Annotated in this window: 29 protein-coding genes and 1 pseudogene (1 of these 30 running past the window's edge); 15 read left to right on the plus strand and 15 right to left on the minus strand. The window is 73.1% G+C overall.

What is annotated here, in order from left to right; genetic code table 11:
- On the plus strand, window positions 1–60 hold the end of the coding sequence (locus ACFPL3_RS09720) for a cupin domain-containing protein (RefSeq protein WP_343942718.1). 291 nt of this gene lie to the left of the window's left edge; only the last 60 of its 351 coding nucleotides appear in the window; its start codon lies off the left edge, out of view; it ends in the stop codon at window positions 58–60.
- A 77-nt stretch (window positions 61–137) separates the two neighbouring features.
- Here the strand turns inward: ACFPL3_RS09720 and ACFPL3_RS09725 are convergent, their stop codons facing one another.
- Window positions 138–713 carry a dihydrofolate reductase family protein gene (locus ACFPL3_RS09725; protein WP_343942717.1) on the minus strand — a complete coding sequence of 192 codons (576 nt, stop codon included), beginning with the start codon at window positions 711–713 and terminating at the stop codon, window positions 138–140.
- A 237-nt stretch (window positions 714–950) separates the two neighbouring features.
- Between ACFPL3_RS09725 and ACFPL3_RS09730 the strand changes: the two genes are divergently transcribed.
- Window positions 951–1,346 (plus strand): ester cyclase, encoded by a 396-nt coding sequence (locus ACFPL3_RS09730; protein WP_343942716.1) that lies wholly within the window; start codon window positions 951–953, stop codon window positions 1,344–1,346.
- A 62-nt stretch (window positions 1,347–1,408) separates the two neighbouring features.
- Here ACFPL3_RS09730 and ACFPL3_RS09735 read toward each other — a convergent pair whose 3' ends face one another.
- Window positions 1,409–2,680, minus strand: a complete 1,272-nt coding sequence (locus ACFPL3_RS09735) for a TIGR03618 family F420-dependent PPOX class oxidoreductase (RefSeq protein WP_343942715.1) — start codon at window positions 2,678–2,680, stop codon at window positions 1,409–1,411.
- A gap of 54 nt (window positions 2,681–2,734) precedes the next feature.
- Between ACFPL3_RS09735 and ACFPL3_RS09740 the strand changes: the two genes are divergently transcribed.
- The 5 genes from ACFPL3_RS09740 (at window position 2,735) to ACFPL3_RS09760 (ending at window position 5,643) form a co-directional block, all read left to right on the plus strand.
- A complete protein-coding gene (locus tag ACFPL3_RS09740; protein WP_343942714.1) occupies window positions 2,735–3,394 on the plus strand; it encodes a TetR/AcrR family transcriptional regulator in 660 nt (219 codons plus the stop codon).
- 358 nt (window positions 3,395–3,752) lie between these two features.
- Window positions 3,753–3,956, plus strand: coding sequence for a MerR family transcriptional regulator (locus tag ACFPL3_RS09745; protein WP_343942713.1), 204 nt, complete (start codon window positions 3,753–3,755; stop codon window positions 3,954–3,956).
- Window positions 3,957–4,006: 50 nt separating this feature from the next.
- A complete protein-coding gene (locus ACFPL3_RS09750) occupies window positions 4,007–4,486 on the plus strand; it encodes a hypothetical protein (protein ID WP_343942712.1) in 480 nt (159 codons plus the stop codon).
- Window positions 4,487–4,527: 41 nt separating this feature from the next.
- The gene (locus ACFPL3_RS09755; RefSeq protein ID WP_343942711.1) at window positions 4,528–4,938 is read left to right on the plus strand and encodes a VOC family protein; all 411 of its coding nucleotides are present in this window, start codon (window positions 4,528–4,530) and stop codon (window positions 4,936–4,938) included.
- 375 nt (window positions 4,939–5,313) lie between these two features.
- Window positions 5,314–5,643: a hypothetical protein gene (locus ACFPL3_RS09760; protein WP_343942710.1), complete on the plus strand. Its 330-nt coding sequence runs from the start codon at window positions 5,314–5,316 to the stop codon at window positions 5,641–5,643.
- Window positions 5,644–5,714: 71 nt separating this feature from the next.
- Here the strand turns inward: ACFPL3_RS09760 and ACFPL3_RS09765 are convergent, their stop codons facing one another.
- The 3 genes from ACFPL3_RS09765 to ACFPL3_RS09775 all read right to left on the minus strand — a co-directional run bounded on the left by ACFPL3_RS09765 (window position 5,715) and on the right by ACFPL3_RS09775 (window position 7,868).
- Complete coding sequence (locus tag ACFPL3_RS09765) at window positions 5,715–6,449, minus strand: dienelactone hydrolase family protein (RefSeq protein WP_343942709.1); 735 nt, start codon at window positions 6,447–6,449, stop codon at window positions 5,715–5,717.
- Between the two features lie 184 nt (window positions 6,450–6,633).
- Window positions 6,634–6,960, minus strand: coding sequence for a TfoX/Sxy family protein (locus ACFPL3_RS09770; RefSeq protein WP_343942708.1), 327 nt, complete (start codon window positions 6,958–6,960; stop codon window positions 6,634–6,636).
- On the minus strand, window positions 6,957–7,868 hold the full coding sequence (locus ACFPL3_RS09775; protein ID WP_343942707.1) for an aminoglycoside phosphotransferase family protein: 912 nt from the start codon (window positions 7,866–7,868) through the stop codon (window positions 6,957–6,959). Before ACFPL3_RS09775 ends, ACFPL3_RS09770 begins: the two co-directional genes overlap by 4 nt.
- 411 nt (window positions 7,869–8,279) lie before the next feature.
- Between ACFPL3_RS09775 and ACFPL3_RS09780 the strand changes: the two are divergent.
- Window positions 8,280–9,299 (plus strand): annotated as a pseudogene (locus ACFPL3_RS09780) (pyridoxal phosphate-dependent aminotransferase); the annotation flags it as partial.
- A 15-nt stretch (window positions 9,300–9,314) separates the two neighbouring features.
- Here the strand turns inward: ACFPL3_RS09780 and ACFPL3_RS09785 are convergent.
- The gene (locus ACFPL3_RS09785; protein ID WP_343942706.1) at window positions 9,315–10,676 is read right to left on the minus strand and encodes an acyl-CoA thioesterase/bile acid-CoA:amino acid N-acyltransferase family protein; all 1,362 of its coding nucleotides are present in this window, start codon (window positions 10,674–10,676) and stop codon (window positions 9,315–9,317) included.
- Between the two features lie 337 nt (window positions 10,677–11,013).
- Here ACFPL3_RS09785 and ACFPL3_RS09790 point away from each other — a divergent pair, with 337 nt between their 5' ends.
- Window positions 11,014–11,307 (plus strand): hypothetical protein, encoded by a 294-nt coding sequence (locus ACFPL3_RS09790; RefSeq protein ID WP_379588762.1) that lies wholly within the window; start codon window positions 11,014–11,016, stop codon window positions 11,305–11,307.
- On the opposite strand, the gene ACFPL3_RS09795 is transcribed toward ACFPL3_RS09790, so the two are convergent.
- From ACFPL3_RS09795 to ACFPL3_RS09810, 4 genes are all read right to left on the minus strand, one after another.
- A complete protein-coding gene (locus ACFPL3_RS09795; protein WP_343942704.1) occupies window positions 11,223–12,014 on the minus strand; it encodes a hypothetical protein in 792 nt (263 codons plus the stop codon). The two genes, ACFPL3_RS09790 and ACFPL3_RS09795, sit on opposite strands and share 85 nt — an antisense overlap.
- Window positions 12,015–12,393: 379 nt before the next feature.
- Window positions 12,394–13,176, minus strand: a complete 783-nt coding sequence (locus tag ACFPL3_RS09800) for an SDR family NAD(P)-dependent oxidoreductase (RefSeq protein ID WP_343942703.1) — start codon at window positions 13,174–13,176, stop codon at window positions 12,394–12,396.
- Window positions 13,173–14,282 carry an alcohol dehydrogenase catalytic domain-containing protein gene (locus tag ACFPL3_RS09805; RefSeq protein ID WP_343942702.1) on the minus strand — a complete coding sequence of 370 codons (1,110 nt, stop codon included), beginning with the start codon at window positions 14,280–14,282 and terminating at the stop codon, window positions 13,173–13,175. The genes ACFPL3_RS09800 and ACFPL3_RS09805 overlap by 4 nt, the downstream gene beginning before the upstream one ends.
- The gene (locus ACFPL3_RS09810) at window positions 14,282–15,361 is read right to left on the minus strand and encodes a Gfo/Idh/MocA family protein (protein ID WP_379588787.1); all 1,080 of its coding nucleotides are present in this window, start codon (window positions 15,359–15,361) and stop codon (window positions 14,282–14,284) included. The genes ACFPL3_RS09805 and ACFPL3_RS09810 overlap by 1 nt, the downstream gene beginning before the upstream one ends.
- Window positions 15,362–15,577: 216 nt before the next feature.
- Between ACFPL3_RS09810 and ACFPL3_RS09815 the strand changes: the two genes are divergently transcribed.
- The gene (locus ACFPL3_RS09815) at window positions 15,578–16,423 is read left to right on the plus strand and encodes a L,D-transpeptidase family protein (RefSeq protein WP_379588765.1); all 846 of its coding nucleotides are present in this window, start codon (window positions 15,578–15,580) and stop codon (window positions 16,421–16,423) included.
- 15 nt (window positions 16,424–16,438) lie between these two features.
- Window positions 16,439–17,383, plus strand: a complete 945-nt coding sequence (locus ACFPL3_RS09820; RefSeq protein ID WP_343942699.1) for a hypothetical protein — start codon at window positions 16,439–16,441, stop codon at window positions 17,381–17,383.
- A gap of 67 nt (window positions 17,384–17,450) precedes the next feature.
- On the opposite strand, the gene ACFPL3_RS09825 is transcribed toward ACFPL3_RS09820, so the two are convergent.
- Complete coding sequence (locus tag ACFPL3_RS09825; RefSeq protein ID WP_343942698.1) at window positions 17,451–17,861, minus strand: ATP-binding protein; 411 nt, start codon at window positions 17,859–17,861, stop codon at window positions 17,451–17,453.
- A gap of 104 nt (window positions 17,862–17,965) precedes the next feature.
- Between ACFPL3_RS09825 and ACFPL3_RS09830 the strand changes: the two genes are divergently transcribed.
- Window positions 17,966–18,916, plus strand: a complete 951-nt coding sequence (locus ACFPL3_RS09830) for a DMT family transporter (protein WP_379588767.1) — start codon at window positions 17,966–17,968, stop codon at window positions 18,914–18,916.
- Window positions 18,917–18,919: 3 nt separating this feature from the next.
- Here the strand turns inward: ACFPL3_RS09830 and ACFPL3_RS09835 are convergent, their stop codons facing one another.
- Together ACFPL3_RS09835 and ACFPL3_RS09840 are read right to left on the minus strand one after the other, a co-directional pair.
- Window positions 18,920–19,285, minus strand: coding sequence for an RNA-binding S4 domain-containing protein (locus tag ACFPL3_RS09835; RefSeq protein ID WP_343942696.1), 366 nt, complete (start codon window positions 19,283–19,285; stop codon window positions 18,920–18,922).
- Window positions 19,286–19,309: 24 nt separating this feature from the next.
- Window positions 19,310–19,735, minus strand: a complete 426-nt coding sequence (locus tag ACFPL3_RS09840) for an Lrp/AsnC family transcriptional regulator (protein ID WP_343942729.1) — start codon at window positions 19,733–19,735, stop codon at window positions 19,310–19,312.
- 153 nt (window positions 19,736–19,888) lie between these two features.
- Between ACFPL3_RS09840 and ACFPL3_RS09845 the strand changes: the two genes are divergently transcribed.
- Window positions 19,889–20,779 carry a tryptophan 2,3-dioxygenase gene (locus ACFPL3_RS09845; protein WP_343942695.1) on the plus strand — a complete coding sequence of 297 codons (891 nt, stop codon included), beginning with the start codon at window positions 19,889–19,891 and terminating at the stop codon, window positions 20,777–20,779.
- A complete protein-coding gene (locus tag ACFPL3_RS09850; protein WP_343942694.1) occupies window positions 20,776–22,041 on the plus strand; it encodes a kynureninase in 1,266 nt (421 codons plus the stop codon). Before ACFPL3_RS09845 ends, ACFPL3_RS09850 begins: the two co-directional genes overlap by 4 nt.
- Here the strand turns inward: ACFPL3_RS09850 and ACFPL3_RS09855 are convergent.
- Window positions 22,026–22,382, minus strand: coding sequence for a DoxX family protein (locus ACFPL3_RS09855; RefSeq protein ID WP_343942693.1), 357 nt, complete (start codon window positions 22,380–22,382; stop codon window positions 22,026–22,028). The genes ACFPL3_RS09850 and ACFPL3_RS09855 overlap by 16 nt on opposite strands.
- 120 nt (window positions 22,383–22,502) lie before the next feature.
- On the minus strand, window positions 22,503–23,279 hold the full coding sequence (locus tag ACFPL3_RS09860; protein WP_343942692.1) for a 2-keto-4-pentenoate hydratase: 777 nt from the start codon (window positions 23,277–23,279) through the stop codon (window positions 22,503–22,505).
- 352 nt (window positions 23,280–23,631) lie between these two features.
- On the opposite strand from ACFPL3_RS09860, the gene ACFPL3_RS09865 reads away from it, so the two are divergent.
- The coding region (locus ACFPL3_RS09865; protein ID WP_379588770.1) for a LysM peptidoglycan-binding domain-containing protein at window positions 23,632–51,496 on the plus strand (27,865 nt) is incomplete at its 3' end.

The following is a 51,496-nucleotide window of genomic DNA, read 5'->3' on the forward strand; positions in this document are numbered from 1 at the left end:
GATCCGCAGCCGAGGGACTTCGCGCCCTCGGACGCTCCGCCGGGCCCCAGCGTCGGCTGAACGATTGCTGGCTGGCCAACTGCCTGGAATTGGGGCTCCGCCCGTCGTGCGGTTACCCTTGTACGCCGCTGCCGCGATCAGGCAACCCATGTATCCGACCGCCATGCGCTCGGTCCGGAGCGAACCGGGCAGCACATGATGTCCGAGTGCATCGGGGCAGCAATGAGCTCAGCCTCTGCGCACGACCCGGTACCAGTGCGCGGACTCCCCGGCGAGGGGTTCCAGCGACACCTGCGAACCGCCCGGCAGTCGAAGAGGCGTGTTCCGTCCCCGAGCAGCACCGGCGCGATGAACACGAGCACCTCGTCCAGCAGGCCGGCCTCGATGCACTGGCGGGCGACGTTGGCACCCAGGACGTTGACGTAGCGATCGCCCGCGGCGGCGCTGGCCTCGGTCACGGCGGTCCGCAGGTCGCCCACGAACGTGATGCGGTCGACGGGTACGGCCGGTGGCTCGTGGGTCAGCACGAACAGGGGCCCGTGATACCGGCCTCCGAACGCGCCTTCCCGGTCGGTGCCCTCATTGGGATCGCCGCCGCTGAAGGTCCCCTTGCCGCCGAGGATCGCGCCGATCTGCGTGAGAAGCCGGTCCGGGGTGGGGTTCGGCGCCGCCAGGGGCTCCTCCGCCGGCCGGGCTCCGCCCGGACCCGGCACCGCTTCGGAGATTCACCACCGGGGCGGGGTCATGGGGGAGAAGCCCCGCGGGGCATCCGCCGATGACCGACCCGATGCATCGGCGGGTTTGCCGGGCCAGCGCGGCACCACGACGACCTGACCGCGGCGAGCCTGTCCGAGGTCGGACGTCTGGCCCGTGGAGTAGCGGCTGGGGGGCGTCGTCCGAGCGTTGTCGGACGAAGGAGGCCACCGGTGACTGCAGAGCAGAACCGAGCGGTGCTCAGCGCCGCCGTCGCAGCTTGGAACAAGGGAGACGGGGAGACGTACCTGGAGTTGTACGACCCGTCGGTCCGGCACCACGGCCTCGGATCGGTGTCGTTCGACCAGGCAGCGAACCGCGCCTTTTACGAAGGCGTGTGGGCGGCCTTCCCAGGCAGCCGGCTCACCATCGACGACACGATCGCCGAGGGCGACCAACTGGCGGTGCGGTTCCATCTGAGCGGTGAGCACCACGGGGAGTTCATGGGCGTCCCACCGACGGGCCGCGCAGTCATCCTCAACGGCCAGACGGCGATGCGCTTCCGCGACGGCCGGGTGGTGGAGCGTTGGACGAGCAGCGACCTGCTCGGCCTCATGATCCAGCTCGGTGCCATCCCGGCTCCGGGCACCTGAAGCGACTGCATTGTCCCGGGACGTGCGGACCGGCGATCTCCTCACGGGGGCACCCGGTCCGATCAGAGCCGCCCGGCGATCCTCCCGGGCCGCACCCGGACGGCGACCACTTCCGCCCCGGAGTCGGCCTCGGGCGTCTGCTCCACGTGCTCGGCGTACGTCCGGCCGACGTACTTCAGCGTCAGCTCGTCGCGGAGCCGCTGGGTGAGCGCGGGCTCGAACGTCGCCGTGCCTCTGATCGCCGCATAACCGTAGGGCGCCTCGGGTGGGCAGACCAGCACGCTCACCCTGGGGTCGCGACGCAGGTTCCGCTCCTTGCGGCTGCCGATCCCCACCATGAACAGCACGTCGTCGCCGTCCCGCTCCACCCAGACCACGGACTGCTGCGGCGTGCCGTCGGGCTGGATGGTGGCCACCGTGGCGAAGATCGGGGAGTCGAGCACCTCGTGCAGCCGTTCGGCCGAGATCCCTGACGTGACGTAACTCTGCCGGTCCCGCCGAGGCAGCGTGGCCAGCACGCGCTCGGTCTCGACGCGCAGCCGGCGGGCGGCGGCGACGTCGAAGGTCGGACCGGTCAGCGGGATCCGCTCGTGGCGCACCCAGGCGCTGATCGGCTCGGCCGGAGGGCGGTCCAGCAGCGCGAGTATCGGCTGGATCCCCTCCTCGACCGGCCTGGCTGCCGCGCGGATGGCCTCGATCTGAGCCGCGGTACCGCTGTCGTACTCGCCGGAGAAGCTGGTGCTGACGGTGCCCGGGTTGAGCAGGGCGTAGCGGACCTTGCGCGACGGCCCGTCGTGGGCGTACCCGACGCCGAGCAGGTCGTTGAGCACGCCACCGTGCATCATCGCCGCCGTGCCGTGGTAGCCGTGCTCGAACTCGAGGTCGTGCCAGCGGATCCTCTCCGAGGTGGCCCCCGGCCCTGCGACATTGACGATGATCGGCGCCTCGGCCGCGTCGAGCAGGTCGGTCATCTCGTAGCTCATGACGTGGCGGCTCAGGTAGAACAGCGCGAGGTTGCTCTCGACGCCCTCCGCGGTGACCGCCCTGGTCGAGCGGTAGTGCCGCGCGCAGAACACGAGGGCGTCGACGGTGGGGAAGAGGGATCGGATCTCCGCGACGGCCGCCCTGGTGCCGGCGACGAGGCCGAGATCGGCGTGCACGAAGTGGGCGCGCCCGGCCGCGCCCTCCTGTGCGGCGAGGTCGAGGAAATCAGTGCCCTTGTCGGCGTTGCGCCCGACGATCGCCACCTCGTCCCCGCGCCGGAGGCAGGCGAGGGCGACTGCCCGCCCCATGCCATCGGTGCCGCCCGTGACCACAATCCGTCTTGAACTCATGAGTTCAAACTAGTGTTCGGCCGAGTATCGAGCAACTGACCATAGGATGCAGCAGTGAGCGCCCGGGGCCGGATCGACAAGCGGCAGGCGATCCTCGCGGCCGCCGGCGAGGTGTTCGCCCGCGAGGGATACGCGCTGGCGGGCGTCGACGTCATCGCGGCCGAAGCGGGGGTCGCCAAGCCGACCGTCTACAACCACTTCGGGGACAAGGAGACGCTGTTCCGCGAGGCGATCGCCGCCGATGCGGATCGCGCGCTCGCCAAGCACCTGGCCGTGGTCGCCGAGCTCAGGGACGGGAACGACCTCCGCGCGACGCTCGAGCGCGTCGGGCACCACATGCTCGTGTGCCACTGCGAGGACCGCTCGGTGGCTCTCCGGCGGCTCCTCAGCGCCGAGGTCACCCGGTTCCCCGACCTGATCGACATCGTCCGCGGGCACGCCGCGGATCGCGTCACCGAGGCCCTGGCCGACCGGCTCGCCCGGCTCGCACTGGCGGGGCGGCTGCGCAGGCTCGACCCGACCCAGGCTGCCGAACAGTTCATCGCGCTGCTCACCGGTCCGATCGAGGCCCGCTCGCGGCTCGGCACCCGGCCCGTTCCCGACGACGAGCTGTGGGCGGTCGCGAGGGCGGCGGTGGACACGTTCCTGCGGGCCTTCGGCGACCAGGCGGCCGCCCGGTCCTCGGCTCCGGTTGCGGACACTCCGGGTGAGTGACCTGGCCAGGGACTCCCTGTCGTCCAACTGGCGTCGATCGAGCTAGAGGCCGCCACGGCGTGTCCTCCGGACCCGCCGAATGGCGCCTGCCTGGGCGTTCACGTAGGCCTTCACGTACGCCCAGCCCTCCTCCGTGTCGGCGAGTCCGAATGGAGCGCGTCTCCTCCGAGTGCGACCCACCAGCGGTAGTAGCCGGCCCCTCCGCGCTGGCTCTCCACGTGCACGACTCGGCCTCGCCGGCGAGCTTCCCGCTCGAGTGCTTCCTCGTCCATCTGGCCAGTCTGGCATTGCTGGTCGTTCTGGCCAAACTGGCCACACCGGCCCGGCAGGCAGGTCGAGCCGACCTAGCGTCGAGGGCGTGCCGGACGACAAGCTGATGACCACGGGCCAGGTGGCCCGTGAACTCCGCCTGTCGCACCGGTCCCTGAACCGCTGGGCGGAGCAGGGCGTCATCCGCCCAGCGGTGGTGACTCCGGGCGGCCGTCGGCTCTGGGATCTGGAGGATCTGCGGCGCCAGATCCGGGACATGTCGTCCGCTTCCGGGGGCGGGTCGAACCTCTGAGCGTCCGGCAAGGTCCCCTACCGGAGCACGCGATCCGCCATGATCGTCGCGTGTCGCTCCTCCGCTCAGACGCGCTGACGGTGTGCCAGGACCACGGCCAGTTCGAACTGGTCACCGGCGACATGGACGACGACCTCGTCGGGCTGATCGACGCCGCGAACCACGCTGATGGCATCGCCCAGGGCACCGTGGTCCTGGTCGTGCTGTCGCCGCACCAGAACAACTTCGAGCTGGGCCTGACCGTCGAGCAGTGGAGCAGCCCGCCGCCCGACGACCTCGACGCCTGGGAGGAAGGGTTCGAAGCCTCCCTCACGGTGGGCGACCTCGGGCTGGTCTACCACTCGCCGCCCGACACCTACGTCCAGCTCGACGTCCCGCCGGGGGCCTACCGGGCTCGCATCGTCGGGCGCGGATTCGTCAACAACGGGTGGCCGGGCTCGACGACACCCGGGGACGTCTGGCGGATCCAGGTCTGGCCGTGCGCCGAGCGCATCACGCCCCGGCGGATCGCGCGGTGGCCCGCGCCGTAGCTGCCGGAATCGGTGAACGCCGGTGCTGCCATCGTATGGGCATGGCGTTCCTGCAGCTCACCGCGATCATCGTCGAGGACTACGACGAGGCGATCGCCTTCTTCACCGGAGCGCTGGGGTTCGAGCTGGCAGAGGACTCCCCGGCCCGCACCAACGACGGCCGGCCGAAGCGCTGGGTGGTCGTCCGTCCGCCGGGCGCGGAGACCGGCATCCTCCTCGCCCGCGCCGACGGCGAACGTCAGCGCGCCGCGATCGGCGACCAGCACGCCGGTCGGGTCGGCTTCTTCCTCCGCGTCGACGACTTCGACGCGAGTTACGCGCGCATGCGCGCCGCCGGCGTCGAATTCCTCGCCGAACCCCGGACCGAGCCCTACGGCCGGGTCGTCGTGTTCCGCGACGTCGCGGGCAACCGGTGGGACCTCCTCGGGCCCGCGTCCCCGTCGACGGGGTGAACCGGTGGCCCGGTGCGCCGTGTCAGGTGAATACGGATCTGACAACGAGGTCATCGGGGGTATGACCCATGAGCACGATCGATCGAATCCGGGGGATCACGCGACGGCTGGCCACGGTGCTCGTGGCGACGGCGACGTGTGGGGCGTTGGCCATCGGAGCCGCACCGGACGCCGCGGCCCGGCCGGACCCGGGTGGCGTCAGCAGCTGCCCCGACGGGTTCTTCGCGACCAGAGCGGACGACTCGTACGCGGGGGTGGCTGTCCCCGGGGATCGGGAGGCAGCCCGCGAAGTCGAGAGAAGAAGGCGGCCAGGTCCAGGACAAGCGGAACAGCAGCACCATCCCGCTGGAAGGTGAGCTCGTCGGCATCGGGTGCATGCAGCACACCGGCGGCACCGCCATCATGCGGTTCCGCTGGACCTCGCCGGGCCCGCTCGACGTCGGGTTGTTCAACTACTCGCTGATCGACTGCACGAGCGGGGTAGCGCACCGGCGGCACCTGGCCTACGAGAACGGCACGAGCCGCACGTCGGATCAAGCCGAGGAGACGTTCCAGGTGAACCCGTCCCGCACGTACCGCATGCGGATCACCGGCCAGGGCACCTACCACCGGGAACCGCGCAACCAGTTCGAGGGACTGATCGGCCACTTCGACGTCGCGCCCGACAGCGCGCCGGACTGGGAGAACGAGACGCCCTGCGTGTAGCGCAGCCGACCAGTGGCGCGGGGCGACCGCGCTCAGCCCAGCGCCCGCCGCCGCACCGCCGGATTACGACCTCACGTCAGCAGGTGCCGGACGAAGAAGTGGTTGGCGGCCTCCCCCGCCCACGGCGGGACGCCCGTGTGTCCGCCCATGTTGGCGTGCAGCGCCTTCTCCTCGCTGGCGAAGGCGTCGAACAGGTCGAGGGCCTGCTGCCGGTCGTTGTGCTCGTCGTCCCACTGCAACAAGACGTGCAGCGGGATGGTGACCTTCCGGGCCTCCTCGACCACGGCGCGGGGCACGAAGCTCCCGGCGAACAGGAGGGCGGCCGCGATGCGGGGCTCCACGGCCGCCAGCCGGACGCCGATGGAGATCACCCCTCCCGAGTACCCGACCGGGCCCGTGATCCCGGGGAGCGTGAGGAGGGTGTCCAGGGCGGCTCGCCATTCCGGCACCGCCTGGTCGACCAGGGGGAGGACGAGGCGGTCGACGACCTCGTCGGCGACCGGTTCGCCGGCCTCCACGGCTCGGCGCAGGTCGGCGCGGGCCTGCTCGGCTGCGGCGGAACGAGGCCGGTCCCCGCTGCCGGGGAGCTCGAGGGTGGCCACGGCGAACCCCGCGGCCACGGAATGCCGGGCCCGGTCCGCCAGCCGGGGATACATCCTGCTCAATCCGCCGGGGTGGCCGGCCAGGACGAGCGGGACCGGTCCGGCGGCCGAAGAGGGCGTCCACAGGATGCCGGGGACGCCGTCCAGGGTGAACTCGCGTTCGAGGACGCCGCCGTCGAGGCGTCGTTCAGCGGTGAAGCGCATGGTCGTGCCTTTCGGGAGTGCTCGGGATCGGCGCTCCCGGACGACCTATCGCCCGACCGTGACCCCTGAGGGGAGCACCCACGTCGCTGCAGCGTTCACGGGTACCACCTCCTCGATCTCCGGCACGGCTGCGCGGACGTTAGCAGCGGGTCGTGGCGGCCTGCCAGCGAATTGTGGCGCCTGATCAGGGCTCCCGACCCGGAGCCGCAGCCACCGCCTCGGCGAGCAGCGCCCGCCAACGCTCCACCCCGACCGACAGCGGCACCGCGACCCAGTTGTGCATGCGCCGCTTCCCCATGAGGGGTGTGGTGGCTTCCCCGGAGGAGAGGAGCGCCGCCGCGGAGTCCGGGGGCAGCCGCAGCGCCAGCCGCCCGTCGTGGAAGAACGCGACGTTGTGCCCGTTCGCCATCAGGCAGTCGCGGCCGAACATCGACCGCCGCCCCGATCCCGGCCGGGCCAGGTGCTCCGCGGCCAGCTCCTCGAACGCCTCGCGTGCCGTGGATCCGCTCATCGGGACCGAACCTGGTGGCCGGCCACCATCGCGGCTTCGGCCATCACCGCCGCCGCGACGCGGGCGGACTCCTCGGCCACCCACGACCCCGCGTACGGGTCGTCGATCGTGATCAGGCTCTTCCAGAGCGCCCAGCCGCGGGCCCGGGCCCACATCGCGTCGTCGGCGGGCACGAGGCGGCGGAACTCCGCGCGGCTCTCGCCCTCGAACAGGGTCCAGGCGATCACGAGGTCGCACGCCGGATCCCCGACGCCGCAGGTGCCGAAGTCGATGACGGCGCCGAGGTCGCCGCGGTCGTCCACGAGGAGGTTGCGCACGGCGACGTCGCCGTGGAACCACACCGGTGACCCGGTCCAGGTGGCCTCGAGCGCGGTTTTCCACACCTCCGTGGCCAGGGCGCCGTCGACGCGCGACCCGAGCGCGGCGATCGCCTCGTGGGCCTCGGCGTCGTAGACGCGCAGGTCACCGCCCCGGTGGAAGCAGTGGTCGCCCGCCTCGGGGCCGCCGGTCGGGTCGACGCGCTGGAGCGCATCGAGGAAGCCAGCGATGTCCCGGGCGAACGCGACGAGGTCCCGGATCCGGTCCCGGGAGGCGACCCGGCCGTCGATCCAGCGCCGCACCGACCACGGCCACGGGTACTCGTCGGTCGGCTCACCCGCGGCCAGCGGCACCGGGATCGGGAGCGGCAGGTGCGGGGCCAGGCGCGGCAGCCAGGTGTGCTCCTTCTCGACGCTCGCGACGTACGCCGCGGCGCTCGGGAGCCGGACGCTCATCGTGTCGCCGAGCCGGAACGTGCGGTTGTCCCACCCCTGGTGCTCCACCGGCACGACCGGCAGCCGGGCCCACTCCGGGAACCGGGCGGCCACCAGACGGGCGGCGAGGTCGGCGTCGATCTCGTCACGGTCCACGGCGCCATCGTGACCGGCCGTCGATCCGCCGCGCGATCGATTTCCGCCCGGCGCACAGGATCCCCACAGCTCGCGGAGAGCGCGGCTACAGCGGGGACCGGCAGGTTGATGGGCGTCGCACCGGGGCTGGGGGACCCGGACGCGGCCGGAGAAGGGACCCGCCGGTCCGTCGGGGGCGCCGGCGGGTCCCTGCGGGCGCCCCGACGGCCTACGGTTCCCGTGTGGGCGGACGCCCACGGGGGAGGGATGGGATGACCCGCACCAGTGCGAAGGCGGCCCAGTTCACCGAGTCGGTGATCCGGGAGACGTTCCGGCTGGCCGCCCAGCACGGCGCCATCAACCTCGGCCAGGGCTACCCCGACTTCCCCTGCCCGCAGGAGCTCAAGGACGCGGCGTGCGCGGCGATCACCGCCGACGACAACCAGTACCCCCATGACGTTCGGCACCCCGCCGCTGCGCGCGGCGATCGCGGAGAAGACCGCGCGGACCTACCCGGGCTGGACGATCGACCCGGAGACCGAGCTGTGCGTCACCTGCGGGGCCACCGAGGCGCTGGTGGCCGTGTCGTTCGCACTCCTCGACCCCGGCGACGAGGTCGTGCTCTTCGAGCCGTGGTACGAGAACTACCAACCGGACGCGATCCTCGCCGGCGCCGTGCCCCGCACCGTGCGGATGCACGCCCTGGACTGGACGTTCGACGAGGCGGAGCTGCGCGCGGCGTTCGGACCGCGCACGAAGGCCGTGTTCCTCTGCCACCCCAACAACCCCACCGGCAAGGTGTACGACGCACAGGAGCTCGCGCTGCTGGCCGAGCTGTGCCAGCAATGGGACGCCGTGCTCGTCGTCGACTCGATCTACGAGCACATCCACTACCTCGGCGCGGGCGGGTACCTGCCGCCCGCGCGCGTGCCGGGGCTCGAGGACCGCACGATCACCGTCAACGCGCTGTCGAAGACGTACGCCGTGACGGGGTGGCGGGTCGGGTGGACGGTGGCGCCGCCCGACCTCACGTCCGCGATCCGCAAGGTGCACGACTTCCTCACGATCGCGGCGCCCGCGCCGATGCAGGCCGCGGGGGTGGCGGCGATGGGGCTGCCCGACGCCTACTACGCCGACCTCGCCGCCCGCTACCTGCAGCGGCGCGACCTGCTCTGCGAGGCGCTGGAGTACATCGGGTTCGCGCTTCGGCGCCCGGACGGGTCGTACTACGTGCTGTGCGACTCGGCCCCGCTGGATCCGGACGGCGACGGCGTCGCGTTCGCCCGCAGGCTCATCACGGAGATCGGGGTGTCGTGCGTGCCCGCGGCGTCGTTCTGGCAGCCGGAGCACGCCGCCGACGGCCGCAGCATGGTGCGCTTCGCCTTCCCCAAGCGCCCGGAGACGCTGCACGCCGCGGTCGAGCGGCTGAAGGGTCTCACGTCGCCGCGGTGACGCGGCCGGTCACCGCTACTGCACGCGCCCGCGTGGCATCGCCGTGCGCAGCAGTTCGACGGTGGCTGCGAAGGTCTCCCGCACGGCCGCCGCGGTGGCCGCCGGGTCGCCGCCCGCCTCGACCACAGCGGGGCCGTACGGGATGGCGGTGCGGGTGGTCGGCAGGTCCGGCACCCCGCCGACGAGGTGACCGGCCCCCGGGAACTCGAGCAGGCGGGCGCCGTACGGGTTGCCTCCCGCCTCGATCGAGGAGAGCGCGCGCTGCGCCTGCGGTGCGGATGGCCACACCCCGTCGGCCTGGCCCGAGGTGAACAACACCGGGCCGGTGATCTGCTCGACGTGGACGCGGGCGGCGGCCAGCCGCCAGCGTGACGCCGCCTCGACGGCCTGCTCGTACGACTCCGCCGACTGCACGGCCTGCCCGGCCGCGGCGGACGACGCGCCGCGGGAGGACACCCAGCGCAGGAACGGCACGTCGTCGTCGGCCCTGGTCCACGACGACACCGGCGTGCCCGCGGTGGAACCGGGGGCGGGCCACACGACGTCCGACGGCGCGTGGGCCACCACGGCGGCGAACCGCGACGGCTCCGACGAGGCGAGCAGCAGCCCGTACTCGGCACCCTTCGCCGTGCCCACGACGCCGACCCGGTCGCCCGACACCTCCGGTCGGTCCGCGAGCCACCGCGCGGCGGAGAGCCCGTACTCGACGGGGATGCGGGCCAGCGAGTCGGGGAGGCCCGGCAGGCCGAAGTAGGCGAGGCCGAACACGACGTACCCCTGCGCCGCGAGCAGCGAGGCGTACGCCGGGTCGGGGCGGCCGCCCTCGCCGCCGCCGAGCAGCAGCACCCCGGGCCACACCCCGGAACCCGGGGGCAGGTACAGGTCACCCACCAGACCGGCCTCGGCGACGGGCAACACCTGGCCCGCGGGGTCGCGGACCACCCGGCGCAGCGTGGTGCTGGCGACCGTGACACCGCCGGTGTCGACGCCGAGCCGCACCACGACGTCGTCGGCGTCCATCATCGGGTAGGGCACCGGCTGGTCGTCGGCCAGCCGCATCGACCAGAACAGCCCGTGCGGGTCGACGCCCGTGTAGGTGCCGCCCGTCGACGCCGCCGTGGACAGGTCCACCTGGCCCACGCCGTCGGTGACGAACTCGCCGGACGACTCCCACGCCTGTCCCCGCCGGTCGTAGGTGCGCGCCCAGACACGCACGGCATCACCGGCGGCGAGTCCCTCCACCACCACGTCGACGGGGATCGCTATGCTCACCCCGTCCGGCGTGGCGGTGATCCGCGGCCCGGGCGCTTCATGGTGCGCGGAGCAGCCGGCGAGCAGCAGCGCCACGGCGCAGGCCATGCCGATCGACATCCGCATGAGCTCGATGCTATGCACCGGAAGTCGATCTCACCCCTGGTCTCGCACGGATGGGTTACCCCACGTGGGTGCGGCCACCCCCGCTACCAGCACCTGCTCCCCGATCGGGTGGATCGCCCGACGCCGCGGAGAACGCGGGGTGATCGGGGTCGGCGCGCGTGATCCCGTTCGCGCGACCACGGCGGGGTTGCCGGCGCCCGCGACTGCTCCTCCGGACGGCGGACCTCGTGTCCCGGCGCCGGGGCGGCATGCGATCCTGGACGGGTACGTGGTCGCTTCCCCCGGCCGCCGATCCGGTCACTGGGAGGAAGCCGTGTACAAGCCGTGGTCGTCGAGCGTGAGCACGCCGCCTCCACCGCTGGACCGGCCCGTGTGGGTCCACCTCGACCGGTTCTACGGTCCCCCCGATTCGCCCGATCCCATCGCCGACCCGGTGCCCGGAGGCCTCCTCGTCGCCACCGCGCGGGTGCCCGGGCTGCTCAAGCGCTGGGCCCGCGCGGTGGACGGCCGCTGGTTCGGCCGCGTCAACTTCGCCGTCTGCGACGCCTACGGCGCCGTGGTGGCCGAGCACGTGGCCGTGCTGGTGCCTGCCTCCGCCCTCAGCCCGCGGGACGAGGAGGTCCGCCGGTGACGCCCTGGCCGCCCCGTAGCGGCACGTCGGCGGATCGCTGCTCCGACCTTGCGCATCAGGTCCGCAAAGTCGCGGTACACGTCGAGGTCGGTGGCGTAGAACATCGCCCAGCCCTCGTCCTGGAGGTAGTTGTGGCGCCGGCGGTCGGAGCGCAGGGCCCGCTGCCCGGTGTGCCCCTCCTCGCCGTCGTACTCGAGGCCGACCTCGACCTCCTCCCAGGCCAGGTCCACGAACCGGCGCGCGCGGCCGCGTGCATCGAAGACCGGGAACTGCACGGTGGGTGGCGGGAGGCCGGCGTCGTGGCAACGCAGCCGCAGCCGGGACTCCTGCGGCGACTCCGGAGCGCCGTTCGCCGGCGGCACCAGCTCCCGCGCCTGCCGCACACCGCGCAGCCTCGCGTGCCGTTCCAGCTCGGCGGCCGGCGACTCGGTGGTGCAGACCCCTGCGCCGAGAGCCGCGTCGAGAACGGGGAGGACGTCGATGCGCGGCAGGGTGCGCGCCAGGTCGACAGCGGTCCGGTCGGGGTTCGTGGCGAGCGTGCCGCACCGCAGCCGCGCGAGGTCGTCCTCCGCGAGGGCGAGCTGGTGGGGCCAGAGGTCGGCGCGGCGGATGCACGCCTCGTCCGGTCGGACGGCCACGTGGGTGGTCGCGTCGTCGAGCACCCCGAAGCCGTGCAGCTCGGCCGCCGTGTGCAGGCAGGCCGGCACCTCCCGCCCGTCCCGAGCGCGGCTGCCGCGAGCCGGAGCCGCGGACCGGGTTCGGCCTCGCTGAGGCGGTAGCTCCCGGTGAACACCCCGCGCCACCGCCCGGAACGGATCAACGCCCGCATCTCGCCGCGGCTGTAGCAGGTCAGCGCCTGGGCGGCGCTGAAGGCACCGTGCTGTGACACGGCGATGTCGCGGAGTGGCCGGCGCATGCCCCGAGCCTGAGGCCTCGGCCCGGCTCGGTCCCCGGTCATCGCCGGACTGTGGACAACCAGGTGCCGAGGTGGACAACTGCCCGACCTCGCCATCGATCAAGGGGAAACGGTCGCTCCACAAGATCGAACAACGACCATTTCCCCTTGATCAGCGAGCGCGTGGGCTCTCAGGAGTGCATCCAGCCGCCGTCCACCACCCAGTGCTGGCCGGTGCAGGAGCGGCTGTCGTCGGCCGCGAGCCACAGCACCAGGCGGGCGACGTCGGCGGGTTCGAGCCGCTGGGGGAGGGCCTGGGCGGCGGAGCGGTGGGCGTCGGCCTCCGGGGTCACCCAGTTCTCCAGCTGCCGGGGCGTCATGATCCAGCCGGGGAGCACGCAGTTGACGCGCACGCCGTCGGGGCCGAACTCGCGCGAGAGCGACCGGGTGAGCCCTTCGATGCCCGCCTTCGCGGTCATGTAGGCGGGAAGGTCGAGCAGGTCGACGTGGGCGCTGATCGAGCCCATGTTGATGATCGAGCCGTGGCGGGCGGCGCGCATCGCCGGGGCCACGGCCTGCGCGGCGAAGAACTGGTGGTCGAGGTTCACGCGCATGAGCTCGTCCCAGTACTTCGGCTCGACGGTGGCGACGCTGTGCCGCTCGTCGTGGCCTGCGTTGTTCACGAGCACCCGGATGTCGCCGAGCTCGGCGGCGATCTCGGCGATCACGCCGCGGTAGGCGTCGAGGTCGCGTACGTCGCACCGGCGGAAGAGCGGGCGCGGGTGCCCGTCCCCCGCCACGGCCTCGACGAGCGCCTCACCTGCCTCGACGGCCACGTCGACGAACCCGACGCGCGCGCCCTGGGCGGCGAACTGCCGCACGAACTCCGCGCCGAGGCCGCTCGCTCCGCCGCTGACGAGGACGACGGCGTCGCGGAGGCTCGGGTAGGTGGCGTAGCGGGAATCGCTGGTCATGACGGCAGTACTACCGCGCGGCCGCCTGCGCCCTTGCGCAGGGCCTCGTACGCGTCGTCGACGGCGTCGAGCGGGTACCGCTCGCCGAGCAGCGTGTCGAGCGGCAGCTTCCCCGCGAGGTAGAGGGCGAGGTAGCGGGGCAGGTCGACCGGCGGGTTGGCCGAGCCGTACAGGCTGCCGACGAGCCGCTTCTGCTGCTGGACGAGCTCGTTGATAGGCACCGCGGCGGTGGCGTCGACTGATCCCAGCCCGACGGCGATGGCGGTGCCGCCCGGGCGGAGCACCGCGAAGGCCTGGCGCAGGGTCTGGGGGAGGCCCACCGCGTCGATGGCGACCTCTGCTCCGCCGCCGGTGAGCTCCTGGACGGCGGCGACCACATCGCCGGGGGCCATGCCGGAGGCGTCGAGGGTGTCGGCGGCGCCGAGCCGCCGGGCGAGCTCGAGCTTGTCGGGGGCGACGTCGACCACGAGGGGGGTGGCGCCGACGAGCACGGCGCCCATCAGCGCGGAGAGCCCGACCCCGCCCGCGCCGACGACGACGAGCGGCTTGCCCGCGACCTGCCCGGCCACGTTGACGACCGCGCCGACCCCGGTGATCACGGCGCACCCGGTGACGGCCGCGATGGCGGGTGGCACGCCGTCGGGGACCTTCACGATGGCGCGCTGCGACACCACCGCGTGCTCGGCGAAGCAGGAGACGCCGAGGAAGTGGTGCAGCGGGCCGCCCTCGAGCCGCAGCCGGGAGGTGGCGTCCATCAGGCCGCCGCTGCGCGCCTGCACGCGCCCGTACACGCACATCACCGGGCGCCCGGTGACGCAGTACTCGCAGTGGCCGCAGCGGGGGCGCCAGGTGAACGCGACCCGGTCGCCCACCGCGACGGCGTCGACCCCTGAGCCGACCTCCTCGACCACACCGCTGCCCTCGTGGCCGAGCACGATCGGCAGCGGGCAGGGCATGGCGCCTTCCATGTAGTGCAGCTCCGTGTGGCAGACGCCTGCGGCCTCGACCCGCACCAGCACCTCGCCCGCGTGCGGGGCCTCCAGCTCGACGTCCTCCACCCGCAGCGGGTCGCCGGGCGCCCGCAGCACCGCTGCCCGTACCCGCATCAGACCCAGACCTCCTTCGCGACGCGCACGTCCTGCCCGGTGCGGGCGCTCTCCCCGATCGCGAGGGAGATGGCGTGGTCCTGGCAGCCCTGGGCGAGGGGGTAGGGCGCCGGGGCCTCGTCGCGGGCCCAGGCGCCGGTGGCCTCGAGGATGGCGGCGACGCCGATGTCGTCCTCCGAGAGGCGCGTGCCGCGGAACGGGTTGCGGTACAGCACGCGGCCGTCGAGGGAGACGTGGTCCAGCTCGTTGCCCTCGAGGTTGAGGTCGATCCCCAGGCGTCGGTACACGAACTGCGATTCGACGGGTGCCTGCGGCTCGACCAGCCGGACGATGCGGTCGTCCACCAGCTCGCCGGTGGTGCCGCGCACCGAGATCCGGCGGGCGAGCAGCGGGTTCCACCACTGGTTCTCGGTGAAGTCGTAGAGGCCGTGGCGGCCGTCACCGAAGTCGAGGGTGGCGATCGTCCTCGTGCGCGGCTGCGGTGCCGGATCCGGCCGCCACCCGTCGAAGCCGAGCGGGTCGGTGAGCGGCGCGGAGAAGGCGCGGGCGGAGACGGTGACGTCGTCCATGTCCAGGCCCAGCAGGCCGCGCACCAGCGACACCGCGTGGTAGAGGTGTGTGGAGCAGACGTGCACCGCGGTCGGGTCGCCGATGATCCCGCCGCGCACGGCGGCGAGCCGGGCGGCGTGCCCCGGCATCAGCAGGTACTGCTCGGCCACCTGCACGAGGCCGCTCGCGCCCACGTCGGCCCAGAGGGAGCGCAGGCCGTCGAGGTCGGGGGCGGGTGGGGTCTCGACGAGCACCGGCAGGCCGGCCGCCACCACCGCGCGCGCCGTGTCGGGCATCTGCGGCCACGGCACCGCCGCCGCGACGAAGTCGGGACGCTCGTGCGCGAGCAGCTCGTCCAGCGTGCGCACGGCGAGCACGCCCTGCGGGGCCCGCTCCGGGTTGCGGCTGACGATGCCGACGGCCCGCAGCCGGTCGGGCGCCGCCTCGGCCATGCGGAGAAAGAATCGGCTCCGCTTGCCACTTCCCACCACTGCGAACGTCGTCGGCGCCATCGATCCACCGTCGTTCATGATCCGGCGTGCGCGCAAGCCCGATCGTGCCCGGGCGGCGCAACCGTGGGAAATCGCACTCACCCTCCGTTGTGATCTGCGCAACAGAAGTCACCCGGACAACTCGGAGTAACCCGGACGGGACAGCCTCGTTTGATCAATTACGCGGACCGTGATCGGCCGACTGTTGTCGTCCGTTCCGGACCGTCCCTGTCCGATCAGCTCTGTTTGGGTGACATGTCACAGCACATCGCGCCGCCCGAGGCGGCGCCCTCCCGGGGCACGGGCCCCGGCCCGTCCCGGCGGGGGATCGTGTTCGGGGCGATCGCCGGGGTCGTCGTGGCGATCGCCGTCGCGCTGGGCTTCACCTTCTTCGGCGGCGGGTCGGGCACCGATCCGTCCTCGGTGGCCGAGGGTGAGGTCCCGCCGGGCGACCTCCAGGTCAGCAGCACGTACACGGAGCTGGCCGGAGCGCCGGCGGACCCCGATCCGACGGGTACCACCAACGGTCTTGTCGTGCACCCGATCCGGGAGACCCCGGTTCGGGATGCACCCGACGGGCGCCCGATCGCCCGCATGGAGACCACCCAGTTCGGCGACACCTGGCTCCCCGTGATCGCCGAGCAGCCCGGCTGGGTGCAGGTCCTCCTGCCGTCCAAGCCGGCCGGCTCCACCGGCTGGATGCGCGCCGACGACGTGGAGCGGGCCATCACGCCCTACGTCATCAGGGTGCACCTGGGTTCCAAGAAGCTCGAGCTCGTGCGCGAGGGCAACGTCGTGGACGAGTGGTCGGTGGGGATCGGCAAGGACGACACGCCCACGCCGACGGGGCGCACGTTCCTGCTCGGGGCGTTCGCCGACGAGAACCAGCACTACTCGCCGGTGATCCTCCCGCTGGGCACGCACAGCCCCACGCACGACACGTACGGCGGCGGTCCCGGCACCGTCGCAATCCACACCTGGCCGGACTCCAGCGTGTTCGGCCAGGCCATCAGCGACGGCTGCATCCGAGTTCCGCAGGACGCGCTGAGCCAGCTGGACGACGTCCCGCTCGGCACGCTCGTGATCATCGATCAGGAATGAGGGGTTAGACCCACTGTGAAGACGAAGAAGCTCGCCGGTGCGGCAGCGGTCGGGGCCGTCACCGCGGTGACGACCCTGCTGCTCGGCGCGACCCCCGCGTTCGCGCAGGACGACGACTCGACGGGCGACAGCGCCTTCGCGCTCTCCGCGTCCGGCCTCCTGGACATCAACCCGATCTCCCAGGTGGAGTCGACGGACGGCGCGCTGGTCCACGACGAGCTCCTGTCGATCGGCGACGTCGCCGGCAAGTACGAGGACGACCTCTCCCTCGGGCTGCTGACCTCGGAGGCGGAGTCCCACCGCGCCGAGACCGTGGTCAAGGAGGTCAACCTCTTCGACATCCTCCGCGCCGACGTGATCCGCACCTGGTGCGACAACGGCGAGGGTGGCCTGCAGATCATCAACGGCACGGTGCTCGGGCAGAAGCTGCCGGAGACCGCGGTGCCCGGCAAGGACCTCGACCTGTCGCCGCTGGTGAAGCTGTCGCTGAACGACCAGAAGCGCAACACCGACGGCTCGCTGTCGGTCACGGGCCTCGAGCTGACCGTGCTCCCCGCCCCGGAGGTCGCTGACCCGGACGAGAAGCTGACCGAGTCGGAGAAGGCCTCGCTGCCGGTCCTCGGCAAGCTGCTGGGCAAGGACCTGCCCGTCAACACCGACACCGTCGGCGGGCTCGTCGGTGAGCTGGGTGCGCTCGGCACCGGCGGTGACCTCCAGAAGATCACCATCGGCAACGCCACCTGCCAGGAGGGCGGCTCCGCCTCCGGTGACGGCGACAGCAAGGACGACGACGGCGACAACGACGGTTCGTCGAACGACGACGACGGCAAGAGCAACAACGACGGTGACGACGACGGCGACGACGACGGCGGCAACGGCGACGACGACTCCGCGGTCAAGAGCGCGGGCACTGCCCCGGCCCCGTCCGTGGTGAAGGCCGCTCTCCCGGTGACCGGCTGACACACCGCACCACCTGAGAACACCCGCAACGGGCGGGAGCCTCCTCGGCTCCCGCCCGTTGTGTTTTTCACGTCTGCGGCAGGCTCCAGTGCATCGCGACGCTCGTGCCCGCGGCCGCGCTGCACACCTCGATGTGCTCGGCCAGTCCTCCGATGAGCACGAGGCCGCGTCCGCGCCACCCGGGGTCGGCCGCAGGCGGCTGCCAGCAGCCGTGGTCGCGCACGACCACCCGTACCTCGCCCTGCTCGCAGTCGGCGTCCAGCTCGGCGTCGCCGCCACCGTCCGGGTAGGCGTGGTCGGCCACGTTCACGAGGGCCTCGTGCGTGGCGAGCACGATGTCGTCGACCCTGTCGTTCGACAAGCCCAGCCGGGCCGCCCACGCAGCCACCTGCTCACGCACCTCCCGCAACCGTCGGGGCAGGGAAGGTGCGGACAGGTGCAGCCGCAAGGGTTCGGGTCCGCGGACGAGCGCCGCCATACATCTCTCCAGCTTCGGCGCGATGGCCAGGTCGTCGGTACGCCAGGTTTACCCGGCCCGGGGGCCGCGAACCCGTGTGCCGGCCTACGTTCGCGAGTTCGGGTATGGATCCGCGACGCGCCGCGTTGGTGGGTGGTGTGGATCGACGTGGGACCGCACCCGACCGCACGTGGTTGATCGCCGTCGCCGCTGCCATGTGGGGCACCGACGGCCTGTTGCGCCAACCTCTCGCCGGCCAGCTGCCGGCGGCCACCGTGGTGTTCTGGGAACACCTGCTGATCGTCGTGGTCCTGGTGCCCTTCCTGCCCTCGGCCGTGCGGGCGTTCCGGGCGGCGAGCGGGCGCGAGCGCCTGGCGCTGGTGCTGATCGGTGCCGGCGCGTCCGCCGTGGCGACGGCGCTGTTCACGCAGGCGTTCCGCTACGGCGACCCGGTCACCCCGCTCGTGCTGCAGAAGCTCCAGCCGGTGATCGCCGTGGTCGCGGCCGCGGTGCTGCTGGGGGAACGGATGCGCCGCGGCTACTGGCTGTTCGCGGCGCCGGCGCTCGCCGGGGCCTGGCTGATGGCCTTCCCCGACCCGCTCTCGGCCGCGCCGCAGGCGGTCGCGGCGGCGCTGCTGGCCGTGGCGGCGGCCGCACTGTGGGCGGTCGGCACGGTGCTCGGCCGGATGGTCAGCGTGCGCATCGCGAGCCGCGACGTCACCGTGCTGCGGTTCGCCATCGGCCTGCCGGCCAGTGTCGTCGTGCTGCTCGCGCAGGGCGCCCCGGTGGCGATCACGGGCGCGCAGCTCGGCCCGCTGGTGCTGCTCGCGCTGGTGCCGGGTCTGCTCGGCCTGACCCTCTACTACATCGGCCTGAAGTCCACCGCGGCCGCGCGCGCCACGCTCGCCGAGCTGGCGTTCCCGGTGACGGCTGCCCTGATCGGCGTCGGCCTGCTCGGCACGCACCTGGAACCGAGCCAGTGGTTCGGGCTGTTCATCGTGGTCGTGTCGGTCACGGCGCTGGGTCTGCGCGAACGCACCCGGCAGCCCGTCGTGCGTGTGGACGCCGCGGTCTGACGCTCACAACCGCCCGGAGCGGAACGCGTCGAGCACGCGGCGCTCGCGTTTCGTGGGGCGGCCCGCGCCCCGGTCGCGGCGGGCCACGGGGATGCTCGCCTCCGGCGGCGGGGCGGGGGTGCGGTCGATGTAGCACGTGGCCGCGTCGGCCGCGCCGACCCGCTTCTGGATCACGCGCACGACCTCGACCACCCGGGTGCGGTCCTGCACGCGTGCCCTGACCTCGTCGCCGGGGTGCACCGGGGTGGCCGGTTTCGCCGGCCGGTCGTTCACGCGGACGTGCCCGCCCCGGCAGGCGGCCGCGGCGTCCGGCCGGGTCTTGGTGAGCCGCACCGCCCACAGCCAGCGGTCCAGTCGCGTCGACTCCACCCCACGATGATGGACCACCGGGGATCAGGCCGGGCCGATGGTGCTGCGGGGCAGCGGCGTGGACAGCACCAGCGTGCTCGAGGGGCGCCCGTACGAGGCGAGCTGGTCGATCAGGTGCTCGAAGGCGGCCATCGATGGCGCGGCGACCCTGAGGATGCTGCAGGTGTCGCCGGTGACCCGGTGGATCTCCTGGACCTCCGGCCAGTCCAGCACGGCGTCGTCGCGCAGCACGCAGCGCGGGCCGTAGCAGGACATCTGGATGAACGCCGTCACCGGCCAGCCGACGCGCGCGCCGTCGACGGTGGCGTGGTAGCCCGTGATCACGCCTGCCTCCTCCATGCGGCGCACCCGCTCCGCCACGGCGGGCGGTGAGAGGTGCACCCGCCGGGAGAGCTCGCTGAACGACAGGCGGGCGTCGTCCTGGAGTTCGCGGAGCAGGTTCCAGTCCATCGAGTCCACCGGCGGATCCTCACATGCGTAAAGCGGTCCGGCGAGATCGCCGTCGAAGATGTGCTCAGATGGCCGGATCGCCGTCAGAACGGCATTCACCTCGCCCGGCCGCCGCGTGAGGATGGACTCTCGAACCGAGAGGAGGTGACACCGATGAGCGGTCAGGCACCCGACGAGCGCTCTCGCATCGCGGTCCGTCCGATCGAGGAAGGCGTGGTGCGCGAGTTCGCAGGCACCGGCGAGAAGGTGAACCTCTCCTACGGCGCCTACCTGCAGCTGGACCAGCTGCTCTCCGCCCAGAAGCCCGTGAGCCGGCCGGTGCACCACGACGAGCTGCTGTTCATCGTGCAGCACCAGACCTCGGAGCTGTGGCTGAAGCTGGCGCTGCACGAGCTGCGCGCCGTGCGCGACCGGCTGCGCGCCGACGAGCTGCGCCCCGCGCTCAAGGGCCTCGCCCGCGTCAAGCACATCCAACGCCAGCTCACCGACCAGTGGTCCGTGCTGGCCACGCTCACGCCGTCGGAGTACGCGGAGTTCCGCCGGTTCCTCGGCACCTCGTCGGGCTTCCAGTCCTACCAGTACCGGGCCGTCGAGTTCATCCTCGGCAACAAGAACCCGGGGATGCTCGAGCTGTTCGCGCACGATCCGGCCGCCCGCGAGCTGCTGCAGACGTTGCTGGAGGAGCCGACCGTCTACGACGAGTTCCTGCGCCACCTGCACCGGCACGGGCACGCCGTCCCCGAGCAGCTGCTGACCCGCGACGTCGCGGAGCCCTACCGGTTCACCGCCGAGCTGGTGCCCGTGTTCCGCCGCATCTACGAGCACTCCCGCGAGTACTGGGAGGCCTACGAGGCCTGCGAGGAGCTCGTCGACCTGGAGGAGAACTTCCAGCTGTGGCGGTTCCGCCACCTCAAGACCGTCGAACGCGTGATCGGGACGGTGCGGGGGACGGGCGGCTCCAGCGGGGTGGCGTTCCTGCGCGCGGCACTGGACCTGACGTTCTTCCCCGAGCTGTTCGCCGTCCGGACGGAGATCCACTCGTGACCACCACCCGCACCTGGGCCGAGCGGGCGGCCGCGCTCGACGCCACCGACCCGCTCGCGGGGCTGCGCGACCGGTTCCTGCCCGCGCCCGGCGTCGTCGCCTACCTCGACGGCAACTCCCTGGGTCGGCCCGTCGCCGCCGCGGCCGACCGGCTCGGCGAGTTCGTGCACCGCGCCTGGGGGCAGCGGCTGATCCGCGGTTGGACCGAGGAGGGCCCCGACGGGCCGTGGACGTACTGGCCGGAACGGATCGGCGACCGCATCGCGGCCCTCGCCCTCGGCGCGGCGCCCGGACAGACGGTGCTCGCCGACTCCACCACCGTGCTCCTCTACAAGCTCGCCCGCGCCGCCGTCGACGCCGCCGCTGCCGCGGACCCGGCCCGCCGGGTGATCGTCGCCTTCGCCGACGACTTCCCCACCGACCGGTACGTCGTCGAGGGCATCGCCGCCGAACGTGGTGGCAGCGTCCGCTGGCTGCAGGCCGGTATCGCCGAGGGCGTCACGGCTGCCCAGGTGGCCGAGGCCGCCGGGCCCGACACCGCGCTGGTGCTGCTGTCCCACGTGGCCTACCGGTCCGGCTGGCTCGCCGACGCCCCGGCGATCACGGTGGCGGCCCACGCCGCCGGCGCCCACGTCCTGCTCGACCTGTGCCACTCGGTCGGATCCGTGCCCCTCGCCCTCGACGCCTGGGGGGCCGACCTCGCCGTGGGATGCACCTACAAGTTCTTGGGCGGCGGGCCCGGGGCGCCCGCCTTCGGCTACGTGCGCCGCGACCTGCAGGACCGCCTGCACCAGCCCATCCAGGGCTGGATGGGGCGCGACGACCCGTTCGGCATGGGCCCCGGCTACGTCCCCGCCCCCGGCGTCCGGCACGTCGTCTCCGGCACCCCGCCCGTCCTCGCCGCCGTGCCGCTGCTGGCCTCCCTCGACCTGCTCGAGGAGGCCGGTATCGCCGCCGTCCGAGCCAAGTCGCTGGCCCTCACCGGGTTCGCCCTGGAGCTCGTGGACGAATGGCTCACCCCGCACGGCGTCGAGGTGATCTCCCCGCGCGACCCGGAGCTCCGCGGCGGGCACGTGACCATCCGCCGCCGCGGGTTCCGGGGGGTCGTCGACGCGCTGTGGGCCCGCGGTGTGCTCCCCGATTACCGCGAGCCCGACGCCATCCGCATCGGGCCCGCGCCCCTGTCCACCTCGTTCACCGAGCTCCACGACGGGCTGGCCGTACTCCGGGAGCTCCTCGACGGCGGTCACCACGGCCGGTGATGGACCAGGGTGAGGGCGAGGGCTGCGACCGCGACACCGAAGAACACCGCCCACGGGCCGAAGTGGTAGTCGCGCGCGCGGATGTGGGCGCCGAACGCGCCGACGAAGTACAGCACGAGCCCCGCGGCGGCCAGCACGCCCAGGACCGGGACCACCAGCCCGGCGAGCAACCCCAGCGAACCGGCACCGAGGAGCAGGCCGAGCGGCAGGTGCCACGAGTGCGGTACCCGCATCTCGTCCGCCTGGTTCCTGGCGTACTCGTGGCCGCTGAGGTTGGCGTACGCCGCGGCGCCGTTCAGGGCCGACGCGAGCAGGGTGACTGCGAGGTAGGTGCCGAACACAAGGGCCTCCGGTCCGGTGCAGCGACGGGTTCACCCTTGTGACGAGTGGGCCGGTCGGAACGGGACACGGTGACCGGAGACACCCGGGTGGGCCGCGCGCGGCGATGATCCGCCGGTGCACTAGCCGGCGAAACGGAACGCGACCTCGCCGAGGTCGCCGAACGCCGCCCGCACCTCGTCGCCCGGCCCCACCGGAACGGGCGCGGTGGTTGTTCCGGTCGTCACGAGCTCGCCCGCCCGCAGCCCGTGCCCGTGGCGGCGCAGGTCCTCGGCGATCCAAACCAGCGCGGTGCGGGGATCGCCCAGCACATTTCCGCCGCTGCCGGTCGCGACCCGCTCGCCGTTGATCCACACTTCCGTCGCCCACGTGGACAGGTCGTACCCGCCCCAATCCGGAACCTCCGGGCCGAGCACGAACCGGCTCGCGCAGGCGCAATCCGCGAGCAAGTGCGGAGCGCCGACGGTCTCGAAATGAGTGAAGCGGGAATCGGGAACCTCGACGGCCAGGTGCAGGCCCGCGACCGCGGAAAGGATCTCGTCCGGTCCTGCTTCCGGCGCGACGTCGGAGCCCATCAGATACGCGAATTCCGCCTCGACCACCCGCATGTGCATGTCGGCGGAGGGGAGGACGTCGCCGGGCTCGTGGCGGAACCGTTCGAACAGGGGGCCGGGCAGCGGGCCGTTCACCCCGATGTGTGCCTGCCCGGCGGTCGTGGTGGCCGCGATCTTCCAGCCGTAGGTGCGCCCCGCGTGCTCGCCGATCGCGAGCTGCGCCGCGAACCCCTCCGCGTCGTCGCGGGGCCGGATGTCGTCGGGGAGCGCGGCGATCCGGTCGCCGGAGGTCCAGGCGGCCCACAGGGCGTCCGCGGCGCGGGCGGCACGGTGCTCATCAGACATGTCCGCCATCCTGACTGCCGCGGGTGGCCGATTCCAAGTCGCACCGCGTCCCTGCGGCCTTACCAAATGTGATCCAGCTCACCCGGCAACTCGACCTTGGTTCGCTACTCTGATCGTGTTCTCCGCAGGACTGGTGGAGGGTCGCTCCTCCTGTTGCTGTCGAATCGCAACGGGTGCCGCGGGCCGAAGCTGATCCGGATGTCGACCTGGTCCGTCCGGAGCGCAGGTCGCTGCCTCTGGCGCGACGTGCGAGAGCTTGTTCCAGCCTGCTTCTGATTCGCGGAATCGCCGCAGTTCAGCGCACGCACGCTCAGCATCCTCGTTCGCACATCCGACAGCGGGAGCCATTCACATGCGCAGGTACGCCGCCCACGAAGGGGAGGTCCTCGACCTCTCCTCGTGCGCCCGTGCCTCGGTGCGGCTGCGGCTGTCGGCGGTGGATCGGATGCTGCTGGTGCTGCGGTGGACGCTCGCGGTCGCCGGCGCCGTCGTGGTGCTCTGGGTGGGGGCGGCATTCCTCGCCACGCCCGCGGCGGCAGCAGCCACCCCGGCAGCGGCAGTGACGGCAGGGGTGCTGAGGGGAGGCGTCAGCACCTCGACCGAGAACTCGTCGAGCGGCGGGGGCGAGAAGGAGTCGGGCAAGGGCGAGAAGAAGTCCAAGGGCGGCAAGAAGTCGAAGAGCGAGAAGAAGTCGAAGAGCGAGAAGAAGTCCAAGGGCGAGAAGAAGTCCAAGGACGAGAAGAAGTCCAAGGACGAGAAGAAGTCCAAGGACGAGAAGAAGTCCAAGGGTAAGGAGAAGAAGGGCAAGGGCGAGAAGAAGTCCGCCAAGAAGAAGCCCACCAAGGACACCAAGGACATCAAGCGCGACAAGGAAAAGAAGCCCGGCAAGGACGCCAAGGATTTCAAGGGCGGCGAGAAGAAGCCGGCCAAGGCGGAGAAGAAGCCCGCCAAGGCGGAGAAGAAGCCCGCCAAGGCGGAGAAGAAGCCCGCCAAGGGTGAACAGAAGCCGGCCAAGGCCGAGAAGAAGCCCGCCAAGTCCGAGAAGAAGTCCGCGAAGAAGAAGGACGAGGACGGCGGCGTCGCGGAGGAGACCGAGGAGCTGCTCAAGCAGCGGATCGCCTTCGAGAAGAGCAAGGACCGCCTGGAGAAGGCGAAGCGCGACCGAGCCGCCGGCAAGATCACGAAGGCGCAGTACCGCAAGCACGTCGTCACGCACCGCACGGCCAAGCAGGAGCTGGCCGATCAGCGGGCGGACGTCGACGTGGAGCAGCGTCGCCTGGTGAACCAGGTGGTCTCCGGCCACGAGCGGCTGGACGGGCTCGAGACCCGGCTCGCCAAGGAGAAGCGCAAGGTCGCCGCGGGCACGCTCTCGAAGGCGACGTACCGCAAGCACACGGCTGCCTACGAGAAGGTGCGCACGCGGGTCTACACCGCCACCGACGAGCTCATGGAGGTCACCGACCGCGACACGAACGTCGACCCGGGCGACGAGCTGGACGGCCGCGGCGCGGCGGGCGGCTGCGGCGCCGACGGGGCGTTCGTCGAGTGCAGTTCGGTCAGCGAGTCGGCGAGCGGCAAGCGCACGACCGATCGGTGCGTGGCCGTGTCCGGGCTCTCCGGCGGCTGTGGCGTCAGCACGAAATCGGGTCACGAGAAGGCGTCGGCCTCCTGCACCCTGACCGGTTCCGGCCGCGGCTGTGCGAGCAAGGCGACCGGCCGCGGTGCCGACGGCACGAAGACCGTGGGGGCTGCCCGCTGCGAGGGCGGGATCGCCGGGTGCGCCCAGTTCAGCATCGCCACGCCGGACGGCGGCGACGCGACGTGCCGGACCGCCGGCGGGAAGTGCACCACCCGCTCGGCCGGCCCGTACCGCGGCGACGCGCCCGACGAGCGCACCCGCACGGTCGCGAGCTGCACCGGCGCCTGCGAGGTCGACTCGTCCGCCGACCGCGACGGCGCCGAGTCCGGCTGCGCCACGGAGGCCGGGCGCTGCTACAGCCGCAGCACCGACCTCGACAAGGACTCCTTCGGCCTCGGCAACGGGCCGGGTGGCGCGGGTGAGAAGGGCGGCTCCGCCCGGGCGGTCTGCAACGCGGCCGACGGCTGTGGCGCGGCCAGCGAGGTGGCGGCCGGTGCCGACGGCCAGGCCGTCGAGGCGGCTGCCGACATCGACTGCGGCGGGGTCGACTGCGCGGGGCGCGCGGCCACGCTGACCGACGCCGGCCGCAAGGTGTGGGTGAGCCCGCAGGCCCTGGAGCGGTGGGCCGCGGCGACGTCCGCCGGCGCGAAGCTCGGCTCGCCGGGTTCCGCCGCCGAGGCGGGTGCGCTCTGCAAGGTGTCGGCCAGCGGCTGCCGGGCCGCGAGCACGTCGGACAGCAACGGCGCCGACGCGGGCGGCCACGCCGAGGTCGCCTTCGACTGCGACCAGGCCGCGTGCAAGGGCCTCGGCGTCACCCGGTCCAACGGTTCGGTGCACGGCGTCGACCAGGACGCGAAGCGCACGGCGGGCGACCGCACCACGTGCACGGTCGCCGATGGCGGCTGCGAGGTGGGCTCCGGCACCGAGGTCCAGCGCACGCTGCAGCAGCGCGCCACGGGGGCGGTGCCGGCGGTGCGGATGTCGGCCGCCAGCACGTCGGACGCGCGCCTCGACTGCGAGCAGGAGTCGTGCGTCGGGTCGGCGCAGAGCACCACCCGGGGCGCCGCGTCGGGCGACGTGCGCGGGGTGCGCGGCAGCACCGGGAAGTCGTCCTGCGACGCGGCGGGTGCGGGAGCGGAGTGCGAGACCACTGCGCGCACCGTCGTGGAGCACCGCGACGCCGCCGCGGCGCGGAAGGCCGGCCTGGCCGCGGTGTCCGGACCGGTGAGCGTGTCGGACTCCGGGGTCACGGTCGACTGCGACGGTGGCGACAGCAGCTGCCGGGTGGCCGGCTACGCGGGCACGTCGGCCCGCGACACCGGGGTCACTCCGCACAGCCGGGGCACGTCGGCCGACCTCGAGTGCCGGGTCTCCGGCGGCGACTGCGGTGGGAAGGCGACCTCGGCGTCGTCGAGCGCCGCCGACCACATCGTGATCGACCCGCGCACGGGCAAGCCGCTGGCGAAGCAGCCGCGCACCGGACCGTCCTCGACGTCCTCGTCGGAGGCCTACCTGCGGTGCGACGCCGGCACCCGGTGCTCGGGCTCGGTGCGCACCGGCAGCAGCGCGTGGGACGGCGCGGTGAACGGCGGCACGCCGCGCACGTCGAAGAGCGACCGGGCCTCGTGCACAGCGGTGTCCGGTGGTTGCGAGGCGCGCTCGGTGTCCACCGCGTCGTCCGGGCCCGGGGCCACGCTGGCGCTCGTCGCCGAGCCGGGTGAGATCAACACCAAGCGGCTCCGGCCGGGCCCGTCGGCGGCGTCCGCGTCCGGCGCGGTGATGTCCTGCGACGGCGGGCCCACGTGCACCGGCACGGTGCGCAGCGGGGCGTCGGCGATCGACTCCGCGGTCTCGCTGAAGCCCCGGGGATCCGCGTCCACCGGCACCTGCGAGGGCGTGCGGGGCGGGCGGTGCGTGGCCGTCACGAACTCGGGTTCGTCCACCGGGTCCGACGCCAACGCGATCGCAGCGCTGATGACGCAGCGCTCCACCGGGAACGCCACGATCACCGAGACCAGCACCGGCGACGAGGCCCCGGCGGAGCAGGGCGGCGCGCAGCAGCCCGCGGTGCCGCCTGCCCCGTCGGCGCCGGGCTCGTCGGCCAACTCGGGTGGTCCGACCGTGCCGGGGGCGTCGAGCTGGACGATGGCCGACGGCGTCGTGGACTGCACGGGCGCCTCCCGCTGCTCGGGCGAGGTCACGACCACGGCGTGGGCCACCGACGGCCCCACCTCGGGCCGTGACGGGCACGGTGCGCGCGGACCACCGGCCCGCGTCACCGACACCCAGGGGTGCAGCAGCGGTCGCAGCGACTGCGTTGCACAGGCGGGCTCCGTCGCCGGGTCGGGCCAGGTGGTGGCCGACATGATCGCGGAGCAACGGGACGAGACAGCGCAACGACTGGCCGAGCAGGCCACACAGGCAGGGAAGGCCGCCCGGGAGGCGGCACGGGTCGCGGCCCAGGAGGGCGCGACCGCGAAGCAGAAGAAGGCGGCGAAGAGGGCGCAGGCCGCTGCACGCGAGCTCCGCAAGGTGGCGCGCGAGGCGGCCGCGGAGGCGGCGAAGCCGGTCCGCCTGGCCGACATCGTCACCGAGCAGCTGGAGGCCGCGGCCGCGCAGGCGGCGGCGGACGCGAAGGCGGCGCGCAAGGCGGCCGCGAAGAAGGCGCGGATCGCGCACCGCAAGGGCGCGACCGCGACGCAGAAGAAGGCGGCGAAGAAGGCGTGGGCCGCTGCCCGCAGCGCCCGAGTGGCGGCGCGCGAGGCGGCCGCGCCGGCCGCCACCCCGGTGCGGGGCGCCAGCGCCGCGATGGCCGAGGCCACCGGCACCGCGCAGTGCTCCGGCCCCGGGTGCGTGGCGTGGGGTGACGCCGGCACGTCCGGCGTGGTCGGCGACACCCCGACCGCCGCGCGCTGCCGGGCCGGCGCCGACGGGTGCGCCGTGGCGAGCAACGCCACCGCGATGCGGGCGCAGTACACGAGCGGCGGACAGCGCCGGTCGCTCGGCAGCGGCCAGGCCCGCTCCGAGGTCGACTGCCCCGACGGCGACTGCCGTGGATGGGTGAAGGGCGCCCCGGCCGCCGAGCACGGACCGGAGGCACGCCACCTCCGCAGCAGCGCCCGCGGGTTCGCCCGGTGCGCCGGCACCGAGGGCTGCCGGGTCGGGATCACCGCCGCGACGTACGTGGAGACCGCCGACGACGGCCGGGCCGGCCGCGGGAGCACCGGCACCGCGACCGTGGGGATCGACTGCGCCGAGGGCCGCTGCACCGGCACCCTGCGGGGCTCGTCGCACGCCGCGGCCGGACCGGACGGCCGGCACAGCGACAGCCGCGCCCGCGGGCGGGCGGTGTGCACGGGCGGGACGGACTGCCAGGCGCAGCTCACCGTCACCTCGTCGGTGGAGACCGGCCGCACCGGGAAGACGAAGACGCAGGACGCCCGCCGGTTCGCGACGACGAACGCCTCGGCCACCGCGGTCTGCGGCAACGGGACGAAGCACGGGTGCGCCACCAGCACCTGGTCGAAGACCCGCGCTGTGGGTTCGGCGGACCGCGCGGTGCGCGGCGGGGCGACCTCCCGGTGCGGTGCCTTCGAGGGCTGCGCCTCCGCGACCGGCGGCTACACCGCGAAGGACGCTGCCCAGGTCCACGCGACCTGCCAGGGGAGGTCCTGCCGCACCACGACGACCGGACCCGCGACGGGCGACGGCCCACGGGGCGAGGCGCACGCGACCTGCCGGTCCGGGAAGGCCGGGGGCTGCGCCACCGCCATCCAGCTCGCCCGGACCGACGGGGGCGTGCAGGCCGTGGCGTCGTGCAGCGGCGGGAAGGGGTCGACATGCCGCTACGGGGCCCGCACGAAGGCCACGAGCGCGCACCCGGGTGCCACCGCCGCCGCGTACGGGGCCTGCCGCGGCACCGGCTCGGGGCGGTGCGCCACCACCGCCTCGGCACTCACCACAGCGGACGGCCAGGCCCAGGCCGCGGCCGCCTGCGAGGGCAGCGCGGGCGCCGACTGCCGCTACGACTACGCGGCCTCGAGCAGCGCGAAGAGCGCGACCGGGGGCCACGCGGCGTCGGGGGCGGCACGCTGCGGCGAGCACAGCGGCGCCGGCTCCGGGTGGTGCGGCACGAACGCTTTCGCGCAGACCGACTCGACCAAGGCGGCTGCGGCGGCGTCGTGCGCGGGCAGCCGTGGCGCGACGTGCAGCTACCACGCCACGAGCCGCTCGAGGGCGCCCGGCGCGGTCGCAGACGCGACCGGGTCCGGGCGCCGGACCTCCGGCGGGAAGGGCTTCGTCCAGGTCGGCACCACGGCCCAGAACGTCGGCGGGGTTGCGCAGGCGGGCGCGTCGTGTGAGGGGAACCCGGGGGCGTCGTGCAGCCACCGCTGGGAGGTCACGGCCTCGGACTACGCGTCGCACCCGTCGGGTTCGTGGGCGTCGGCGTACGCGCACGACGAGGGTGGCGGCGCGATGGGGGAGAGCGGCGGATGGGTGTTCGCCGACGCGCAGGCAGGCGATCGCTACGCCAACAGCCAGGTGGCGTGTTCCGACATGGCGAGCTGCGCGCGGAACTACTCGGCGCACGTCGAGTTCACGGCGCGGTGGGAAACCGCGCAGACCTGGGACACGCCGTACCGGAAGTGGAGCCAGTACAAGGAGGGCACGTGTTCGGGCGGCTCCGGGAGCGGCTGCGGCGTCGGCCAGGACGGCACCGATGTCGGCTGCACGGGTGACTGCTCGGGCCTCTCGGTGTCCGCGGCGGCCGCGACGTACGTGAACGTCGGGATCTCCGGCCGGGTGGAGCACGAACGCGCCGTGGCGGCACAGGCGGCCGCGGAACAGGCGGCGGCGAAACAGGCAGTGGCAGAACGGGCGGCGGCGAACGGAAGCGGCGCGGGAGCGAAGTCCGTCGGCGCAATGGGCAAGGAGCACTCAGCCGCCGAGGCGGGCGATTACGACCAGTACGGGCACAGGTTCCTGCGTCCCGGGGAGGAGCGGAAGGCGTCGGGCACCGCGCCGATCCGGCCGTACAAGACGTCGGCCCACATGGCCAACGAGGTGCCGGCGACGCCGGCGACCCGGTACACGGCTGCCGTGCGGGTCCGGGAAGCCGGTGCGGCTTCGGTCACGAAGACCTGTCGCGAGGCCTGCTCGCTCGGTGAACGCGGCGGCCCACGAGCTTCTTACGATCCGGACGCCAAGCGCCGGTACCGGGCCTCCAACCCGGTGGCTCCGGGTTCGACGAAGGTCGACGTCGCCGCCGGTGAGGGGTACGCCTACGTCGGCCGGGACGAGGCGGGCAACGGTCTGGGGAGGTGGAAGGGCCGTGGCTTCGTGTACGACGGCCGCACCGGCCAGAAGGTGACGACGACGATCGTCAGGCCCGACACCACCAACACGATGCGGTTCACCGACCGCCACGGCTCCCCGTTCGTGGCGGCAGACGCGAGCGGCAAGCCGATTCCGCTGCGTACCGGCCTCCCGAAGGGCGTCGGACTGATCGACACCATCGGGAAGGAGATCCAGATCCCCGGCAAGCCCACGGGCACGTTCGGCCGGGACGAGCTCCACGTCCGCGCGCCGTCGATGATGTTCCGCAGCCGTGACGGCCACGGCAACCCCGGGAAGTACGAGTGGGACGGGGCGGGCTGGGGCCGGCTGGCCGAGGGCTACCTGATCACCGGTCAGAAGTCGACCAAGCCCGGCGGTATCAACGAGATGGACGGGGTCATCCCCCGGGGGGCCGACCTGCTCGTCGGTCCGCCCGGGCTCGCGGAAGGCAAGGTCACCGTCGTGACCCCCGGCCGCCACGGCTTGGGCGGCCGGATCTCCATCGACGGCTCGGCCGAGGTCACCGGACCCGGCGGTGTCGCGCTGGACTGCGACAACTGCATCGGCACGCACTACATGCCGTCGAAGAAGGGCGCCGGCGGGATCAACACCTGTGCCGTCCGAGCGCGCGGCAGCTGCACCGGCGAGGACGAGTGGGCGAACGGCGCGTCGGACGTCCAGGAGATCGTGGCGGCCCCCGTCGTGTTCGACAACGACCCGTCCGACGACGTCCCGGTCGCGGAGTTCATCCAGTTCTTGCGCGACGAGGACGGCTCCGGCGGCGGCGCGGTGGTGTTCGTCGACGGGGCAGCCGAGGCGCGAGGCACGGACGCCTCCGGCAACTGGGTGTCGACCTGGGGCAAGGGCGGCCGGAGCGCGCTGCTGTACTCCGAGAAGGACGGCTTCAACACCGGCCAGTCCCGCGTGCCGGGTGAGCGCGGCGGCAGCGCCGGCTCCGCTCCCGCGGACCGCCTCCTGGAGTGGGTCGAGCCCACCGACGAGGTCACCAACGCGCTCGGGGTGACGGCGAGGGTGCCGAGGGACGAGTTCATCGGCCCGCTCGCCGCGGGTGCGGAGCCGCCCTCCGCGACTCGGCCGACGATGCGCGACCGCGGCAGGGCCGTCTTCGAGTACACGCGCGACCGCGCGCACCTGCGCTGGAACCGCGAGGTCGGCCAGCACCAGCTCGACTCGCTGCTGGACGAGGTCGCGAAGACCTGGAAGGGCCGGCCCCTCACGCACGCGGAGCAGAACGAGATCGCCGCGGCGATCTCGGCTGCCGACCCGGTGCTGGCCGAACGGCTGGCCGGCCTCGACGGTGCGGTGAACAGGGTGCTCGCGGTCGGAGCCGCGCAGCCGACGATCGAGGCGAATGAGGCAGACCTCGCCGGTGACCGTCGGCTGTCCGTCGACGTCCGGTGCGCCACCTCGCCTCTCTGCAAGGCAGGTGTGGCCACCCCGCCGACCGACTACGTCGCCGACCCGAAGAACGATGTCATCGACGCGCAGCGGACGTCCCAGCGCCTCGCCGAGACGATCTCGGGTGTGTTCGTCCAAGGCTCGGACGAGCTGGCCGAGAGGAATGGGAGCTACCTGGGGAAGTCGAGGGCCTACGAGGCCGACCGCAAGGCGCTCCAGCACGACGTCGACGTCTACGAGGCGGGCGGTCCCGGGAACGCCGCTGCCCTCGACGCCCGGATCGACGCCATCAACGCGCGCCGGTCGGCCCTCCTGGAGGAAGGGGCGGCGATCGAGGCCGGGTCGGACGACCTCGTGGCTGCGCTGCAGCCGCACCTGAGCCGGTACGCGGAGTCGCAGGACGTTCTGCGCGCCATCGACATGGCAGTGGTTGCCGCTTCGGGAGACCGCGAGATGCTCGCCGACCTCCGAACCGCCGACGCCAACGTCGACGCGGTCAGGGGCCTGGCGGACGCGTTGCCCGAGCCCCGGACCATCGGTGGGAAGACGTCGAAGAATGACATTGCGGCACAGCGGACGATCCGCGACTTCGTCGGGGTGGTGGAGACCGGGTACACCGGCGCGGTCGAGGCACCTCGTTCGCTGTCGCACCCGATGGGCGACATGCGCCTGCCCTCGACGGGAGCGGCGGACCTCGCGCTCGCGATGAGGGCCAACCGCGGCTTCGACCACTTCAAGAAGATCGTCATCGGAAATCCGGCCACCGCCGAGCAGCTCATCGGCAAGACCGACGACGAGATCACCAACCACGCGGCATGGTGGACCTCCGGCAACCCGCAGGGCATGGAGGACGGGCTCGACTTCGCGAGGCAGGATGCTCTCCCCGGCCGCAGCGCCGAGGAGGTCACCCGGTCCCTGATCGGGTGGGACGACGGCACGGCGGCGTACCGGGACCGGTACGACCTGCTCTTCCGGCAGATCAACCACGAGGGCCACTGGCTCACCGAGTCGGTCGGTGCCGGTCTCCCGGCGGGTGAGCGGGACGAACTCACCACCAGGGTCGACGGGAACCAGCCGTGGAACGTCGAGAACTTCTCCCAGTGGCTGATCGACGGCGCGGATCACATGACGGCCGACGCCGTGCAGAGCTTCGACCGGACGTTCGGGGCCGGCTACGACAACGAGGTGCGCAACGGGTTCCGCAACGCCGCGGCGATCGGTGTCGGCGCGCTCGGCATCGTGCACCGCACGGCCGGCCAGGTCGGGGTCGAGGGGAGCAACAGGGTCGAGAGCAGTTGGGAGAACGCCCGCGACGGCAAGTTCGAGGTGGCCGACGCGCTCCAGGGCACCGGCGTCGGCCTGATCCATTCGATGTTCGACCCGGACGTCTATTTCACGCAGGAGCGGCGGCCGTTCGAATCGGACACCGACTACTACCAGCGGGTCGCACCTCTCACCGGGAGCTGGGTCCGCACGCCGATCGCCAACACGATCAACCGGCACCTGGTCGAACAGACCGCTGCTGCGGACTACCAGCGCGATCCACTGCTCACACTGATGGAGGACACCGCCCCGTTGCTGCTGGTCACCGCTCCGCTCACCGGCGCACTGCGGGCGGCCGCACGTGGTGCCGTCGCAGGCCGCGCGACAGCCACGTCCGCTGCGGCGCGGGTTCGCTTCCAGCACGAGGCGACGGTGGCCGACAACCTCGCGAAGGTGACGAGCATCCCGGGCAAGGTGATGGCTGCACCGTTCGCCGCGCTCGGCCTCCCGGCGCGGATCGGCGGGCTCACCACGAAGGTGATCGCAGCCCCGATGGCCAGGAGGATGCAGACGAAGAGCACCGCCGCGCGGGCGAACGGCAAGACCGGGTTGGCGGACGAGTACGCAACGCGGGCGACCGCGTGGGCAGAGCGGGCCGACAGCGGCTGGATGACCGCCCGATACGGGTACGCCGGCAGGTTCGGTGAGAAGGCCGCCTACCGCGAACTGGGTGTTTCACGGGTGGCCACCACGGAGGCGGTCCTCGCCGGGTACCGCGCGCGCAGCGCACGGATCGGAGTGACCGACCCGGCCGCGACCGCCCGTCAAGCACGCTTGCTGCAGAGCCTGACGACGATCGGGGCCCGAAGGGCGAAGGCCGAAGGCGCCTCGTTCCGTGTCATCCGGAGCGAGGACGGCACGTGGACGGTCAACCGGCTGGGTGCTGCCGGCCCGAGGTCGTCGCAGGCGATCGGTGACCTGATCGCGGACAGCGTCAACCTCCGGAACGAGGCCGCTGGGAGGGGGATCGGACCTCGGTTCGTGCAGGACAAGGCCGGCGCCTGGATGGTCGTGCGCGACTCGCGGAAGGCAACGGGGAGCCCCGCCCACCGGACGGCTGACATCGATTCTTCGGTCACGGTCGAGGAGGTAGCGGCGCCCGCGCGGTCGCACGACCCGACGAACCTCGGTGGGCTCCCCGATGACGGACGTCCGAGCGCCGCTGGATCCGGTGCGACCTCGTTGCCCCAGCAGACGCTGCCGCCGGCTCCGAAGGCGCCGTCGAAGTGGTCGAAGGTTCGAGCAGAGGCCGCCGCTACGGTGCGGGAGATCTTCACGAAGGCTCTCACGAGCGGTCTCGTCGTGCTCAACCTGTTCTTCCCCCGCCTGGAATCCTCGACGGGTGCTCCGGCTCCGACGGTGGCCGTCATCTCGGCCGAGGCGGGCGTCGGGGCGCGGATCACCGGTGACGGGCCGACGAACCCGGTTCGCAGCGCTCCCGACAGCGGACCGTCCGCAGCCACCGCGGACGGCCTGGCACTGCCCGGACGCACCGAGGCTCCCTCGCACACCGGTGCCCCGGCTGTCGGCGCTTTCGTCATACCCGTCTTCGCTCCGTCCGCGGGCATCGCCGGCGCGGCGATCACACCCCTCGCAGCCGTTGTGTCACCCGCTGCGGCCGTGCTCGCACATGCGCCGGCCGCAGCCGCAGGAGCTCTGGGTACGGCGCTGGCCGGCGCGCCCGCTCAGCTGCCCACGTGGCGCCCCCGCCTTGGCGACGACGAAGGCGAGCTGGGGATCCACATCCGGATCGCGGGAATCACAATCGGGTTCAACGGCTTCCACGCGACCCGGCTCGTGCTGAGTTCGATCCGTGTCACCAAGGACCACGAGCTCAACATCAAGGGCTCCGCAGTCAAGATCGACCAGAAGACGGTCGTACCTGATGTCTGGGTCGCGGTTCGGCGCCCAGGGGAGCGGATCACGTCGGAAGCGGAGGTTCGGCGTCCCGCTGGAATCACCTGGGACGAGTGGGAGAGCTACACGCCGGCGCAGCGCGCCGATGCCTGGCGCGTGGAGCAGCGCAAGCACGCGGAAGAGGCAGCGCACCTCGAGTCCCGGATCGCGGAGGCCAGGAAGAACCTGAATGACAGGGCGGCGGCCGTCCGGCGCGAGGAACGCGCGACGGCTGGAGTTCAGAGGCAGGCGACGTTGCCCCAACCGAAGGGGAAGCGGGTCAGCAGCATGCGCCAGGTCGCGGAGGCGAACGACCGCCTGGCGGACCTGCGCGCGCAGCGGGACGCCGCCGCCGAGGAGCTCGCCGAGCTGGAGCGTCGTCGCGAGGAATTGCAGGAGCGCGCCCGCCTCGCCCAGGGCTACGTCCGCATGCACCGTGAGATCGCCGAGCGGACGAGGCGTGGACGTTCCCAGGTCGCTTACTTCGAACGGCGCCGCGAGAAGGTCGCCGAGTCGGAGGAAGCACTGACGGCCGCGAAGGCTGCCGTGGATGAGGCCGCCTCGGACCCCGGGTCGACGTACCTCCAGCTCGTGAACGCCGTGATCGCCGCGCAGCCCTGGCTGCCCGTCGAGAAGATCGCCGAGATCATCGGCAGGCCCGTTGCCGAGGTCGCGGATTTCCTCGGGGAGTCGAGGTTGCGCGCCGCGGTGCAGAAGGCGCCGCGGGGGGCTGCCGGGCAGGCGGCGAAGACCAGGTACAGCGTGCTCGCACCCGCGGTGCGGGACGCCGCGAAGACCGGGCTGTCGGCGGAGCGGATCGCTCGGATCGCCGGGTTGACCGTCGCCCAGGTGAAGACGATGGTCGACACCGAGTCCGAGCTGAGCCGGTTGCGCAGGCTCCACGCCTGGTATCTGGGGCAGACGGGCGCGAAGGATGTCAGCACCGACGGGGCGGTCAGCACCGGTGCATCCCCGGACGTCCCGCCGTCCGGCGGCGGAAAGGGTTCAGAAGCCGACCAGCCGGGCCCGGGCGCGGGAGCGCCATGGACCACCGGCGCCATGTCCACCTCCGACTCGTCGGCGAAGCGCGAGGTTCCGAACACCGAGAAGCAGCCGCGGGGACCTCCGCCGGAGTCGTCCGACAGGGAGTTCGGGAGCCCGGCCGGGGAGGGCCGGCTGGACGAGAACGGCGGCGGCACGTCCGCCGACCGCGACGGCCGCAACCACGACGGCGGCACGGCTGCGTTGCTGGGCCTCGGGGTGGCGTTCTCCGGTGCGTTGCCCACGCCGCTGCTGGTGGGCATCGTGGTGGCCGCCGTGGTGTGGATGGTGGTCCCCGGTCTGCGTCACGCGGCGGAGACGGCTGCGCGGGAGATGTGGAGTGCCGTGCACGCGCGCGCTCCGCCCGCACTGCGTACGGCGTGGCGGTTGCTCACGACGACCTCCGCAGCGCGGGTCGCGGTGGTGGTCGGGCTCCTCGCCGCAGCCACCGGGCTCCTGCTCGGCGGGGAATGGGGCGGCGCCGCGGCGATGGCCGTCGGCAGCGGGTTCGGCCTGGGTGGTCGGGACGACGCTGCTCGGTTGGCGGCCGTCGAGGCCGATCTCCGCCGGATCGGGGACCTGCTCGACGACATCGACGAGTCCTACGCCAATGACGAGACGGAGCGTGCGGAGAGGCTGACCGGTTCGGCTCACGAGATCCTGCGGGATGTCCAGGCGCGGCTGGGGAGCCTGCGCGGGTTCGACGAGCCGGTCGGTGACGGGCAGCCGTCGGAGCTGCGAACCCGGTACGACCGCGCGCAGTGGTCGTTCTGGACCTACGCGACGGACGCCGCACTGACGTTCGTTCGTGGAGCGGAGGGCGAGAAGAACAAGGCGGAACTGGTCGTTCGGTTCGTGACCGATTTCGGGCCGGTGGCACTCGATGCGCTGACCCGGCACCTCGCGACCGTCTCGACCCCTCCGCTCGACGGGTCGCTGCTGGTCGACCGCTTCACGGACGTGGTCCACCTGGCAGGCGAGAACCCGGCAGAGCCCGGTCGGCATGCGCCGGTGTGGGAGAGCTCGACCGGCTCGGACCTGCAGGGCCCGGTGATCCTCGATGAGCGGGTCACCAGCGACGTCGGTGTGGACCGGATGAGCGGGGTCAGCATCGTCGGCCGGCGCCCTGATAACCAGGACGCGGCTGGGATCGGCGCCGCCGGCCACGTCGTCGCGGTGGTCGCCGACGGGGTGTCGAGGACGCGCGACGGGCAGCGCTCGGAGAACGCGCACCTGGCGGCCCGGGCGGCGACGGATCACGTCGGTGAGCGGCTGCTGGCGGGCGGCCCGATCTCCACAGCCGATGCGGCGGGCCGGGTCGTCGAGGCGATCGAAGAAGCCCGCCACGTGGTCGAAGGGACGGAGGGCGACCCGGCCACGACGATCATCACCGCGGTGGTCACCCGGAACGGGAACGACACGTGGGTGACCGTGGGCTGGCTCGGTGACAGCCGTGCGTACTGGGTGGATCGCGTCGGAGCGCACCGGCTGACCGACGACCTGCAGTCGGAGCCGGGCCGGCCCTTCACGCTCGGCGGGGCGCAGCAGGCCCCAGGCGTGCGGCACTTCCGCCTCGCCGAGGGCGGGGTCCTGCTGCTGGCCACCGACGGCCTCACCGGGCACCTCAGGCACGCCAACGGCAGGCTGACCGACCGGGACGCGCTGCGCATCCTGCGCGGTGCGGCGGGCGATCCCAGACAGGCCGCCGCCGACCTCACCGTCACCGCGCTCGGCCGGGGCAGCGCCGACAACATCACCACCGTTCTCGTTCCGGTCGGTGCCCTCCGCACCGACCAGGAACCCGCGGACCGGCACCCGGCCGCTGCCCGCGATGAAGACGTCCCGTTCCTCAACTCGTACGGGTCGGCGGAGCAGGTCCTGGGGCCGGCAGGGGCTGCTCGGATCTCCGATCTGGCGCGGACGCTCGGCGTCGGCGAGAACGCCGTCCGGGCGGCCTTCGACGCGTTGGCCGGGCCGCGGATCGCGATCGGGCAGGACCTCGTGGTGCTCGCGCCCGAGAACCAGCGGACGGCGCTGGGCGGTGGCTCGACGGCCGCCGCTGTGCGTGACTGGGACCGGCTGGTGGCCGAGACGACCCCGCTGTACCCCCTGGTGGCGGGGGCCGTGTTCGGAGAGCTGTGGGCCGCCGAAGCGCAGGGGGTCGTCCCGGCCCGGGTGGGTACCGCCGCGGCCCGTGACCTCCTGCGCAGGGGCGGTGAACTGCTGTGGGTGATCCGAACGGACGGTTCGTTGTGGTTGTCGCCGAGGGGTGGGCCCGAACGGTGGATCCACCACACGCGGCCGGCGGACGGGGGACCCGTGCTGGCGGCGGGCGAGATCTACGTGCTCACCGACGGGTCCGGGTTGATCGCCGGCATCAACGTTCGCAGTGGCCACTACATGGGGACGCGGCGCACGCCGGAGGACAGTGACCGGGCACTGGTCCTCGGCCGGGCAGCCTTCGCCCGGCACGGGTTGCACCCCGCGTTCGACCTGCTGTTCCACGGTCAGAAGGGGACCGGGAAGCCTGCGGAGCCGGGTGTGACCGCAGGCGATCGCGACGAGCAGAACCCCGTGGAGCGTGACCCGGGGGCGGCAGCCGGGGCCACGTCCCGGCGGCTGGCGTCGTTGCGGGAGGAGCTCCGCGGCGACCGCGGGGCCGGCACGGACCGGAACGGGGCCGTCGCTGGGCTGCCGGCCGCCGCCGCGGTGATCTGGCTGCAGGACGCGCTCGGCTTCCTCGGCTCGCCGTCCCTGTCCGTCGGGGTGGTCACGGTTCTCAGCGGCGTCGCGCTGGCCGTCGCGGTGCGGATGATCGGCCGGCACTGGAGGCACCGCGCGATCGGACGCCTGCTGGTGAGCGCAGCAGGTTGGGCGGGGCTGTCTCGGATGGGGAGGCTGCTGGATCGGGCGGAGTCGAACCTGGAGCGGCTGGGATCGAGACAGGACCCGTTCACCGCCGCCCTGTGGGCGGAGCTCGATCGGCTGCGGCTGTTGCAGCGGCTGCTGGCGGCCTTGGACGACAACTTGCTGACCGGCCCCTGGGAGCTCGTGGTGGCGCACGCGGCCGAGTTGGCCACCATGCATCGCGACGAGGAGTACCGCCGGCTCTGGGAGCGGCTCGAAGAACGGGTGAGAACCCCGGTCCGGGGCGAGGCCGCCCAGCGGGTCGAGGACGCTCTCGATCGGTCGGGCTGGATTCGTGGCTACCCCGTCGCAGGCGATATCCAGACCAAGCTGGCGTTGGCCCTGCTGCTCATCGCCACGGATCGTGCGGGCTGGGTCGCCGAGCTGCCACGCCATCGCATGACCCCTGACGACCTCATGATGTTGTCAGGTCTGTGGAGCAGGGATGCGCCTGTGCTCGCGCTCCTCGACGGGATGCCCGGTGCCGGTTCGGAGCGCGCCGATCTCCTCGACCAGTGGATCGGCCTGGTTCGCCTGACGACGATCGGCCGCGAGATGAGTCCGGGTGAGGTCGCTCTGGTGAACCCGGATCTGTCCCGGGCGGAGGCCGCGTCCGTGCTGCACACGTTGTCGAGCGTCAGCCAGACCAGCGTGGCCGAGCTCGCAGCGGAGCCCGTCGACGCCGACCGGCTCCGGCAGGCGATCGTGACGATCCATCGTCAGGTGGTTGCCGGGCTGGGTGTGCTGCTCGGGGCAGGGGAGGAAGCACGGCCGGTCAGCGCCCCGACCGGACGGGGCTGGGCGGAGCGGGAGGCCGAGCGTCTCCTGGCCGAGGCCGAGGCGGCGATGTGGGCGGCGCCGCAGGCGATCACCACGAAGGCTCGTGCCCAGCTCGCCGTTGCCGCGGACGTGCTGGCTGTGCTGGACATCAGCACCGGCGTGTGGACACGCGATCCCACACGGGTGGCAGCGCTGCGCAGTGAGCTCGACCGGTTGAGGCTTGCCGAATTCCTGTTCACCATGGTGAAGCACACTTCAATCTCGGACCTCGACTTCTGGCGAACGGTGCTCGCCGTCGGACCCGAGATCAACCGGTTGCAGATCCTGGACCCGCTCATTCCCCGGTTGACGCAGTTGATCAACAGCGCGTTCCAGGCGGGTACAGCCGAGCCGCTCAAGACCGAGCTCGCACGATGGGATGTTCTCCGCTCCTATCCGGAGACGCGCGACCTGAAGGGAGCTCTGGCCCTCGGGCTCTTGATCCTCGTCACAGACGGGGCCGGCTGGCTCGCGGAGCTGCCGGAACGCCGCCTGGCGATCAAGCACCTGAACCTCGTGCTGCACCTGTGGGAGACCTCCCACCGGGAGGACATCCTGGCGCTCCTGGAGCAGCGGCCGGGTTCGAAGGACACCGACCGGAAGCGGTTCTTCGGTGAATGGTTCGGATTGCTCGCGGTCGTCGTCGACATCCATGAAGTGCGCCGCCGCCATCTCGGGAAGGACATGTCGGCGGGCAACGACCTGGCAATGAAGCTCGACGATGCTTCCCGGTCGGTCATCGCGACCCTGGCCGCGGCGTTGCGGGACGCCCCCGACGGTGAACGCCCTGACCTCGTCCGTGCCCATGCCGACGAGCTGCGCCGTGACGTCCAGAACTTCCGAGCGGTCATCATCGGTTTGATCGCCGAGCAGCTCGGTGCCGACCTGGGTGGCCGGACCGTCGTCATCGACCCGGACACGCAGATCGAGCTGTGGAACACGGTGGTGCGCTACAACGACGTGGCGACACCGGCGCTGCAGGCGCAGATCGCGCGCTGGCTGGAGGCCTACGCGCGGTCCGGGCTCGAGGCCGCCGACGCGGCGTTCGACCAGGCGTGGGCGGACACGTTCGGCGCGGACCCGCCGCAGGTCGTGGCCCGGGCCGAGGCGCCCGCCGCCCTCGACGTCGACATCGACGGGAAGCGGTTCCTGATCGGTGTCGAGGACACCGTGCACGGTATCCTGAACGCCCGTCGGCGCTCGACGTCGTGCCTGGACTGCGTCGTCGGTAGCAACCGCGAGTACGTGCAGGGCTACCTGCACCCGCGGCTCGTGATGGTGAGCGCGTGGCGCCACGATCCCGCTGCGCCCGGACGCCGGGGCGAACGGGTCGCCGGACTCGCGGTGTGGCGTGGCGACAACAGCCTGCTCTACGTCAGCGCCATCTACACCAGCCATGCGATCGACTTCGCGCCTGCAGTCCGCGAATACCTGCGGAGCTGGGCGGCGCAGAGCGGCCTGTGGCTGGACACCCCGGCGGAAGCCGGCCGGTTCATCGATCCGCGCGAACTGGCGATCCCCGATGACACCGGTGAGCAGGTCGCGGTCGAATACCGCTTCGATGCGGCCGGTCAGGTCGACGTGCTGTGGCTGGATCTGTTCGGGGAACCCGGCCGGGTACTGCCCCAGACCCGCCACCTGAGGGTGCACCGGGAAATAGGCCCGGGGTACGTGTCGGACCCCGCCCGCTCCTCGGAGTCCGGGTCGTTCTCGCCGGCGACGGCGTTGGTGCTGGGCGCCGGCGCCGCGCTCGGACTCGTGGCGGTCACCGGCGTGCCTGCGTGGGTGGTGGCCGCGGGTGCGGCCGTGTCGGCCGTCGCCGGGATCACCTGGGCCGTCCGGCACCTCAGGGAACACCCCGTCCGGCCGGTGCGTGCGGTGTACGCGCTGCTCGGGGTCGCGATGGGTGCGGTGGCGGCGCTGCACGGACTGGCGGCCGGCATGAGCCCGGTGATCCACACGGTCAGCGACTACGTCGCGACGCCCCTCGGGCAGATCCTGGTGCCGGTCGCGATGCTCGCCATAGGTGCGGCAGCGGCGATGGTCGCGAACCTGGCAGGGAAGTCCGACCTGCCGCGGGCGCGACTGGTCGGGGCGCTACTCGGGTTGATCACGCCGGCCATGGCGTTGATGGCATCGTCGCCGGTCACGCCGGTCGGCACCGAGTTGGCCCACGGGATGCACCTGGCGGCATTCGGTCTCGCGGCGGTGGGGGCGCGTGTCTCGGGGCTCCTGCTGGCCGCGCAGCTCCCCTGGTCCCGCTGGATGCGGGGCGCGGCGTGGTTCGGCGTGGTCGCGACGTCGTGGCTCGTGCTCGCGGCGTTCGTGGTGCCCGCGCCGGAAGAGATCTTCTGGCTGCTGTCGGTGGGCGTCACCGAGCGACTCGTGCTGGGCACGGACGTGCTGGTCCTCGGCTTGGCCGCCCACCACCTCGGCCGGGCAGCGGACGCCGGCGAGCCGGCAACCGGTCGCGACGGCACGCGGCTCGTGTTCGAGGTCGCGCGCGACGAGTACGCGTCCGCGGCCGGCATGATCGGCAACACCCTGGCGCAGTGGCTGGGGCGCTCCACCGTCGCCGCGGAGCGGCGTGTGCGCGACGGCCGGTTCGGCGTGCTCCGGGAGCGGGTGCGGGGCGGCGAGCCGGCGTCCTGGGCGGACCCCCGGACCACGGAGCGGTCGGCGCTGGTGGACGTGGTGCGCTGGCACGTCGTCCTGCGCGCGCTCTACGACCCGAAGCTGCCGGGCCGCGGTTTCGTGCTGACCGACAGTGGGCGGCGGGTGACCCGGGCCGGCGTGGGTGCCGCGCTGGCCGGGTTCGGTGACCCGCGAGCCGTGTCGTTGTCGCGGTCCGATACCGGATTCCCGTCCGCGTGGGGTCTCGCCGGGCGCGTGTACCAGCGCATCGTCGACGGCAGCCTGCCGGACGCGGTGGTGGAGGAGCTGCACCGGGAGGCGATCGCCCAGGCCCGGATCGTCGAGGAGTTCTCGGACCACGAGTGGGCCGAGATGCTGCGGACCGCGTTGCAGGCCCGCACCGACTACCGCGGCACCGGCGTCAACGGGGCCGAGGAGTTGATCGAGCGGGCGGCGGCCCACAAGAACCGCCAGGCGGCGGAGTTCGAGGCTTTCTGGGCGGACCTGCTGGAACAGAGGCGCGAGCGGTCGGAGACCGGCGAGGTCCACGCGGGTGTGGTCGTGGCGCTCGCGGGCGCCGCGACCGCTCTGATCGGCTGGTCGGCCGCACCTGCGGTGGTGGTCGCGGCGGCTGTCGGGCTCGGGCTGCTGGCCGTCGGGTTGCGCCTGCTGCGCCCGCTCGTGCGCGGCTGGTCCGAACGCGGCCCGCCGGCGGCCGCCAGGACGGTCGCGGTCGCCGTCGGGGTGGTGATCGCAACGGTGCTGGCGGTGTTCGGGCCGGCGCAGGCGGCACACCCCGCCACGCCCGCGATCGGGCAGGCCACGAGCGTCTCCGCGCCGGCGGAGCCGTCGGATGACCACCGGGCGATCCGGGCGCGGATGGACGCGCTTCGCGCGCGGTTGCCTGCGTTGCAGGCGCGGGTGGAGGTGGTCAACGACCTGCGCGACCGGGCAGCGGAGATGCGGGAGTGGGCCGAATCCCACGAGGGTGTGGTCGCAGCGGCGGAGTTCGGTGCGGAGGCCGGGCGGATCGAGGAGGCCGCGAGGGCGGCGGCTCCGGACTACTTCGGTCCGAACTACTACAACTCCGTGCTGCTCGGGCTCAGGGAGGACCTCAGCCGTCCGGGCGACGATCCGACCGCGTGGAGCCGGCTCGACGGCCTGGAGTCGGCGATGGACCGGGTCGACAGCTCGGTCGCGGCCCTCGACGAGTCGCGGCTCCGTGCGCAGCTCGACGAGTTGGACGCGCGTCGTGCCGGGCACCTGCGCCCGCTGGCCGTGTTCGTGCTGCCTGTGCTCGCGGTGGGCGGTGTGCTGGCCGCGTGGGGATGGCGTCGCGACGTCCGGCAGCATGCCGACGCCGCGGGTGCGTCGCCGGGCTCGGCGCTGCGGCGCGCCGGGGGAGTGCTCGCCGCGACGGCCGCGGTGGCCGGGGCCGACCTGCTGCACAAGGCGTGGGCCCACCAGCAGCATCCGCTCCGCAGCCTCTACGGGATGCACTGGGCCACGGGGAGCGAGCCCGTGCTCTACGCCCTGGCGGCGGTCGGCGTGGTCGTGGCCGCATGGCGCGGCGCGCAGGCGCGCTTCCTCGCGCCGATCGCCCTGATCGTGGGCGGGTGGTCGGCCAACGCACTCGACATGTCCGTCGGGTCAATGGTGAGCAACCCCTTGCCCGGATTCGCCGGCGCAGTGGCCAACCTCGCCGACTACGCGATGTCCGCAGGCGCTCTGGGGCTGCTCCTGGCATCGCTGTCCTGGTGGCAGCAGCGGCACACCGGGTGGACCAGGCACCTCCCGGCCGCCGTGCTCCTCGTGGTCGGCGCCGGTGTGTGGACGGCCGGCATCACCGCGCCGTCGCCCGCCGACCTCGATGCGGCACACCTGCGGGAGGCAACCGGCCTCGTCGAGACGATCCAGGTCGTCCGGACGGACATCCGGGTCGCCCTCCGGATGGCCGGAGCCGTTGCCGTGTCGGCTTCGGCGATCACGGCGCCGGCGCACCTCCTGCGGCTGCCGCGGGAGCGGCCGTGGTGGAAGCGGGCGACCTGGCGGTTGATCGTCGGCACGCTGGTCGTCACGGTGGTCCTGATCATGGTGCCGGTGAGCGCGGCAGCCGCGGTGGGAGTTGCGGCGGGGCAGGCCGTGGCCGGGCCGTCGGTGCTGGTCGCCGCCGGTCTCGTGGCGGGTGCTGCCGGCTTGGTCGCGGTGCTGGTCCGGGTGGTGCGCGATCACCGGCGGCTCGTCGAACGGGTTGGTGGCCTGCTCCGCGGCCGGGCGCCGCCGCTGCGCGTGGTGGTGGGATCCGCCGTGGCGGTGGTCCTCGCCGGCCTGCTGTCGGTCGGCGGTGTCGCCGGTGGGGCCGTTGCCCACGCGGGTGTGCCGGGCTCGGGGATCACCGCGGTGACCTCGCCGGAGCAGCGGAATGCGGTGCAGCCGGATCGCGGGTTGCCGCGGGAGCTGGTGGTGCAGCCGGGCGACACCATGTGGGACCTGGCGCGGAGCATGGACGTGCCAATGCGGTCGACACCCGACGATCGCCGCGTCGGGCTGCTGGACGCCAACGAGGAGCGGTTCCGCGGGGCCGACCCTGGCCTGATCCACCCCGGTGAGCGGCTGCGGATCCCGCCGGGCTGGGACGGCAGCTACGAGGTGCGGTGGGGCGACACGTTCCCCGGCATCGCGGCGCGGTTCGGGGTGGATCCGGACCGGTTGGCGCAGGCGCAGGGCAACGGGTTCGCCGGCCGGGACCGGGGCCGGATCTTCGCGGGCGAGCGGTTCGAGATCCCGGGCCGGCCGGTGGACGACGGGCGGACCGGCGAGGAGACGCGGCCGGAGCCCGTGCGGCCGGCCGACCCGTCGCCGTCCCCCTCGACGGCGCCGCCGTCGGCCGGGCCCTCGCCGTCGGCGTCGCCGACGGCACCGGTCGAGCCGTCCTCGTCGCCGTCGTCTGCGGACCCGTCGGCGCCCGCGGTGCGCGGTCTGCCGGTTGACCGGTCCGGGCTGTGGCTGGTGGTCGCAGGTGGCGGGCTGGTGCTGGCTGCGGCCGGGGCGGTGCTGCTGCGCGCCACCCGCGGGAGGCACGAGGGGCGCGCGGCAACGGGGGCGCCGACGCGGCGCGCGGAACGCCGGGGCCTCCAGGAACTGCGGGCGGCCACGAAGGAGGTGGACTCGTCCCTCGCGGGTACGGCCGCGCAGCGGCTCAGCGACGCGATCGCTGCCTCCGCGGCCGCGGAGGCAGCGGTGTACGCGCTGCTCGTCGGCGGCATCCGGGCGGTGGTGACGGCGGCGGTGACGGCCGCGCCGGAGTCGGTCCGGACGAGCGTCGCCGTCCTCGCCCGCAAGTTGGGAATGGACGAGCGGGACGTGGCGGCCATCGCGCGCGACCGCAAGCTGCCTGCCACGACGCCCGACCTGGGTCCGGGCGGGCCCGGAGCGCAGGGGGAGGAGCTCGTCCGGTTGCTGGACGAGGCGATGGCAGCGCTGCGCGCCACGGCGGACGAGGTGGCGGCGGCCTCGAAAGAACTCGCCGAGGCGCGGCGGGACGCGCTGACCGCCGCGGTGCGCCAGGCCGCCGACGCCCTGACCGTCGCGACGATCGCGAGGGAGACCGGCCTGTCAGTCGAGCGCGTCGCGCAGATCCTCGGCTCCGGCCACGCGGACGTCCCGGAGCGCACCAACTGGATCACCCGGCTCGCCAGGGTCGTGGCTGCTCGGCTCGCCGCCCGGCGCGGCAGGCAGGCCGGCGCCGGCACCGCACGCGGCCCACCGGCCACCGCCGGCGAGGTGCTGGAAGCGCTCGAGGGCCGCCGGACGGTGATCGGGGAGATCCCGGCGAACCGGTGGCCGGTCGAGCAGCTGCCCGTCCGCTGGGTGCTGGAGCAGAACCTGCGAGGCATCGCGGCGGCCATGGAATCGGCCGGCGGCGCGGCTGGGCAGGCCGCCGCGGCGGGTGCGACGTTGGCCGCGCTGGACCGGCACATCGACACCGCACGCAAGGCCGGGTGGAACGCACGCTGGCGTGGCGGTACCTCGATCCTGCACCGGTGGCTGTACGTGCCGGTGACGTTCCTCGTCATCGGGCTGTTGCTGACGCCCATGTACGTGATGACGGTGTTCGCCGGTGCCCCGGTGGTCGCAGCCGCGGTCGGCGCGGCCTGGTGGGCGGCGTCGCTGAGTCTGTTCGCGATCGCCGCGTTGGGGCAGATGGCCGGGAACGCCCTGCTCGGGGGGTTGTGGTTCCGCCTGTCGCCGCGGGCGATGACGACGGCGTCGCTGCTGGGCGCGGTGGCCGTGGCCGCCGTGATCACGGCCTTCCCCGGATCGGCGTCCGCCTACGCCGTGGGCGCGGTGCTGGCCGGGATCGTCACGAGTGGGAACTTCTTCGCCCTCGACACCTTCCAGGGCTGGGTGGGCCGCACGACGACATTGCGGCGCGACAGCGGTCGCCTGGTGATCTTCTGGGACGGCGTGGTCGGGGTGGCGGTGCTCGGCATGGTGACCGTCCTGTCGGTGCTGCTGGTGACCGCCGAGGGACTTGTCCTGACCGCCGCAGCGACGGTCCTCGCCGCGGTCGCGCTGGTGGCTGCCGGCCTGGCCTGGCTGGTGACCCCCGCCGCACGGTGGGACCGGCCGTCCGCGCCGACGTTCCGCGAGCAGCTGGTCGCACCGGTGCAGGTGGTCCTGCGGAACCGGTTCGCCCTGAACGTCACCGCGATCTACGCGGCGTACCCGTTCACGATGGGCTCCATCGACGCGGAGTGGCGGCCGTTCTTCGAGGCCGCACACGCCGCCAAGGGTGAGGTGTTCACCGCCCGCTTCGCGTTCGTCGGCGGTGGGCTGGTCGTGGCGGCGCTGTTCGCGCTCACCGACATCGTCAACGCCGTCAAGTCCCGCAAGGACGTGAACGCAACCACCGGCGGCAGCGGGCTGCTGAACCGGTACCCGGCCCCGGCGGCGCTGGTCGTCGCCGGGGTGATGGTCGTCGGCGGCATCGTCGGGTGGATCGGTGCGCACCTGGGTGTGTTCGGCGCGGTGCCGTCGGCGATCTTCGCGCTGTGGGCGATGGAGGCGTCGACCACGGGTCTGCTGGTCGCGCTGAACGCCGTCATCACGACCTCCACGCGGCTCACCGACCAGGAGAAGACCGCGGTCAAGCTCGCCGGTGCGCAGGCCAAGGCGGTGTTCTACTTCCTCGGCGCCACCCTCGCGGTGTCCGTGGAGCGTGCTTTCCACTGGGGCGGCAACATCTCGGTCGTCGTCGCGGGCACCGTGGTCACGTTCGTGCTCACGGCATTCCTGCTGGACCTGAGCCCTCTGTGGCGCCAGGCCCGGGACCGGGTTCGCGCGCTGCTGACCGGCCGTTCCGGGACCGACGACACCGACCAGGGCGGGACCGCCTCCGACGGCGGCCCTGGTGATCACGGTATCGACCCGGCCCCGTCGGCCACGGGGGGCGGCTCCGGGCCCGGCGCCGGTGGTTCGGGTGCTGCCGCCGACGTGCCTAGCACGGAGAACGGCGCTGCGGCGCACGGGCCGCAGGACGGGAGTCCGTCGGCCGCGCGCGGTTCCGTGCGCAAGAGCCACGACGCGCAGCAGCGGGGACCACCGTCGGGGACGCAGCGCCACGGCGTCCGGATGTGGGTCCGGGTGTGGGCGCCGGTCGTGCTGATGGCGGCAGCGTCGGTGGTCGCGCTGCGGGTCGCGCTGACGGTCGCCCAGCCGGTAGCGCTCCCGTTCTCGGTGCTCGCCGGCACCGCGGCGGTCGCGAGCAGCGCGGCGTTCGCGATGCGCGGCGGGCTCAACCTGGTGCCGCACCGGCCCGGCGTCGTGGGCGTGGTGCGGGCGGCGTTGCTGATGGGCACCTTCGTCGTGAACGTGGCCTGGATGGGCTTCTCGGCGTTCACCGCGACCGGCCTGGACGCCTGGATCTTCGGTCTGTACACCGCGACCGTCGCGCTGTTCGGCCTGCATGCGGCGAACACGGCCTACAACGACCTGCGCGGCCGGCCCGGGCCGGTGCACCCGGTCGTCGACGCGCTCGTGACCTGGGTGGCGTACCCGATCACGTCCAACCTCGGCAACGCGCTGTACCTCTACGAGCTGGGGTGGGTGGCGTTCGACCCGGTGCTGCTGTCGGTGACGGCGGCGCTGGCGGTGGCCTTCGGCGTGGTGAGCGTGCTGGGCATCGTGAACGCGCTCCGCCCGGGCCGGCTCGGCGCGCCGTACCTGCAGGTGATGCAGGCTGCGGGCAACGTGAGCCTCCTGTACTGGGGTCTGCTGGCCCTGTGGCCGGGGCAGTGGGCGCCGCTGGTCGGTGCCGGCGCGGCTGCGCTCTTCGGCATGGCGGTGGTGCGCGGGCAGTCGCGGTTCGCGCAGTGGCGGGCCCGCCTGATCCACAGCCCGCCTGCCGTGCTCCGGTCGGTGCTCGCGACCGTGGTGCCGCTGGTGCCGGCGGCGGTGCTCGGTGCGGTCGTGGTGGGGGCGCCCCTGAGCCCACCCGTGACGATCACCGCGGTGTCCGGCCTCGCGACCGCCGCGGTGTTGTGGGTCCTGCACCGGATGGCCGGCGGGGCCGGGGTGGTGCTGCGGGCGCCGCGGTGGCCGGCCGAGCGGGCCCGGCGGGCCGCCGCCCGCCGCGCGACCACCCGGGCGCTGGTCGCGGCGGTGAAGGACGTCGAGATCGGGCTCGCCGACCTGCAGGCTCGCGCGACGGCGGCCCGGGAGCGGCTCGCGGCCGCGGAAGCCGCGGTGTTCGCGCTGCTCGTGGGCGGGATCCGCGCGCTGGTGACCGAGGCGGGTGTGCCGGCGGAGCGGGTCGCCGACGCGCTCGGCATGCCGCTGCGTGACGTGCTCGCGCTCGCCCGGGACACGGACCTCGCGGGCACCGTTCCGCAATGGGCCGGGATGACCGTCGCGGAGCGCTTGAACGACCTGAGGCGCCGGCTCGATCACGAGATGTCCGCGCTGCGGCAGGCGGAGGACCGGGCCGCGGTGGCCGAGGAGGAGCTGGCGCGGGAGTACGAGGCCCGGTTGGCGGACGCAGTCCGGCGGGCGGCACGGGACCCGGCGGGCCTGTCGATCACGAAGATCGCCGTGGAGACCCGGCTGAGCTCCGCGCAGGTGCGGGACATCCTCGGCGTCGCCGCCGACGCACCGGGTCGACGTGGTTCCATGGAGGCTGGCCCGGTCCGGCGGCTCGCCGCCGCCGTGAAGAAGTGGGTGGCGCGTTGGGGCCGGAGCCGCGCCCCGCCTGCGGCGGAGCAGGTCACCGCGAGGACGCTCGGCGAGCTGGTCGAGGCCAGGCTGCGAGCGATCGCGGAGATCCGCCCGGATCGGTGGCTGACCGCGGACCTGCCGCGGGTGTGGGTGCTGCTGAGGCAGTTGCGTGACCTCCAGGAGCTGATGTCCGGCGCCGTCGAGGCCGGTGAGCTGGACCAGCTGCGCGCCGTGGCCACGGCGAAACTGGCGATGCTGGACCACCACATCGCCACCGCGCGCACGGCAGGGGCGTTCGCGCGGTGGCGCGGCGGGCTCTCCGCCTCGCACCGGTGGGCGTTCGTGTCGGTCCTGTCGCTCGCCACCGCCATGACCTACGCGGCCATGTACGCGGTGGCGGTGCTGGCCGGCGCACCCCCGGTGATGGCGGTGCTCGGGTCCGGTGCGACGTTCCTGTTCACGGCCGCGACGGGCGGACAGGCGCTGCCGGGCAACTTCGGGGTGGCGCCGTTCTGGCAACGGTTGGCGACCCGCGTGATGATCCCCGCGACACTGCTGGCGGTCGCCGTGGCGTTCACCGGAGTCGCGCTGGCCGGAGGCAGCGTCGCCGTCTACTTCGCTGCGGCGGTACTGGCGGGGACGGCCGCGTCCGGGGCCTTCTTCATGCAGGTCGTTCTGCAGGAGTGGTCGGACCTCACGGTCGCCCTGCGGGGTCGGTGGGAGGCCGCCGGTTCGGCGACGGGTTCGAGCACCCGGTGGCGGCGCGTCGTCGGTGCCGTCACCCGGGCCGTGCAGGGCCCTCGGATCGTCGAGATCGCGACCGCCGCGGTCAGCCTCGCCCTGTTCGGCATGATGTGGCTCACCCAGACGCTGGTGGTCGTGTCGGTACCGCTGGCGGCCGGCGTGGTGGCGGGGATCGCCGGCGTCATCGTGGTGCTGTCGTGGCTGGTGGTTCCGTCGCCGCGGTGGGACCGGGCGCCGCCTCCGACGGTGCGGCAGACGCCCTTCACCCCGTTGGTGACGGTGGCGCGCAACCCGTTCGCGCGCCTGATCGCCGGGGAGTACGTGGCCTACCCGTTCACGCTCGCCGCGATCGACTCGGTGTGGCGGTTGTACTTCACGGCGGTTACCGCGGCGACGTGGCTGGTGACGACCGGCGCCTCCGCCTTCCTCGTCGGTGGTGCCCTGGTTCTGACGATCGGTGTGCTGCTGGCCGCACGCAGCAGTTCGAACCGGCTGGTGCGGCTCATGGGGTACGTCCTGGCCGGTGCCGCGGCGCTGCCGGCGCTGACTGCCGCCTTCGGATCGTCCGTGCCGATCGTGGCCCAGGTGGGCGCGGTCGCCGCGTTGATCGGCCTGGAGTTCTCGACCACCGGGCTGTCCGTCTACCTCATCCAGGTCATCGACGCCTCCGCCCGGCTGACCAGGACGGAGAAGAACGCGCTCAAGATGGCCGCCGCTCAGGTCAAGGGCCTGGCCTACCTCGCGGGCAGCTTCGCGACCGCCACGGCGTACTCGCTCGGCGGCACGGGCAACGCCGGTTGGGGCTGGGCGACGCTCGTGATCGGAGCGGGCGGGTTGGCCGCACTCGCGGTGGCGCTCGCGATCACCCGCACCGGGCCGTCGGGTGGCGGCTTCCGCCGGTGGCTCGCCGGCCGGGTGCTCGCGATGCGCACGCTCCTGGGCACCGCGTTCGGGGCGCTCGCAGGCCTGCGCCACCGGGAGCGCGGGGACCACCCGGTCGCGGCGGGGCTGTCCGGGTGGTTGCGTGCCCGGCAGGGGGAGCTGTTGGGCCTGCACGTGGGTGTGGGGATGACGGTGGCGATGGCGGCCACGTACGCCACGTTCGACATCGCCGCTACCTACGGGGTGGCGGCCACGTCGACGTTGTTGCTGGCGTTCGCGGGGTGGGGTGTGGGTGGGCTGTCGCTGTTGGTGAATGCGTTGTTCGGCAAGCGGATGGGGGTGAACGCGGCGCTGGGGGTGG

Source organism: Pseudonocardia zijingensis (assembly GCF_042657305.1).
Lineage (GTDB): Bacteria > Actinomycetota > Actinomycetes > Mycobacteriales > Pseudonocardiaceae > Pseudonocardia > Pseudonocardia zijingensis.

Coding starts and splice junctions, on each gene's coding strand:
- ACFPL3_RS09735 (WP_343942715.1), bottom strand. CDS start 2,680: ATGAGTTCAAGACGGATTGTGGTCACGGGCGGCACCGATGGCATGGGG.
- ACFPL3_RS09755 (WP_343942711.1), top strand. CDS start 4,528: ATGGCGTTCCTGCAGCTCACCGCGATCATCGTCGAGGACTACGACGAG.
- ACFPL3_RS09760 (WP_343942710.1), top strand. CDS start 5,314: ATGCAGCACACCGGCGGCACCGCCATCATGCGGTTCCGCTGGACCTCG.
- ACFPL3_RS09765 (WP_343942709.1), bottom strand. CDS start 6,449: ATGCGCTTCACCGCTGAACGACGCCTCGACGGCGGCGTCCTCGAACGC.
- ACFPL3_RS09770 (WP_343942708.1), bottom strand. CDS start 6,960: ATGAGCGGATCCACGGCACGCGAGGCGTTCGAGGAGCTGGCCGCGGAG.
- ACFPL3_RS09785 (WP_343942706.1), bottom strand. CDS start 10,676: ATGCGGATGTCGATCGGCATGGCCTGCGCCGTGGCGCTGCTGCTCGCC.
- ACFPL3_RS09800 (WP_343942703.1), bottom strand. CDS start 13,176: ATGACCAGCGATTCCCGCTACGCCACCTACCCGAGCCTCCGCGACGCC.
- ACFPL3_RS09805 (WP_343942702.1), bottom strand. CDS start 14,282: ATGCGGGTACGGGCAGCGGTGCTGCGGGCGCCCGGCGACCCGCTGCGG.
- ACFPL3_RS09810 (WP_379588787.1), bottom strand. CDS start 15,361: ATGAACGACGGTGGATCGATGGCGCCGACGACGTTCGCAGTGGTGGGA.
- ACFPL3_RS09815 (WP_379588765.1), top strand. CDS start 15,578: ATGTCACAGCACATCGCGCCGCCCGAGGCGGCGCCCTCCCGGGGCACG.
- ACFPL3_RS09825 (WP_343942698.1), bottom strand. CDS start 17,861: ATGGCGGCGCTCGTCCGCGGACCCGAACCCTTGCGGCTGCACCTGTCC.
- ACFPL3_RS09830 (WP_379588767.1), top strand. CDS start 17,966: ATGGATCCGCGACGCGCCGCGTTGGTGGGTGGTGTGGATCGACGTGGG.
- ACFPL3_RS09840 (WP_343942729.1), bottom strand. CDS start 19,735: ATGGACTGGAACCTGCTCCGCGAACTCCAGGACGACGCCCGCCTGTCG.
- ACFPL3_RS09845 (WP_343942695.1), top strand. CDS start 19,889: ATGAGCGGTCAGGCACCCGACGAGCGCTCTCGCATCGCGGTCCGTCCG.
- ACFPL3_RS09860 (WP_343942692.1), bottom strand. CDS start 23,279: ATGTCTGATGAGCACCGTGCCGCCCGCGCCGCGGACGCCCTGTGGGCC.